39 protein-coding genes, 4 tRNA genes and 1 pseudogene are annotated in these 44,651 nt (G+C 38.0%); 9 read left to right on the plus strand and 35 right to left on the minus strand.

The annotated features are described in order from the left end of the window. The first annotated feature begins 181 nt into the window (after positions 1 to 181). The 6 genes from FC77_RS02385 to FC77_RS02410 all read left to right on the plus strand — a co-directional run bounded on the left by FC77_RS02385 (position 182) and on the right by FC77_RS02410 (position 5,929). Positions 182 to 979 carry a hypothetical protein gene (locus FC77_RS02385; protein WP_225723700.1) on the plus strand — a complete coding sequence of 266 codons (798 nt, stop codon included), beginning with the start codon at positions 182 to 184 and terminating at the stop codon, positions 977 to 979. Beyond that, on the plus strand, positions 972 to 1,130 hold the full coding sequence (locus FC77_RS08140; RefSeq protein WP_169790071.1) for a hypothetical protein: 159 nt from the start codon (positions 972 to 974) through the stop codon (positions 1,128 to 1,130). Before FC77_RS02385 ends, FC77_RS08140 begins: the two co-directional genes overlap by 8 nt. Before the next feature lie 17 nt (positions 1,131 to 1,147). After that, complete coding sequence (locus FC77_RS07850; protein WP_082621112.1) at positions 1,148 to 2,440, plus strand: glycosyltransferase family 2 protein; 1,293 nt, start codon at positions 1,148 to 1,150, stop codon at positions 2,438 to 2,440. Between the two features lie 15 nt (positions 2,441 to 2,455). Next, entirely contained in the window at positions 2,456 to 3,601 is a 1,146-nt protein-coding gene (locus FC77_RS02395) for a glycosyl hydrolase family 8 (RefSeq protein WP_056969977.1), read from the plus strand. A 592-nt stretch (positions 3,602 to 4,193) separates the two neighbouring features. Further along, positions 4,194 to 4,394 (plus strand): cold-shock protein, encoded by a 201-nt coding sequence (locus tag FC77_RS02405; RefSeq protein WP_054681526.1) that lies wholly within the window; start codon positions 4,194 to 4,196, stop codon positions 4,392 to 4,394. Positions 4,395 to 4,693: 299 nt separating this feature from the next. Beyond that, a complete protein-coding gene (locus FC77_RS02410; RefSeq protein WP_054681531.1) occupies positions 4,694 to 5,929 on the plus strand; it encodes an ISL3 family transposase in 1,236 nt (411 codons plus the stop codon). Between the two features lie 103 nt (positions 5,930 to 6,032). Here the strand turns inward: FC77_RS02410 and tnpC are convergent, their stop codons facing one another. From tnpC to rlmD, 6 genes are all read right to left on the minus strand, one after another. Then, the gene (gene tnpC, locus FC77_RS02415; RefSeq protein WP_056969978.1) at positions 6,033 to 7,556 is read right to left on the minus strand and encodes an IS66 family transposase; all 1,524 of its coding nucleotides are present in this window, start codon (positions 7,554 to 7,556) and stop codon (positions 6,033 to 6,035) included. 67 nt (positions 7,557 to 7,623) lie between these two features. Further along, positions 7,624 to 7,980, minus strand: coding sequence for an IS66 family insertion sequence element accessory protein TnpB (tnpB, locus tag FC77_RS02420; RefSeq protein WP_003686704.1), 357 nt, complete (start codon positions 7,978 to 7,980; stop codon positions 7,624 to 7,626). Further along, positions 7,970 to 8,146, minus strand: a complete 177-nt coding sequence (locus tag FC77_RS02425) for a hypothetical protein (protein WP_223209176.1) — start codon at positions 8,144 to 8,146, stop codon at positions 7,970 to 7,972. Before FC77_RS02425 ends, tnpB begins: the two co-directional genes overlap by 11 nt. Positions 8,147 to 8,258: 112 nt before the next feature. Beyond that, positions 8,259 to 9,542: an ISL3 family transposase gene (locus FC77_RS02430; RefSeq protein ID WP_054681524.1), complete on the minus strand. Its 1,284-nt coding sequence runs from the start codon at positions 9,540 to 9,542 to the stop codon at positions 8,259 to 8,261. Between the two features lie 54 nt (positions 9,543 to 9,596). Then, positions 9,597 to 9,905 carry a hypothetical protein gene (locus tag FC77_RS02435; RefSeq protein ID WP_162258097.1) on the minus strand — a complete coding sequence of 103 codons (309 nt, stop codon included), beginning with the start codon at positions 9,903 to 9,905 and terminating at the stop codon, positions 9,597 to 9,599. A gap of 402 nt (positions 9,906 to 10,307) precedes the next feature. After that, the gene (gene rlmD, locus FC77_RS02440) at positions 10,308 to 11,660 is read right to left on the minus strand and encodes a 23S rRNA (uracil(1939)-C(5))-methyltransferase RlmD (protein WP_056969980.1); all 1,353 of its coding nucleotides are present in this window, start codon (positions 11,658 to 11,660) and stop codon (positions 10,308 to 10,310) included. 360 nt (positions 11,661 to 12,020) lie between these two features. Here rlmD and nhaC point away from each other — a divergent pair, with 360 nt between their 5' ends. Together nhaC and FC77_RS02450 are read left to right on the plus strand one after the other, a co-directional pair. Then, a complete protein-coding gene (gene nhaC / locus FC77_RS02445; RefSeq protein ID WP_056969981.1) occupies positions 12,021 to 13,400 on the plus strand; it encodes a Na+/H+ antiporter NhaC in 1,380 nt (459 codons plus the stop codon). Between the two features lie 76 nt (positions 13,401 to 13,476). After that, positions 13,477 to 14,187: a Bax inhibitor-1/YccA family protein gene (locus FC77_RS02450; RefSeq protein ID WP_056969982.1), complete on the plus strand. Its 711-nt coding sequence runs from the start codon at positions 13,477 to 13,479 to the stop codon at positions 14,185 to 14,187. 119 nt (positions 14,188 to 14,306) lie between these two features. On the opposite strand, the gene FC77_RS02455 is transcribed toward FC77_RS02450, so the two are convergent. The 18 genes from FC77_RS02455 to FC77_RS02540 form a co-directional block, all read right to left on the minus strand. Next, complete coding sequence (locus FC77_RS02455) at positions 14,307 to 15,230, minus strand: diacylglycerol kinase family lipid kinase (RefSeq protein WP_054681520.1); 924 nt, start codon at positions 15,228 to 15,230, stop codon at positions 14,307 to 14,309. Positions 15,231 to 15,259: 29 nt separating this feature from the next. Continuing rightward, on the minus strand, positions 15,260 to 16,690 hold the full coding sequence (gene gatB, locus FC77_RS02460) for an Asp-tRNA(Asn)/Glu-tRNA(Gln) amidotransferase subunit GatB (RefSeq protein ID WP_054681518.1): 1,431 nt from the start codon (positions 16,688 to 16,690) through the stop codon (positions 15,260 to 15,262). A 4-nt stretch (positions 16,691 to 16,694) separates the two neighbouring features. After that, positions 16,695 to 18,137, minus strand: a complete 1,443-nt coding sequence (gatA, locus tag FC77_RS02465; RefSeq protein ID WP_056969983.1) for an Asp-tRNA(Asn)/Glu-tRNA(Gln) amidotransferase subunit GatA — start codon at positions 18,135 to 18,137, stop codon at positions 16,695 to 16,697. Further along, positions 18,137 to 18,439, minus strand: a complete 303-nt coding sequence (gene gatC, locus FC77_RS02470) for an Asp-tRNA(Asn)/Glu-tRNA(Gln) amidotransferase subunit GatC (RefSeq protein ID WP_054681517.1) — start codon at positions 18,437 to 18,439, stop codon at positions 18,137 to 18,139. Before gatC ends, gatA begins: the two co-directional genes overlap by 1 nt. A gap of 11 nt (positions 18,440 to 18,450) precedes the next feature. Then, positions 18,451 to 19,590, minus strand: a complete 1,140-nt coding sequence (locus FC77_RS02475; RefSeq protein ID WP_056970002.1) for a CamS family sex pheromone protein — start codon at positions 19,588 to 19,590, stop codon at positions 18,451 to 18,453. A 13-nt stretch (positions 19,591 to 19,603) separates the two neighbouring features. Continuing rightward, positions 19,604 to 21,610: an NAD-dependent DNA ligase LigA gene (ligA, locus tag FC77_RS02480; RefSeq protein ID WP_056969984.1), complete on the minus strand. Its 2,007-nt coding sequence runs from the start codon at positions 21,608 to 21,610 to the stop codon at positions 19,604 to 19,606. 40 nt (positions 21,611 to 21,650) lie between these two features. Beyond that, positions 21,651 to 23,906 (minus strand): DNA helicase PcrA, encoded by a 2,256-nt coding sequence (pcrA, locus tag FC77_RS02485; RefSeq protein ID WP_056969985.1) that lies wholly within the window; start codon positions 23,904 to 23,906, stop codon positions 21,651 to 21,653. 89 nt (positions 23,907 to 23,995) lie between these two features. Beyond that, positions 23,996 to 24,643, minus strand: coding sequence for a glycoside hydrolase family 73 protein (locus tag FC77_RS02490; RefSeq protein ID WP_056969986.1), 648 nt, complete (start codon positions 24,641 to 24,643; stop codon positions 23,996 to 23,998). Positions 24,644 to 24,763: 120 nt separating this feature from the next. Then, positions 24,764 to 24,849, minus strand: a tRNA-Leu gene (locus FC77_RS02495). 65 nt (positions 24,850 to 24,914) lie between these two features. Next, positions 24,915 to 25,376 (minus strand): SprT family protein, encoded by a 462-nt coding sequence (locus FC77_RS02500; RefSeq protein ID WP_056969987.1) that lies wholly within the window; start codon positions 25,374 to 25,376, stop codon positions 24,915 to 24,917. An 11-nt stretch (positions 25,377 to 25,387) separates the two neighbouring features. Further along, positions 25,388 to 26,086: a glycosyltransferase family 32 protein gene (locus tag FC77_RS02505; RefSeq protein ID WP_056969988.1), complete on the minus strand. Its 699-nt coding sequence runs from the start codon at positions 26,084 to 26,086 to the stop codon at positions 25,388 to 25,390. 13 nt (positions 26,087 to 26,099) lie between these two features. Then, positions 26,100 to 27,527, minus strand: a complete 1,428-nt coding sequence (locus tag FC77_RS02510; protein ID WP_056969989.1) for an oligosaccharide flippase family protein — start codon at positions 27,525 to 27,527, stop codon at positions 26,100 to 26,102. Between the two features lie 9 nt (positions 27,528 to 27,536). After that, positions 27,537 to 28,685: a CDP-glycerol glycerophosphotransferase family protein gene (locus FC77_RS02515; protein WP_056969990.1), complete on the minus strand. Its 1,149-nt coding sequence runs from the start codon at positions 28,683 to 28,685 to the stop codon at positions 27,537 to 27,539. A gap of 90 nt (positions 28,686 to 28,775) precedes the next feature. Next, entirely contained in the window at positions 28,776 to 31,445 is a 2,670-nt protein-coding gene (locus FC77_RS02520; RefSeq protein ID WP_056969991.1) for a calcium-translocating P-type ATPase, PMCA-type, read from the minus strand. A gap of 186 nt (positions 31,446 to 31,631) precedes the next feature. After that, a complete protein-coding gene (gene nadE / locus FC77_RS02525; RefSeq protein ID WP_056969992.1) occupies positions 31,632 to 32,462 on the minus strand; it encodes an ammonia-dependent NAD(+) synthetase in 831 nt (276 codons plus the stop codon). Then, on the minus strand, positions 32,459 to 33,937 hold the full coding sequence (locus FC77_RS02530; RefSeq protein ID WP_056969993.1) for a nicotinate phosphoribosyltransferase: 1,479 nt from the start codon (positions 33,935 to 33,937) through the stop codon (positions 32,459 to 32,461). Before FC77_RS02530 ends, nadE begins: the two co-directional genes overlap by 4 nt. A gap of 80 nt (positions 33,938 to 34,017) precedes the next feature. After that, a complete protein-coding gene (locus tag FC77_RS02535) occupies positions 34,018 to 35,112 on the minus strand; it encodes a glycosyltransferase (RefSeq protein WP_056969994.1) in 1,095 nt (364 codons plus the stop codon). Between the two features lie 3 nt (positions 35,113 to 35,115). Continuing rightward, positions 35,116 to 35,847 (minus strand): WecB/TagA/CpsF family glycosyltransferase, encoded by a 732-nt coding sequence (locus FC77_RS02540; RefSeq protein WP_056969995.1) that lies wholly within the window; start codon positions 35,845 to 35,847, stop codon positions 35,116 to 35,118. Between the two features lie 123 nt (positions 35,848 to 35,970). On the opposite strand from FC77_RS02540, the gene tagD reads away from it, so the two are divergent. Then, entirely contained in the window at positions 35,971 to 36,357 is a 387-nt protein-coding gene (gene tagD, locus FC77_RS02545; RefSeq protein ID WP_056969996.1) for a glycerol-3-phosphate cytidylyltransferase, read from the plus strand. 58 nt (positions 36,358 to 36,415) lie between these two features. Here tagD and FC77_RS02550 read toward each other — a convergent pair. From FC77_RS02550 to FC77_RS02600, 11 genes and pseudogenes are all read right to left on the minus strand, one after another. Continuing rightward, a pseudogene (locus FC77_RS02550) lies at positions 36,416 to 37,114 on the minus strand (GntR family transcriptional regulator). An 81-nt stretch (positions 37,115 to 37,195) separates the two neighbouring features. Further along, positions 37,196 to 38,308, minus strand: coding sequence for a hypothetical protein (locus FC77_RS02555; RefSeq protein ID WP_054681509.1), 1,113 nt, complete (start codon positions 38,306 to 38,308; stop codon positions 37,196 to 37,198). Between the two features lie 138 nt (positions 38,309 to 38,446). Next, the gene (locus FC77_RS02560; RefSeq protein WP_056969997.1) at positions 38,447 to 38,917 is read right to left on the minus strand and encodes a helix-turn-helix domain-containing protein; all 471 of its coding nucleotides are present in this window, start codon (positions 38,915 to 38,917) and stop codon (positions 38,447 to 38,449) included. Positions 38,918 to 39,083: 166 nt separating this feature from the next. Next, positions 39,084 to 39,155, minus strand: a tRNA-Gln gene (locus FC77_RS02565). A 5-nt stretch (positions 39,156 to 39,160) separates the two neighbouring features. Beyond that, a tRNA-Tyr gene (locus tag FC77_RS02570) sits at positions 39,161 to 39,242 on the minus strand. 60 nt (positions 39,243 to 39,302) lie between these two features. After that, the gene (locus FC77_RS02575) at positions 39,303 to 40,481 is read right to left on the minus strand and encodes an aminotransferase class I/II-fold pyridoxal phosphate-dependent enzyme (protein WP_056969998.1); all 1,179 of its coding nucleotides are present in this window, start codon (positions 40,479 to 40,481) and stop codon (positions 39,303 to 39,305) included. A gap of 27 nt (positions 40,482 to 40,508) precedes the next feature. Beyond that, positions 40,509 to 41,420 (minus strand): Abi family protein, encoded by a 912-nt coding sequence (locus tag FC77_RS02580; RefSeq protein ID WP_056969999.1) that lies wholly within the window; start codon positions 41,418 to 41,420, stop codon positions 40,509 to 40,511. Positions 41,421 to 41,748: 328 nt separating this feature from the next. Further along, positions 41,749 to 42,474 (minus strand): glycerophosphodiester phosphodiesterase family protein, encoded by a 726-nt coding sequence (locus FC77_RS02585; protein WP_054681500.1) that lies wholly within the window; start codon positions 42,472 to 42,474, stop codon positions 41,749 to 41,751. A 192-nt stretch (positions 42,475 to 42,666) separates the two neighbouring features. Continuing rightward, positions 42,667 to 43,611 carry an ACP S-malonyltransferase gene (locus FC77_RS02590; protein WP_056970000.1) on the minus strand — a complete coding sequence of 315 codons (945 nt, stop codon included), beginning with the start codon at positions 43,609 to 43,611 and terminating at the stop codon, positions 42,667 to 42,669. A 91-nt stretch (positions 43,612 to 43,702) separates the two neighbouring features. Then, a tRNA-Gln gene (locus FC77_RS02595) sits at positions 43,703 to 43,774 on the minus strand. 83 nt (positions 43,775 to 43,857) lie between these two features. Continuing rightward, the gene (locus tag FC77_RS02600) at positions 43,858 to 44,517 is read right to left on the minus strand and encodes a putative quinol monooxygenase (protein WP_056970001.1); all 660 of its coding nucleotides are present in this window, start codon (positions 44,515 to 44,517) and stop codon (positions 43,858 to 43,860) included. Positions 44,518 to 44,651 lie beyond the last annotated feature (134 nt).

Genomic DNA, 44,651 nt, shown 5'->3' on the forward strand with positions numbered 1-44,651 from the left:
AAGTCTAACTTTGTTGGGCTTTTTTTATAAATAATTTATTTAACTAGCACCACACGTTATGGATGTATTTATCCATACCTTCGAAATATAGCAAAGGAGATTTTGAAATTGATACGACGACATATAGTTGAATTCGGCCTGACTACCCTTTTCCTGAGGGGGGGCCCTAATTGCAGTTTTAATGTGGTGGGCAGGAAATTACTCAACCACCGTGGCGACAGCTATGCTGATCCTGGTTCTTTTGGGAAGCGCAGCTGGGACGCTGATTTCCAACATCTTATTGAGTTGGCTGATTATCGGCCTGTCAACCATCGGGATTGCAATCCTGATGATGGGTTACGTTGTGATGACGATTCCAATCAAGATCGGTCTGCTGTTGGCCTTCCCAGTCTGTGCCAGCCTGACTACGCTCAGCCGGTCAATCCTTTCTGCTTGGGTAGGGATTGATCGTAATTGCTCTGAGATCAATAGTTATGTGGAACACTATGACCAGATCACTAAATTGCATACAAAGTACAACGCTCAGAAGATTTACAAAAAGGCTCTGCGGTTTGTCATGGAGGATCAGTGTGATAGTCAGTGGCTTAATATCACCGCAATCCATTGGTCACACAATCGACAGATCCGGCAGTTTCATAAGCGTGCATATAACGAGATGCTGCGGAAAATTGCTAAGGTCCTGAAGGATGACCGGCTTCCCTCCGAAGCGCTTTACTATATTGGCCACGGAACATTTCTGATTATCTCGTTCAACCTGACCAAGCAGACCTATGATCACCGGAATGCTCTGACGCGTCAAAGTCTGCAGAAACTAAAGATCGGTCAGGCAACACCGCAGTTTAAGTGGGGTACCAAGTACATTAATAAAGACAATGCTGCAAAGTTTCCGGAGCTTAAGGAGATCATACGCCATCTCAACCGCGATATGGAAGCGGACCTGATAGTGGAATATATGAAGGAGGATAATGCAAATGGTTAATTGGTTTTTCTGGTTGGCAATGGAGATTACCCTTATTTTCTTCATCCTTGTCATGATTCTCTTCGTTCTCCAGTGGATAATTTACTCGCGGGTTGAGAAAACAATGCTTCACTACGACAAACAGCACTACGCAAAAGGGGATGATGACTAGTGGTTCAAGAGATACTGATGATTATCACTTTGGCCTCCATCTGGATTTGCCTCGTCATGCAGATCTTTACCCTGAGCGGGGCTATTGATTTCTGGCTCAAACACAGTACCAAGGTGATTAAAATTACCCCACTGCCGCGCTACCCGATGATCACGATCGTCGTCCCCGCCCATAACGAGGAGGTCGTGATCGCCCAAACTACGCGGGCAATCCTTGATATGAACTACCCGGCAGACCGGGTGGAACTGCTCCTCTATGCGGATAACTGTGCGGATAAGACGGTTGATGAGATGCGGCGGGTGCTTGCTGATCCGCGCTATCGCAGCCGCAATGTTAAAATTATTGAACGGACCGGATCCGGCGCCAAGGCTGGGGTTCTTAACGATGCCCTTAAAATAGCTCATGGCGACTACATTGGGGTCTACGATGCCGATGCAATGCCAGAAACCAATGCCCTCTATTTCCTGGTGCGGAAGGCACTGGAAAATCCGGAACGCTACGTTGCCGTCTTTGGGCGGAACAAGACCCGCAATGCGCAACAGAATTTCCTGACTAAGTGCATTAACCAAGAGATTGTCGTTACCCAGCGGATCCAGCACTGTGGTATCTGGCACCTGTTCCGGATTGGCCGCATCCCCGGCACGAACTTCATCATTCAGCGCCAGTTTGTCCAGGAGATTGGCGGCTGGCGCAATGGAGCCTTGACCGAGGATACCGACATTTCGTTCAAGATCATGCAGACTGGGAAACTGATCGCCCTCGCCTACAATTCCGAGGCCTTTCAGCAGGAGCCGGAACGGCTGCATGACTATTACGTCCAACGGTTGCGATGGGCGAAGGGCAACTACCAAGTGGTCATTCATAACTTCCGCCACCTGTTCGATCACAGCAACTGGCGGGTTAAGCTCGAAACCTTCTACTACTCCTGCACCTTCTTCTGGTTTAACGCTGCCATTGTCCTATCTGATATTATCTTTCTCGCCAACGTCGGCTTTATTATTGCCCGGTTCTTCAACCCGTACCTAGTAATTCCGTTTACCTTTGGCGAGAGTAATATTTTAATTATGCAGGTATTATTACTGAACTGGCTTCTGATGATTATCCTGTATATTCTTCAGATATCAGTCGCAATGGCCACCCAATTTGGTCAGGCCACGACTCGCCAGATCTGGCTGGCACTGGCCTCGTATTTTACCTATTCGCAGCTCTTTATTGTGATCTCCATCCATGCCGTGACTTCGGTCTGCCTGGATGCCCTGCTGGGACGCAATGGTAACGTTTGGATTAAGACCAAGCGCTTTAATAACTAGTGGAAAGAAAAAGTTATGCGATTATCTAAATTTACATGGTTTCTGACGGCGCTGATAGCAATTATCTATACCGCCACCCTCATTGTTATTCAAATTGAGAGCCCTTATCATATTCAGGCTGAGAGTTACCGGCGTTGGCGAGAAACATACATCATCAAGCAATCCGCTAACCGGGCCTTTGTTAATACCAGCAACAATCGTGCCAAACCCGTTACCCTTTCCGAGGGGCAGGGATATGGGCTCTACATTACTGCCGCGGCTGGTCAACATGGTTGGGCAAAATCACGTGACTTCGACCAGTTGCTGAACTATTACCTTGCCCACCGGGATTATGTCGGCAATCACCACCAGACGCCAACCTACCTGATGCAATGGCGCCAGTACCAAAAGAATGGTCACTGGGCTAGTGATATCAACAGTGCGACCGACGGGGACCTCTTCATCGCCATGGCCCTCCACCAGGCAGCTCGGGTTTGGCCAAAGCGGGCTGGCTACTACCGGAATTTAGAACGGCACCTGACGAACGATATTCTGGCCTATGAGTATAACCCGCATACCAGATCGCTGACGGTGGGTGATTGGGCGACGAGCAAGTCAAAGTACTACCGCTTGATGCGGACGTCAGACGTGGCCCCGACCTTTTTTGACACTTTCTATCAGTCCAGCCACGACCAACGGTGGCGAATTGTAAAGGATGGGATGCTCGATCACCTTGCGGACCTCAGTGCTCAGCACCGCACCGGACTAGTTCCCGACTTTGCTTGGGTAACTGCGGACAGTGCCAAGCCCGTCAAATCGTGGACAATGGCCAGCAAGAACGATGGCAACTATTTCGCCAACGCCTGCCGGGTACCGATGATGCTTGCGAACAGCAAAGATCCCCGGGCACAGAAGACATTGACCCGCATGATGAAGTTCTTCAGCCGACGCTCATACGTATCATACGTAACAGCAGGCTACACACTGACCGGGAAAAAGCTGAATCATCACCAATCAGCCAGCTTTAGTGCCCCGATCTTTTTAGCAGTGAGTCGCAACCGAAACCACGGGTATGACAACCTATTTTCAAGTCAGAAATTTATCTTTAGCAAGCCATTGCCAAAGGATAATTACTATGACGCCACGCTAACCACGATTGCGGCAATGGAAGGGATGAATTAATAATGAAAAAGAAAATAATGACGGTCTTCGGCACCCGGCCCGAGGCAATCAAATGCACTAACTTATAAGGATTAGATACCGCCATATTTTCTCTATCTCCGTGTGTTAGGAAATACCCTTGTGCTTACAAGCTTTCCAATCCAATCATCTGTATTTCCAACGTGTTCAGATAATAGTTCTCTATAGGATTCAGGCAATTCCTCAATAAATTTGTTTATTTTATCCCTCAAAGTAAGACGTTCATTTCTAAAATACGATTCAATGCCTTGTGTATAATTGACAAGATCATTTTCAATTACCGACCTGTAGTTAACCGTTAACAAATAGTCATCCACCAGTAACTGTAACTCTTTTGAGGAACTTACCCAATTATTTATCACACTGAGCAACTCCGATTGGACATCATTATAGTCATATGAAAAACTGTGCGCTTGAATTATTTAGGGTTGCATACAGCGAATTAAAGTGTTAGAGTTAGTCAAATTGACATATACGGAAGTTATAAGTATCATTCATCTTTGTTATCTATTATTTTCTTAGATGTTAATTCAATTTGGTTACTTTGGTTTGATTCCTAGGAGGATATATATATATGCAAAAAGGTACTGTAAAATGGTTTAATGCTGATAAGGGCTTTGGGTTTATCACTGGTTCAGATGGTAAAGATGTATTCGTACACGTTTCATCAATTAAAACTGACGGTTTTAAGAGTCTTGAGGAAGGGCAAAAAGTTAGTTACGATGTTGAACAAGGCGATCGAGGACCTAAAGCGACTAATGTTGTTCCACAATAATTTGTCTAATATTATGAAGAACTGCTTTTGATGGAGTAGTTCTTTTTTATGGCTCTTCGTCAAGAAGTACTGATAGAAAAATTTGAATAACTTTTCAAACAGCTCGTGTCTGAGATTGGACGTAAGCACACCATAACGATACGGGATGACAATTAAAGGGATACCCTGAATTTCGGGTCTACACTTTCTGGTATTGATGAAAATCAATGCCAGTTTTTTTGTACACAAAAAAGGACATCTGCTATGCCCTGTTGTACAATCAATTCACCACAAAAATCATGTTAAAGAAGGCTATGCAAATGTCCCAAAATCATTTTATCTTAGATGTCCTTGGAATTAAAGACCCCAATATCAAAGTTCAAACTGTTGAGGAAGAGAAAATTGGTCCTGAAACCGCTAGAGAAATTACAGCTAAATTAACGTATCCAATTACGCGTTGTCGTAATTGTGGCTTTACTAAAGTCGTTAGAAATGGTTACCGCAAAACCCATATTCGCTTAGCTAGTTTAGACGGGGTTCGCTATGAATTAATTCTCTGGAAACAACGGTACTACTGTAAATGCTGTAATAGCACCTTTGGTGCTATTACCAGCCTAACCAAAGAAAATCACACCCTATCTAAAAAGCTTAAAAGCCAGGTTATGCAATTAGTTAAGCAGGGCCTTAATGGTGAATTGATTGCCAAAATATGTCACTGCTCCCCTAGTAGCGTTCGACGAACTATCATTGAACGGGTTCAACCACATTATCGCATGGCTAAGCTTCCTAAACATCTTTGCTTTGATGAGTTTCGTTCCACTAAGTCAACGATGTCCTTTATTTGTTGTGATAGCGAAACCCATCAATTAGTCGTTAAGCTTTATGATCGACTATCTTCCTCGATTATCAATTACTTTGAAAATCGTTATTCTAAGCAGGAACGTGCCCAAGTCCAATCAGTAGTCATTGATCTTAATGCTCAGTATCAAAGCCTTATCTATCGCCTTTTCCCTAACGCTAAGGTTATTATTGATCGTTTCCACATCGTCCAACTAGCCGGTCGTGCTCTTGACAATAGCCGTATTAGTCTACTTAAGACGCTAGACAAACACAGTCGTGAATACCGCATTCTTAAGTCACAATGGCGCCTATTTCATCAAAAGGTAACTACTTTGAGACCTGAAAAACCTGTTTATCTGCTCGGCATCAATGAGTATATGACTCGTCAAAATGCCGTTGATCTAATTACTAATAAGTTTCCCAGATTCAAAGCAGTTTATGACACTTATCAAGATATCACCCTGGCAATCGCTGGTCGCGATAGCGAGCTATTAATGTCAGCTATTCGTGACTACCAAACCACTAAAACCGAGATGGACACAACTATCTCTACTCTGCGTAAGAATCTCAAAGCAGTTATCAATAGTGTTAAGTATGAATTTTCCAATGGTCCTCTTGAAGGAATTAACCGAAAGATCAAAGTCTTAAAACGCTCTTGTTATGGGTTTGCCAATCAAGAATTCTTCTTTTTAAGAATTGATTGTCTGTTTGCGTAAAAAAACACCTCTCACATTTAAGTAAGAGGTGTCGGCATCCATCAATACCAGTTGACAGATACCCTGAATTTCCAAAATGGATTTTCAGAGTATCCCTTTTTCGTTATACATGAAACTTGGTTTGAATTTCTTGATTCCATGGTAAAAGGTCTTCGACCTTTACCGCAACACGCTTTGTGTATTGATCAAATACGTATTTCAAGTAATCGAAGATTCTCAAGTTATTTAACTTAGCCGTTTGGATAATGGTATAAATCATCGCATTGGTTTTGGCGCCATTTTTGGAAGTGGCGAATAAGCTGTTCTTGCGAACTAGCGTTGTTGGACGAATGCTTTGCTCGACCGGATTATTATCCAATGGTAACTGCGCATTATCAAAAATCTTGTACAACCGGTCTTTAAGCCGTAAAGCATTGTTAATTGCTCGCTTTAGTTTGCCCATTGGATTCTCAATCTTGGTAATGAAATCATAAACCATATCAAGTTTGGGCTTAACCAGTTGATTACGGAGCGCTAACTTCTCAGCTTCGGAATCATACTTTAAGTTCTTCTCTGTATGGAATACCCCACACATCAATTTAAGAACTTGCTTAGCCTTTGAGGTTCCGAACTCACTGGCAATCTTGGCCAATTCCGCAAACTCACGGCGAATATGGACAAGACAAGTCCCAAAACTAAGTTTTGGAAACCGATTATTACTGTATCCACCATATCCATCGCAGATGATGGTGCCTTTGTAATCGTCACCAATGATCTCACCAATCACTTTTCCAGATCGAGTATCAGAATAATGGAAGAGGGCAATGTCGTGTTGATTAAACCCCTTCGTCGTTCTAAGCGCCCAAAAGTAGCTGTTAGATCCATTGTCTTCCAATACCTTAAATGGTGTTTCATCCATGTGAACAACGATTTCTTGGTTTAATTCCGCTTTTAGACGATCGTAGATCGAACTCAGGAATTGGAAACAACCGTTAATAACAGTTCTGGCCATTGATTTAGTCGTTAATGGTAAACCTAACCGTTGCCAGCTGCGTTGTTGCCGATGTAACGGCACCGCTAGTTCATATTTATTAGAGATAATCGCCGCTAAAACACTACTTGAATAGTAGCTATGTGGGAACAGTGGTTGTGGCGAACCAGCACTTACCAATTTATCTCCACCGTTGGGGTGACAATGATGACACTTAGCCGTCCCAACGAGATGGTTGACGCAGTGAACCTTCGCCGGTTCCAGTTCAACTTCTCGACTAGCCACCCGAGTACCGATCTTCTCCATTTCTTGATGACAATCAGGACAGATTAAATCTTGTTGACTTAATGCGTGAACCTGATCAACTTGTTCTAATTTATCCAAATATTTCTTCCGTTTGCCGACTTTGGCCTTTTTGGAATGATGACGAACCACGGTCTTAGTAGTCTTTTCAACGACTTCGTCGTATTCTACTTCTTCAGCCATCTCATCTAATTCTTCATCATCAAATAGCGATGTCTGGTTTTCGTTAACGGGTATTTTTTCCGTTTTTTTCCCGTACAGTAACTGTTTTAACTGCTCAATGATTTCCTTTTGCTCTTTAATTATCTGTTTAAGGTCATCATTTTCCTGAAGTAATTTTTCTTCGTTTGCCATGATTCGTCACCTCCTTTCCGATATATATTATTATACCGAAAACAGAGGACCATTAACAGCCAAAAACTCAATAAAAAGGCCCATGTGACGCGGGTTTAACCCGTCTCGGAGGTAACGGATTGATACCTTCCAATAATTGCCTAATTTGTTGCTTGGTTAACTGATGAGCATCGTTTCGATAACGTGGCCAACGAAGGCCACCATTCTCAAACCGTTTATACAACAGGATGAAACCTTCACCATCCCAATATAAACCTTTAAAACGGTCATTGCGATTGCCACAAAACAAGAACAATGAATCATCAAATAGTCCCAAACCGTAATTCTCTTGCACGACGATGGCTAAGCCATCGATCCCTTTACGAAGGTCTGTTTTCCCGCAAACAATGTAAACATGTTTTGGATCTTGCCAGTTAACCAACATGATTCAAAATCACTTCCATTAATTCACTCATTTGGTCTTTGCTAATCGTGTCAAAAATGGTGACGTTGACTCGTTTGACTGATAGTTTTGCTACCATTTGTGGCTTGGTTGGTTTGAAATCCTTTGGATTTCGTTCATGTAAATTCACCGGAATAATATCTTGCAATTGAAAAGGCACCTCCAACTGTTTTCTTCCAGTTTAGGAGGTGCCTACTGATTTTCATATACGTCTTGTTATGGAGTGCTTACGATTGGACATGAGCTGTTCTTTTATTCTTCTAGTTGATGGCAAAGTATGAGTTAGGAAGGGCAAGCAGGATTCGAGCTCGAAAATTAAAGAAGTTACGAAAGCCATAAGCAGTTCGTTTAATAACTTTGATCTTATTGTTAGTTCCTTCGACTGGACCATTCGTGTAGTCACCATATTTAAAGCTGGTGATAATCTCTTTACGATGCCTCCGGAGAGTCCGTTGAACTTTTTGAAGTGATTGGGGAAGCTGGGTCCATTTAATCGCGAGTAAATGATTGAGTTCATCCTTACTACGATGATTGATCGCGAGAATAAGGTCCTGATAATAACGATAAGCTTGTTTAAGATCATCATTGAAAGCCAGTAAGCGTTGAATAACTTCAACGTCGGTCAACTGAGTATAGCCAAAATTACGACGTGACCAATAGTTATCATATTTGAGTAACCCCGCTGGGGTTAGGATTAATTTCCAGAAATGCTTGAGTGCCCGCCATTGATGGCTCCCATTGCCAGCTTGGTTCATAGCTTTAACCCGAATTTTATTCAAAGCCCGGTAAGCTTGAGCGACCACATGAAAGTGGTCGGCAATAATTATGGCATGGGAAAATAGTTCATGAATAAGATGACGATAAGGCGTATACAGGTCAACCGTAACCGTGCGCACTGCCAGACGAGCCGCACGATCGTAGCGCAGAAAGTAATTACGCAAGTAGCGATTACGTCGTGACAGAATAATATCAATGGTATGATGATTTTCAATGTTCATCAGGATCATACTCATTCCACTGGGTGCAAAGCGACCAGATTTAAAATCATCAAAGGCAATATGGCGAGGTAACCAATGATAGTTTGGTTTGAAAAATTGATCCAGGTTAAAGATAACCCGTCTAACAGTCCAGTCAGAGATTCCCAGTTCCTTGGCGATATCAATTTGGGACTCATTGGTAGTTAGTTGTATCATCACCTGTTGTTTAATTGCTTGGCTGATGTGATGACGATATTTAATGTCCTTGACCTTAGCCAACTCCGTAATCGTTGATGGACAAGCTGATGAAGGTTTACAAAGATACTTTTGATTACGAATCGGCCAAATAGTTGGTTGGTAATGTAGACTTGGTCCCAGTACGTTAACTATTTTGAAGCCATTTTTAAGCATTAATTGGCCGCAACGCGGGCAGCGTAAAGGATAAGACTGAATGAGATGAACAACCACTTGGTTATCATGGCTTTCAATCACATTTTTGAAATGGGCAGTATCTAATTCTAAGTGGGAATCTTTAATCCCAAGGGCAGTTCTGGTAGAATAATCCATGAAAGATGGTCCTTTCTTTAAACGAAGACGGGGGTTCGAGCCATCTTTCGTTTTTTATTTTAAATCAAAGAATTGAATCTTTTCAATGCTTAATCCCGGATGATTAAAGGAACTACCTACTCTGTATCCAATTCCGCGGATAATTTCCCCATATTCAGAAATCCCACAAATATCATATGGTGATGGACTATTAAATTGTTCAGTTTCATCACAAAAAGCAGGTGATATCTCGAACACAGAATCCTGACCAGCATTATATTTTAAAAAACCGTAAGAGCCGGAATTTTGATTGTCATTAAGAAACCAGTAGGCCTTTACCTCAAAATTCTGAAACATATTCTTATCACTTATTTTATTTTTCATGAAAGCACCTTCATTCGTAATCATCATGTTTATTCTATATGTATTTAAAAAGAATAATTTTTGTCATATACGTCGAGTATACTACCGCCCTGCAGATTTTCTATTTTTTAATCGAAACAGTCAAAATTCAATAGCATACTCGTTAACTCAACTCTCAACACTAAATTGACTGATTTTTGCACACTCTGTAAATACTGTCACATAAACCTTTATCCCAGTTTTCATCACCTTAATAAACACAATCTGCCAAACTGGACATTCGCACACTCAACTAGCGAAATAGGACATTGAACACTCTACCCGCCAGCTCCAAATAGAAAAAGTGTACTAATTCCAATCATCAAAATCAGAATTTGTACACTTTCAATCATCGATGAATACCGTTATACCGGCGATTATCGGCTATTTTCCTGTCCGTTCCAGGACTGTAACACTCTCAACATGCGGAGTCTGTGGAAACATATCCACAGGATCAATCCGGTTAAATGTGTAATCTTTTGTTTGGAACAATTGCAAATCACGAACCAAAGTAGCTGGGTTACATGAGATATAAACGATCTTCTTTGGTTTAGTCTTTACAGCTGCATCGATAAATTCAGGTGTCAAACCTTTTCTTGGCGGATCGACAAAGATTACGTCAGTCTTCATCCCTTCACTAGCCCAACGCGGCATAATTTTTTCTGCCTTGCCAGTCGTATACTTAGCATTATTAATGCCATTTAATTTGGCATTTGCATTTGCATCCTTAACAGCATCCCTAACAACTTCAATTCCGCGAACTGACTTTACATGCTTAGCGACAGACAACCCAATCGTACCGATACCTGAATAAGCATCAACAACAACATCAGTTGGTTTTAAATTAGCCTGTTTAATTGCTAAATTATACAAACGTGGTGTCTGCAAAGAATTAATCTGGAAGAAACTTTCAGGTGAAATCTTGAATTTAAGGTCACCAATCTTATCAGTAATTTGTGGTTCACCAAATACAAGGTAATCCGTCTTACCTAAGATGACATTAGTTTTCTTAGGGTTATAGTTTAAAATTAAACTCGTTACCCCTTTAATCTTTTCAATATCCTTTGCTAGGTCAGGCAATTGTGGAAAATCCTTGTACAAACATACCAGGATTACCATAATTTCACCCGTTGCCTTGCTGCGGCGAACATCAATGTAGCGAACCTCACCCTTATTATTGATTTCATCATAAGCTGGGATTTGGTATTTACGTAACAAATCGCGAACCGCAACTAAAACACGGTCAATTTCCGGATCCGTTGTAAAGAAGTTAGTAAGTGGAACCAAGTCATGAGAATGACGCCTAAAGAAGCCAATTTCTAATTGTCCCTTAACTTCTCTTACAGGAACCTGCGCCTTGTTACGATAACCTGTTTGTTCTGGACTAGGTAAGGTTTCTCCTACTTCAACGTTTTCCATATGAGCTTTTTTAAGTAAGTTAACGACCTGATTACGTTTAAACTCAAGTTGCTTATCATACTTAATATGTGCGAGCGATGCTAAACCTGTTTGCACCCACTGATTGAGTTTAACAGTTACTCGGTCAGGGCTCTCTTTCTTAATTTTTTCAATCTTAGCAAAAGCGTAACGCTTCTTTACCTTCAAGATTTTTGCGGTAACAACTTCACCTGGTAAGGCATTATTAACAAAAACGGTCATCCCTTCATAATGAGCAACTCCCATTGCTTGATAAGATAAATCCGTAATTTTTAAATCGACAATTTGATTTTTCTTCATATTTTGTCCTTTTTTACAAACACTTAGTAATACTCTTATTTTACTAGAAAACAAAAATAAAAGTAATAATTCTGTCCAATTAAAAATATTGACAGTCTTTTTAAATCTTGCTAAGATGGTTTTCAATCAATCAACACAAACAGTAATTGCTTCGTTAAGCGTCAGAGAGCTGGTGGTCATGTGCAAGCCAGTCAGGCGGAGTCAATGAATTACAGTGTTAATAATAATTGTTCGGTAATATTCAGACCCGTTATCATCTAATAGAGATCAAGTTTTACACTTGAAAATTAGGTGGTACCACGGTTATTGATCGTCCTGTTGACAATTTTGTCAGCAGGACTTTTTTATTGGAGAAAATAAATGAAAAAGAAAGTATCCTTCACAGAATCTATCGTTATTCTTGCAATTCTTTTAGTCATTTTAGGAATTTCAGTAATTAAATTTCGACTTTCACCAGAAGTTCCCGTCCTTTTTACGGTTATCCTCCTCACTTTTTGGGCAAAAATTCGCGGCTTTTCTTGGCAGGACATTCAAAACGGAATTAAAGAAGGAATCGGTGTTGCCATTATTCCCATCTTTATCTTTCTATTAATTGGTGCTCTGATCGGTAGCTGGATCAAGGCAGGCATCATCCCATCAATCATGGTACTTGGCTTTAAGCTAATCAACGGTAATTTCTTCGTCCCATCCGTGTTTCTCGTTTGCTCCGTTATTGGTATCGCAATCGGTAGTGGTTTTACCACTATCTCGACTGTAGGAATTGCTTTATTTGGTATTGGCATCAGCATGAAGGCTAATCCTGCCTTAGTGGCTGGTGCAATTGTTTCAGGCGCTGTATTCGGTGATAAAATGTCACCTCTTTCTGATTCAACTAACCTTTCGGCAGCGGTTGCAGAAAGCGAATTGTTCGCTCATATTAAAAATATGATGTGGTCAACCATTCCCTCATTCATTATTTCATTTATTCTCTTCTGGATCCTTGGAAATAGTGGGCAAATGGATGTCAGCAAAATTACCCAGACTTCCAATGTTTTACAAAGTCACTTCTTCATTTCCTGGTGGGTACTATTACCAATTGCCCTAATGCTTTTCTGTGCGTGGCGGAAGATCCCAGCTATTCCTACCTTATTCATTAATATCACTGCGACAGTCATTATGATTTTAATTGAAAATCCACACGAATCTGTTACCTCATTAAATAATTTAATCATGAACGGATTTGTAGCTAAAACCAGCAGTGCAACAGTTAACACTTTACTCAGCCGTGGTGGTATTTCTAGTATGATGGGTACCGTTTCATTGATCATTACCACCCTTTCACTAGGTGGTTTACTCATGAAATTTAATATTATTCAAAGTGCAATGGAACCATTAATCAAACATTTAAAAAAGCCTGCTTCTTTGATCACCGTTACTATTCTATCAGGCATTAGCATTAACCTCTTCGTTGGCGAACAATACTTGTCAGTTATTTTACCCGGCCGTGCCTTTAAACCTGCTTATACAAAAATGGGATTGTCACCACTAGCACTTAGCCGGGTATTAGAAGATGGAGGAAGCGTCATTAACTACCTCATCCCTTGGGGTGTTGCCGGTTCATTTGCTGCCTCAACTTTAGGAGTTCCAGTACTGGCATTTTTACCTTTTACTTTCTTCAGCCTCCTATCTCCGCTATTTTCAATCTTAAGTGGAGTCACAGGAATTGGCTTAAAATGGGCAGAAAAACCTAAGCAAAAATAATAAACTATCCCCTTTAGTCTTCACCTATTTTGTGATAGTTTATTATAAGTATCTATATGACAGAAAGGATGTTTTTATGGATAACTTCTCTACTGAGCCTCAACGTCGGCAAGTACATGACGTTACAGAGGTCAATCGTTTTTTAACAAAATTATATAGTGTTATGGGATTAGCAGTTTTAGTATCTGCTTTGACCGCATATTTAACAATGACCGTTTTCAGAAGCGCTGTCATGAAAATGCCAGTGGCAATGATGTGGATCATTTTGCTGGTACCATTTGGATTAGCAATTGGCATTAGTTTTAAAGCTGACCGTAACCCAGCTGCAAGTTTTATCATGTTAATGATATTATCTATCATTTATGGCTTTGAATTTTCACTACTTGCTGGTTACTACACTGGTACTCAAATAACCACTGCATTTGTTTCTTCAGCAGCTGTCTTTATTGCAATGGCATGCTTTGGTAGCTTCACACATAAAGATTTAGCCAACTGGGAATCATATTTAAGCGCAGCTTTAATTGGACTTTTAGTTGCATTAATAGTTAATATGTTCTTGAAAAATCCTATGGTTGATTACATTTTTTCAATTATTGGGGTAATCATTTTTACTGGCCTAACCGCTAGCGATGCACAAAGAATGAAGGATATTTATAATAACTTCGGTGATCAAGTTTCCACTAATGGTTTAGCCATTCTTGGGGCATTACAGTTATACTTAGACTTCATTAACATCTTTATGTTCTTACTTGAAATTTTCGGTATGGGCGGTAATGATCGTCGTTAAAAATCACTTTAATAATAAATAAAATCCTGCTACTAAATTTAGTAACAGGATTTTTTATGTACTCATCATTATATAAAAAAGCTTGTTATTATTTTTGTAGTAACAAGCTTTTTCATATTTTAACCACCAACGTAAAATTCAATCCGTTGTTTTAAATTTTCAAAATTTACGGGGCAATAATCACCAATCTCACCATCAAGGTTAACCGGTAACTTCTTACCTTTACTCTTACCAATAAGCTCAGCTTTCAAAGTCCTTGTCTTCGTATAAATGATGTCTGGATCATCCATATGATTGCCATTTAAAGCTAGAGCCATTAATTTAAGTACCTTAACCGGATCAGATGGTTTAACTACGATTAATTGAAATAAGCCATCACTTAATTGTGCATCTGGCATAATTTGCTCAAAGCCACCAATTGTGTTAGTCATCCCAAGCAAAAACATAGAGAGTTTACCTTCATAAACCCCGCCGTCGTAAGTTAACCGCATTTCATTCTCAGTCAAATGAGGCAACATTTCTGCACCTTTAATTAAATATGCAGCATAACCTAATGCAGACTTAACTTCTGAAGGGACACCATATGTAAGCTCCGTTAAGGAGCCACAAGCAGCGATGTTAACAAAATATTGGTCATCACCGCCTTTGAAATTAGCTTTCCCAATATCCATCTTACGAGTCTTATTTTTCAATATAACTTTGGCTGCTGCCGCAATATTATCACGTGGTATATTCAATGCACGTGCATAATCATTTGTCGTTCCAGCAGGAATGATTGCCATTTTAGGTCTTTTATCTAGAAACGCAATTCCATTTACAACTTCATTGATTGTACCGTCACCGCCTGCAGCAACGATCAAATCAAAACCTTCCTTTGCTGCACGCGTAGCCTCATTTTGCGCACTCTTTTTCTTACGAGTCGTTCTATAAGCACTGGCTTCATACCCGGCTCTTTCTAGAACATCCAGAATGGTAGCTACATTTTTCGGCATTTGTTCGTGACCGGATACAGGATTATATATTAATCTTGCTTTACTAATCATAATTACCCTTAATATTTTAAAAATTCAAATTAACGACTTTGCAATTCTTGGTTGAGCAGTTTATTAACAACCTTAGGATTGGCTTTACCACGAGTCTGTTTCATGATTTGACCAACTAAATAGCCAATCGCACGATCTTTACCGTTCTTAAAGTCCTCAACCGATTGTGGATTAGCATCAACAACCTTTGTAACCATTGGTTGCAAAACACTGGTATCTGATAACTGAACCATTCCCTTATCTTCAACGTATTTCTTAGGGTCAGTACCCTTAGTAATAGTTTCAGCAAAGACTTTCTTAGCAATCTTAGATGAAATAGTGCCATCCTTAATTAATTTAATCATAGCAGCCAAATGTTCTGGAGTAAGTTTAATATCAGATAAGGAAACGCGATTATCATTTAAGTAACCATTTACTTGTGTATTCATCCAGTTAGCAGCTAAACGTGGATCGGCTCCCGCTGCAACTGCTTTATCAAAGAAGTCAGAGCTTTCTTTGGTCTGCAACAATACATTTGCATCGTAAGGCTTCAGACCAAACTTATTAACATATTCATCATAACGATCTTCTGCAGAAGTTGGCATTTCTTTAGCAATCTTATCAACCCAGTCTTGGCTAATATGATATGGTGCTAAATCTGGTTCTGGGAAGTAACGGTAATCGGCGTCACCTTCCTTAACACGTTCCAAAACAGTCTTCCCTGACGCCTCATCAAACCGACGGGTCGAAGATTGTACCCGTCCACCTGATAAAAGTACTTGTTGCTGGCGTTTTTCTTCATAAGCTAATGATTTACGAACGTGTTCGAAGGAGTTTAAATTCTTCATTTCAACTTTAGTACCTAACTTCTTTTGTCCGGCTGGACGAATAGAAATGTTGGTATCAACACGCATTGATCCTTCTTCCATCTTAACGTCAGAAGCACCAGTAAACTGAACAACTTTTCTTAACTTTTCAAGGTATGCATAACCTTCATCTGGATCGGTAATATCTGGCTCAGAAACGACTTCGATCAACGGAACACCTTGACGGTTTAAGTCAACATAAGAATAACCGTTGGTACCATGAGCATTCTTACCAGCATCTTCCTCAATATGCATTTCATGGATACCGATACGCTTCTTTTTACCGTGAACCTCGATATCAACATAACCATCACGAGCAAGTGGTTGGAAAAATTGGGTAATCTGATAAGCTTTGGGGCTGTCAGGATAGTAATAGTTCTTACGATCAAAATGTGTATTTGGCAGAATATGAGCATGTGTTGCCAAAGCTACCATGATACCTAAACGATACACATTTTTATTGACGTAAGGCAATACACCTGGCATAGCCCAATCAATCACGTTAGTTGCCGTATTAGGTTTTGCTCCATAAGTTACCGGTGAAGGAGAGAAGATTTTACTCTTAGTCTTTAATTCGAAGTGGACTTCGAATCCAATAGTCGATTTAAAATTCATTCAGTTAATCCTCCATTCCAGATGGTGTTTTTTCATAAAATTTATTATTACGTTCAATAAAGTCAGCTACCCTAAAGATATTTCCCTCATCAAAACGTTTAGCCATAATTTGGAAACCAACGGGCATCCCATCTGCCAAACCAGCTGGTACACTAGCTGCAGGAATACCTGCCAAATTAGCTGAAATAGTCAAAATATCATTATTATACATTTTGATTGGATCAGAAATTTCACTGCCAATATCAAATGCTGGGGTAGTCGTGGTAGGACCCACAATAATATCGTTATCAGCAAAAATTTTATCAAACTCATTACAAATTAAAGTTCTAACCTTTGCTGCTTGTTTAAAGAATTTATCATAGGAACCAGCTGAAAGAGCAAATGAACCTAACATAATTCTCCGTTTAACTTCTGGGCCAAATCCTTCAGAACGAGACTTAACGTAAACGTCAACTAAGCTCTTAGTGTCCTTAGCACGGTAGCCATAACGAATACCATCATACCTTTGTAAGTTTGAAGAAGCTTCACTTGAGGCAATGATGTAATAAGTTGGAACAACGTATTTAGTCAATGGAAGTGATACTTTATTAATAATTGCGCCATTAGCTTTCAAAAAGTCAATTTGCTTTTGAACAGCAGCACGTACCTTTTCATCAACCGCATCACTCATGTATTCCTTAGGAACACCGATCCGCAAGCCTTTAACACCTTGACCGATGAAGCTTGTGAAATCAGGAACCTCTTTTTCTGAAACAGTTGAATCACGGTCATCGCTTCCGGCAATAACATTCAAAATTTCAGCTGAATCTTTGGCGCGCTTGGTCAATACACCAATTTGATCTAGTGACGAGCTAAAGGCAATTAACCCCCAACGTGATACACGGCCATAAGTAGGTTTAATTCCAAAAATACCGTTGAATGCTGCTGGTTGCCGAATCGAACCACCAGTATCTGAACCAAGTGCAGCAACAACTTGACCTGATGCAACTGCGGCTGCAGAGCCACCAGATGAGCCACCTGGAACTTTATCTAAATTCCACGGATTATGAGTTGGGCCATAATATGAATGTTCGGTGGAAGAGCCCATCGCAAACTCATCCATATTAGTCTTGCCAACAAAAGTCGCTTGGGCTTTCTTTAACTTGCTAATAACTGTTGCATCAAACACTGGAACATAATTGTACAGCATGTGACTAGCAGCAGTGGTTTTTACGCCTTTAGTAGTGATGTTGTCTTTAATGCCAATTGGAATACCAGCTAATTTATTCTTGGAAAAATCAAGATTTTCAGCTGGCTTCGCATCATCGGCAACAGTTATCCAAGCATTTAATTTTTTATTTTCATCTTTGATGTTTGCTACAGTATCTTTGGTTAACTTATCAGCCGATAAAGAACCGTTAGCAAGTTTTTTATTTAATGAGTCAATATTTTCATTTAAGTAATTCATTATTGGTCGTCATCCTTATTAATAATTACAGGAACCTTAATAAAGCCGTTAGCCTTTGCAGGTGCATTCTTCATTAAATCTTCCCTATCTTGCCAATGTTCAGGTTTATCATCCCTAAATACAGTGTCACGATCAACAACTTGGACTGTCTCTGGAACACCTTTGGTGTCAACTTCTGAAAGCTGATCAGCCATATTAATGATTGAACCCATTTGTTTAGTCATCTTACCTAATTCTTTATCATCAAACTCAAGTCGCGATAAAATTGCAACGTGTTTAATGGTGTCTTCTGTAATCTTCACTCAAATACCTCCTATTCGCCGCCATAAATATGGACTTGGTAATCACCATCTGCTGTTTCTTTAGCAATTAATGCCTGTATATCGTTAACAGAGCCAATTTTAATTTCAATTGGAACATCATTTGGCAAATACTTTTTCGCCGTCGATAAAACTAAGCGGGTAAAGCTTTGGATCTGTTCATAACCATAAAATTGGGTAGTCACAGAAATGTTTTCTTGTGCCAATTTTCCGTTATCATAGCGTAAGTTAGCTGTTACGCCACTGATATTAGGAAAATAGTTTTGAATCGATGCCTTAAAACTGCTAAAGCTTGAGGCATCACTACTATTAATTGCCTTGGTGTTGCCAATTGTCGGTAATACTTCAGATTCCTCCGACACAGTTTTCCATTTAGTTATTTTACTACTATTAGCAGCTGCTGTCCCGTAAGCAAAGTAAGTTCCACCGACGAGGGAATCTTTGCTAGTTTTAGAAAAAAGACCAACGGTAATTGGGACGTGCTTTAATCCCTTTTTGGCACGCAAACGACTCACAACTTGTCCAGCCATTTGTTGACCATAATTTTTTTGGTCCGTTCGTGAAATTTTCTTTTGGTATTCTGGACCGCCACTAGACTTCTGGTAGTAGTCAACAGAATTCATTGCAAGCCCAATACTCATACCACCTATATGGTAACTGGAACCGGAACCCGACAAATAATCTTGTTCAAGAATCTCTTCTAAATAATATGGATTATAATTTTTCTTTGAACCTGAAGCCGGATTTAATCCCCTAGGATTAGACTTGGATTTTCTTGCCAACCAATTATTTACAGTTGTAGAATCCAAATATTGACCCTCTTGAAAAACGTATGAATTAGGAGAATATTGACCCTTAGAAATTTGCACCAGGCCACGTTCTAATTCACGTGTATCAACTGAATTGTCATTATTAGTGGCGGTTAGCCCATCAATAGGACTAACAACGTAATGGCCGTTCTTCATTAAAACGGTATAGCCACCATTACCTGTATTGGTAGTCTGGTAACTTTTAGTCTTTGTAGTAGAAGGTGTTTTTGCATTATTAGCTAAATTAGAATTCTTTAAGTTACCACAGGCACTTAAACTGATGGCCACGCCAATCAATGCCATAACTTGCAAATATTTTTTCACTTTAATTATTCCTTTATTCAATATGTGCAATTGCTTCTTCTTCAGTTAAACGTGGAACACCTAAATTCCCAGCTTTAGTATACTTAGAACCGGCATTTTTGCCATAAATAACATAATCGGTATTGTGTGATACAGAGCCCGTTACCTTGGCACCTAAAGACTGCAATTTCTTCGAGAACTCGCTTCTAGTGTAATGTTCAAGCGTACCAGTTAACACAACCGTCTTATCTTTAAAGTAATTATCTTTAATTTCTTCAGGTTCATCTTCACCGAGGTAATCCATGTTCAAACCACTTTCTTTTAGCTCTTCCACCAGTTTAATAACCTCTGGTTGAGCAAAATAAGTAGTTAAAGATTCAGCAATCGTCATGCCTATTGTAGCGATTGAAGCAACTTCTTGCACGTCCGCATTCATAATCTTTTCCATATTTTTAAACTTTCGCGCAATTAAGCGGGCAGCCTTAGCTCCAACGTGATCTATTCCCAAACCAGTCAAAAGCAATTCAACTGAATTCGACTTAGAATTATTAATTGCAGTTAATAAGTTATTAATTGATTTATCTTTAAAGTGATCTAACTTGGATAAATCATCAGCGGTTAAATGGTACAAGTCAGCAACATTATGAACTAAATTATTAGAAATTAACTGCCTAACAATCTTGGGACCCAAGCCATCAATATCCATTGCTGGTCGAGATGCAAAGTGGGTTATTTGCTCTTCAACTTGTGCCGGACAGGACGGATTAATACAACGAAGAGCAACTTCACCCTCTAAGTGCACCAATTTTTGACCACATGACGGACAAGTAGTTGGAATTTTATACGGGACAGAATCTTTGGGCCGCTTTGACAGTACTACTTCAGAAATTTCTGGAATAATATCGCCTGCTTTGTGCAGTTTGACCGTGTCGCCAATCCGGACATCTTTTTCCTTAAGCAGATCCGGATTATGCAGAACCGCACGTGACACCGTAGTACCAGCAAGTTTTACCGGGTCCATAACAGCGGTTGGCGTTACAACCCCGGTGCGGCCGACCGTCCATTTAATATCATGGACAACCGTTTCCTGTTCTTCAGGTGGAAACTTATAAGCAATTTCCCAACGTGGTACCTTAACGGTATTACCTAGGCTCTGTTCAATACTTAAATCATCAACCTTAAGTACAATTCCATCGATTCCGTAGGTTAAACTATCACGTTTGGCTGTATATTTATCGATAAAAGCAAAAATATCATCCAAATTAGATAATTTTTGCCCCGTTTGGTTCGTATGAAAACCTAAGCGGTGCATCTCATCAATTGCTTGGTGCTGACCCGTAATTTTTTCAGGCGGATTAACCCAGGTATAAATAAAGGTACTTAAATCCCGTCTCTTAGTAATACGAGCATCAAGTTGCCGCAACGAACCAGCAGCAGCGTTACGAGGATTGGCAAAAACACTTTTACCTTTTTCGTCCCGCTCCTTATTTAACTTAGCAAATGCTTCTTTACCCATATAACATTCGCCCCGTACCTCTGTAGTCAGCGGTTCAGGCAGGGTTTGCGGAATATCCTTGATGTAGCGAGCATTTCTTGTTACGTCTTCACCAACTTCACCATTTCCACGTGTAGAGGCACGAACTAACCGACCATTGGTGTATTCAAGCGAAATAGATAAGCCATCAATTTTTAATTCAACATTGTAAGCTACCGGATGACCGACCAATTTTTGAATTCTTTGGTCAAATTCTCGCAATTCACCTTTAGAAAAGACATCCCCCATTGAAAGCATAGGAATTGGGTGATCAACTTTGGTAAATTCCGAATCGATCTGCCCACCAACTTTTTGCGTGATTGAATCAGGTGTTATAAGTTGCGGAAATTGCGTTTCTAGTTCAACAAGACGGTTATATTTCTTATCATAAACGTTATCCTCAACCTTGGGCGCATCTTTTGAATAATAGGCATCAGCCCACTTATTAAGTTGTTTCCTAAGAGGACCAATTTCTTTTTTTGCTTCCGCAAGAGTTAAATCTGCCATTTTCTCTCCCTTAATTAAAAACTATCACAACTCAAGTTTATTATAACTTCTTAATAGGAGCAAAGGCGGCTAAAAGGCGCTTAATTCCTTTACCGTTAAAGGCAATATCAAGTTCCATATCTTCACCGGTACCATTAACTTTAGTAACAACGCCACGGCCCCATGATTTATGTTCAACCTGATCACCAACACTCCAACCCTTCTTCTCGGCACCTACAGCACCGGAAGCTTTTTTGGCTTTAGGAGAGGTATAAACTTGCGCACGAGCACGTTCATCCTTGTTAGCAAATGGTGCTGCTTGAGATTTGTAATTGTTATTCCCAATAAAGCTGTTCCCCGCATTGGGATTTTCAACTTCTATATCCTTGTCATCAATTTCCTCTAAAAATCTTGATGGCGGGTTATTTTGAATTCTGCCATACATCATTCTTGAATATGCATTTGTTAAGTATAGCTCTTGCTTAGCACGGGTGATACCCACATATGCCAAACGGCGTTCTTCCTCTAACTCTTTTTCATCCATTAATGAACGAGATAATGGGAACAATCCATCTTCCATACCAATTAAGAAGACAACTGGAAATTCCAACCCTTTGGCAGCATGGAGCGTCATTAATTCTACCTGATCATCATTTTCCTCTAAGTCATCCTGATCGCTTAACAACGATATTTCGGCTAAGAAATCACTGAGGGCATCAGAATCTTCCTCATCTTCATCATAATGATCATCAAACCGTTTAGTTACGGATAAGAATTCATCCAAGTTTTCTAAACGTGTATCGGCTTCAATCGTGTGTGCGGCTTTAAGCGTACTGGTATAATTAAAATCCTCAAGAATTTTTTCAGTTAAACCAGTAACGGTGTGGTCTTTAGAGAACTTAATCGCATCGCGTAATTTACTACCAAAGTCACTGAGTTTAGATGCAGGTCTAGTAGAAATAGTTGACGCACCTATATTATCCATCGCTTCCAAAACGTTATAATGATTAGCATTTGCAAAGGATAAAAATTTATTAACGGTTACCGCACCAATGCCACGCTTCGGAGAATTAACTACCCTATTTAAACTCAACATATCGGCCGGGTTAGCCACAAGTTTAAGGTAGCCCATGATATCCATAATTTCTTTTCGGTCATAGAATTTATGGCCACCAACAATTTGGTAAGGAATATTTGATTTAACAAAAGCTTCCTCGACTGTTCTTGATTGTGCATTTGTCCTATATAAAACGGCAAAGTCTTTGTAAGAACGTTTTTTGTCCTTAACCTCTTCTTGAACTTTAGAAATAATAAAGTGTGCCTCATCGTCACCGCTTTGAGCCTGATAATAAGTTACCTTTTTACCTGCTCCCTGGTCTGTCCAAAGGTTCTTATCTTTTCTATTTTGATTATTTTTAATTACGGAATTAGCAGCTGACAGAATATGACCAGTTGAACGATAATTTTGCTCTAACTTAACGGTCTTGACGCCGGCCTTCTTATAGTCATGCTCAAAGTTAACGATGTTTTCCATATTAGCTCCACGCCAACCATAAATCGACTGGTCTGCATCCCCAACGACACAAATATTTTTATATTGAGCAGCTAGTTCGTGGCAAAGTTCATATTGCGCCTGGTTCGTATCCTGGTATTCGTCAACCAAAATATAATGAAATTTGTTCTGATAAAAATGTAAGGTTGCAGGATCTTTTTTAAACAATACCAAAGTCTGCATGATCAGGTCATCAAAATCCATAATCTGCCCCTGCTTTAAGCGGTGTTGGTACTCCTTATAAACTTTAGCCGCAACCTTGTCAAAGGGTGAAGAGGCACTACTTGCAAAAGCATCAGGTGTCATCAAATTGTTTTTTCCATTGGAAATTGCTGATAAGATGCCACGCGGATCGTACATTTTAGGATTGATATTTAAGTCTTTTTCAATGTGCTTGACCAAAGTCAATTGTTCTGATGAATCCGCAATCGAGAAGTTATGGCTATAACCAATTTTATCTGCGTCTCGCCGCAAAATCCGTACACAAAGGGCATGGAAAGTTGACATCCAAATACTATTAGCGACCGGTCCCAAAAGTTTTTGCTCACGGTCACGCATTTCTGTTGCAGCCTTATTAGTGAAGGTAATCGCTAAAATATTCCAAGGCGTAACATTGTTTTCTTCTACCAAATAAGCAATCCGCCTTGTTAAGACGGAAGTTTTACCTGATCCCGCTCCAGCAACTACCAGAAGTGGACCTTCAGTAGCCTGAACGGCTTTTTTCTGTTGGGGATTTAACCCAGCTAAAATTGATTTTTCGCTCATTCTAATTCCCTTCACAAAATTCCAACTGTTAATAACAATAGCTTTCTCATTATAACAAAAAAGTAACGTCACTTTTTAGCCGTTACTTTTTACTTATCATATTTTTCAAGGTCAAATTGCTTGATTAAATTAATTAATTTATCCGCATAATTTGGATCAGTTGCGTAGCCATCTTGTACTAAAGCACGAGCTTGATTTTGGTAATTCTTAGCTGTCACAACATGTCTGTATTGCTTACCATTCCAGCTAGTTCCCTTTTGAAAGAGTTCTGCATGTGCGCGAATGGAAGCTTCATAAGAATCATAAATTTGGAAACGAGCTTTAACATTGATTCTCTTACCCTTTACATATTCTTGGGTAGATAAAATCGCGGAAGTATTTGGATTAGTTCCCTTTACACCAAATAAATTATTATATTTTTGTGCTAAGGCACTTTGACCGTAATTACTTTCAAGGCATGCCTGGGCCACAGTGATACTAGGCAAAAGATCATATGATTTATCCACACTTTTTGCAATTGGACCAATCTTATTAATAAATGCTTTATGTTGCCTCAGAATCTTTTCCCGTTGTTCTTGACGTTGCAATTGTTCTTGCCTGATCTGCTCTGACTGGATCGCTTGTCTTCTATAATATCTAAAACCGACAAAAGCAATAATTAGCACAAATAAAATGATAAAAACACGAATTATGATTCGTGAACTTTTTTGAACTTTACGTGTACGACGTTTAGCCATGAAATTTTCCTTACCTTTAAAATTGATACATCAATTATAACCCGACTTAATCAATTTCTTCATAACGTAATTAATTTTTAAGATAAAAAAAGATGGAACCAAAGTTCCATCCCTAATTAGTGCGGGCGAGAAGGCTCGAACTTCCATGATCTAAAATCGATCACAAGATCCTTAGTCTTGCGCGTCTACCATTCCGCCACGCCCGCAAGCACATCAACTATTATAAACAAAAAATTGATATCATACAAGCCTCTGACAAATATTTTCATATTTATTTTTTATAATTATAAAGTAAACGCAATTTACCCTTACACTTACCACAGCGGTAACGGCGAACGTTGATTTTACGGATTCGCGGATAGTGCATTCCGCACTTTTCACAAACATAAAGATAATTTACCTTGCGTTTTCGGCGCAAACCAATATCAGGAGCATAGCGACTCCCACCTACCTGTCGCAATAAATTTTTAAAATCCCGGTTACGGTGTTCATAACCCATACCTAACAAATGTAAATGATAGTGTGTTAACTCATGTTTAATAACCCCTACCAAATCATCATGATATTGCGGTGCCAGAAAATGGGCATTTATTTCAATATGGTGATCATTTATGTGGTAACGGCCCCCAGTTGTGGTCATTCTTTTATTGATTTTAACCTTATGAACGAACGGGCGTCCAAAATACTTTAAAGAAATTTGTTCAACTAATTTTTGTAGTTCTTCCTCAGTCATTCTTACAGAAATCACCTAAATATTTTTGCATACAAACCAGCTTCTTTAGGAGTTTGAATGTGCCGCTTCAAGTAAGTAACGATTTTTTCTTTTAAAGAATGCTGACCATTCATCCAAGTACCAGTAAACAAGTGTATTGTCCTTGAATCTTTGCTTGGGTTACATAAAATACCATCAGGATAAACGTGAATATCATCCTTTAAATTTTGGTCAAAATTGCCTATTTTCAGGCCAAATTGCTTCTTTAAAATATTCGTCACTGACAAACTATTTACCCCAGCCATTTGATTATCATCATCAAATTTAAAATCAAGGTTTTGGTAATAATCAAGGATACTTTTCATAAATGGATGCCCAGCTTCTGCACCAAAAATTGCAGCAGACAGATAATTTTTATTTTCAAAACCGATAAAAGCTCTGTGTTGTAAAATTGGCGTAAGTGGTGCAATTACCCGAACGTCGGTATCTAAGTAAATGCCTCCTTGCTCATAAATTACCCGTGCACGAATATAGTCAGAAACGAATGCCCATTTTTTAGCTTCATATGCTTCTTCAATATAACGATTTTCATGCATATCGAAGTTATTTTCATTCCACTCAATAATTTTATAGTCAGGCAGATTTTTATGCCAAGTTGCAATACATTCTTGAATGAGCTGCGATTTAGGATTACCTCCTACCCAAATATAATGAATAATTTTAGGAATCATAACTGCCTCTCCTTTATCTTCTGAAGAAATTCTTGACTAAGTTAACAATATCCTCGTTAAGATCCAATTTCATGATAAACATCAATCCAAGATAAATGATTAACATCAAAACAGACTTAAAGGCCATGTTAAAGAAAACTGAGTGAAGTAGGTTAGGTACAAACATCCCTACTGCTAGAGTAATAATTGCAATTAAGAAGTATTTCGGCACATCTTTAAATGAATACTTAAAATCATAGCCATCACGCACAATCCAAAGTCGCAGAATTAGCACTACAACTTCTGTGGTTAAAATTGCTACCATCGCGCCAAAGGCACCATACGGACGATCTAAGAAATAACTCAAAACAATTTCTAAAATTGCACCAATCACAACTGGAAAAGCATAATCTTTATCACGCTTATTAGCTAACGCAAACTGGTTGGCAAAAACACCACCTGTTGGAATCATAATAATAGTAAGGGTAAACCAAAACATCAATGGGACCATCGGAATATATTTATGGCCAAAGAAGAACGGCACAAACTGTTTAGTATTAGCCATAATAATCACTGCAAACAGAGTCCCTAGCATAATCGTTGCTTCAAGTGATTTTTTTAAAACAACTTTCTGAGTTTTTTTAGCTTCACTCGCCATCTTAGGCATAATTACCAGAGAAATACTGGTGATCACTCCAAGTACCATATTTGAAATTCTCTGCGAATTATCATAAAAAGATACCTCGGTTGAGCTTTGAAAAATACCCAGAATTGGCTTATCTAATGAAGTATAAATTTGAGTCGCAATTTGGGGAATCATCAAAGTTGCAATGGCTTTAGAAGTTGTTGAAAATTTATAAAAGTGGGCAGCAGGTTTATCCACATAACGATGAATATCAAACCAAAAGACAACTGAACCAAGCATTGTCGTCACCGACATGATCAGCAAATATTTCCACAGGTCACTGGGTGCTTTTACCCATAATAAAATCAAAACCACGCTGGCTAATTTTACAGCCGTATTTTTTAAAACAACCCGACCAAATTCTGCCAATCCTTGGAAAAACCAAGAAATATCGATTTGCGCCGAAACAAGGTATGGAACCATTAACAGTAAATAATTCCAATATTGAATATGAAAGGCACTGGTAATAAACACCGTAATCATTATGGTAATGATACCGGCTATGCCTTGAAAATACCATAAGCCCCAAAAAGCATCGGTTAAGTCCTGCCGGTTTCCAAACCTTCTGGTACGTGCAATGGTTCGCATACCCACGTAAGATACAGAAAGTGTACAAAAGATCATTAGGAATTGAACTGTATTGTTAACACTACTATATATTCCATAGGTCTTAGGACCTAAAACACGTGAAAGATAAGGGACAGTAATCAAGGGTACTAAAACAAGAAAAACTTGGTAGACTGCATTATAAAATATATTTAAAAATGTCTTCTTCATTTCTTCTCCCTAGTAACCTTTGGTCATAAAATCAAAAATTTTATCACAATATGAATCAGCATTTACCTGATCGGTCAAGTTTAACCAATACAAGCGTAAATTACGCAATTGCCGGTTATCCAAGTGATCCAAATTACTAATCAAATCCCTTTGGGAATTTACATTAATTCCTGGAATAATATCTTCATATGGACCTATCAGCAAACCACGTGTCTTTTCATATTGTTTTAAATAGTTAGTGACAAACACAATTGGCTTATTTAAATGAAGGTAATCAAAGTAAATTGATGAAAAATCAGTTATTAAGAAATCAGTATCACCGAGTAGTTCGTACAAGTCACAGTCATGGTCAAACAGATAATCATTATTCAAAAAAGCAATATTAGAATACTTGCTCTTAAAATTAGAAAACATGCGCATTTCATAGGGATGTAATTTGACGATCAAATATTGCTGCCGCTCTTTTAAAGCAGAATTTAACTTTTCAATATCAAAATCATCAAAGGCAAAGAAGTTTCCGCTTTTAATTCTTTCCATAATTTTAGGATCATTTAATTCATAACGAAAAGTTGGCATATAAATGCCAATTTGTGCGTCTTTATCTTCTACTTTGAATAGATCCTTTAGCAATTGTTCCTTAGAAATTACCGGATTTTTTAACGCGTCTAATCTAGGAAAGCCAACTTTATGGTATTTCGTAGTTTCAATTGCCATACAAGCACTCATCAAGGTTTCATAGAGGTCTGAGCTTGAACATACAATGTCCGCATATTTGTGCCATAATTTTTCGTTACGACGATTATCCCGGCGCTTGGTGTTGTTAGCCATAATCCCCATTCGCTTCAATGGAACACCATGCCAAAATTGAACATTAATTTGGTGTTTGCGTACCTTAAAAGGTTGGTGTGTGGTGATAGTATATCGAGCTGCACCAATCTTCTGCCAAACTTTCCAGCCAAAATGTGATGACGGCCATGGCTCGATTAAGGTCACGTTATACTCAGGATGGTTTAATTGCAAATATTTATAAAATAAGTACCCATTGGACCCTGATCTGCCTGAACCATTAAGAATAACTATCTCATTATCCTCCATCGTGGTAAAACGAGCTAAAAATTTCATTAGGGTCATGTAACAACGGAATAAAAAACTTTTCATCAAATAACTTCCTAGAAAAAACTTCTTACTCTTAAGAGTACAAAAAAAGCTTGAATAAACTCAAGCTTTTCTTGACTATTTTTTAAAATTTTATTCTTTTCCTACTTTTCTTTCAAAGAATTTGACTATTTCAACAATAATAATCATACAGACGCCGGCGCCTAAAACAACGCTCCATTGCTGACCATTAAGTTCAGTGACATCAAAGAATCTTGTCATGAATGGTAATTCAACGCATGCCATAACTAATGCAGAAATCAAAATGGCCCAATTAAACCATTTATTAGCAAAAGTTTCTTTTCTAAAAATAGATTGGTGGATATACTTCGAATTAAATGCATGGAATAACTGAATCAAACCCAAAGTTAAGAATGCCATGGTTAAGCCATCGCCATGTTGCATAACTGGATTATTCACGTGTGGCCCAATCTTTAATCCAATAAGGTAAGCACCCAGTACTAGAGCACTTTCCAATATACCCTGATAAATAATCGAGCTGGCAACACCACCGCTGAAGAAGTTGGATTTCTTACCACGAGGCTTACGTTTCATAATACCATCTTCAACTGGTTCAACCCCTAAGGCAATAGCCGGAAGGGTATCGGTTACAAGGTTAATCCAAAGCAATTGAACCGGAGCTAAAATGTCCCAGCCCAGCATAGTCATCATGAAGACCGTCAGAACTTCACCAACATTACAACTCATTAGGTAAAGAATCGATTTCTGAATGTTGCTAAAGACTTTTCGTCCTTGTTTAACGGCCTCGACAATCGTGGCAAAGTTATCATCAGCCAGAACCATGTCACTGGCACCTTTAGATACTTCGGTACCTGTAATACCCATGCCAATACCAATATCGGCTTGCTTTAAACTTGGAGCATCGTTTACTCCGTCACCGGTCATGGCAACGATTTTATCATTTGCCTGCCAAGCCTTAACAATCCTAACCTTGTGTTCAGGAGAAACTCGTGCGTAAACACTGTAATCACTGACATGTTTCTTAAAGTAATCGTCACTAAGTTCATCAAGTTGCGCACCAGTAATTACCCGCTTATCTTGACCAGGCTTAAGTATCCCTAACCTTTCAGCAATTGCTTGAGCTGTAACTTGAAAGTCACCTGTAATCATAACGGTTCTAATACCAGCACTATGAGCTTCTTTAATAGCTTCTTTTGCTTCCGGACGTTCCGGATCAATCATTCCTACTAGCCCAGCAAAAATCAAATCTTGCTCGACGTTGTCAGTTTTAGGATCATTATAAGTTTTATCAACAATTTTATAAGCTAAACCAAGGACACGTAATGCTTTTTTAGCCATATTTTGATTAGCAACTAAAATATCTTGTTTTTGCTCATCACTAATCGGAGAAACCTGTCCGTTAATCGAAACAGACGTTACCCGTTTTAATAACTGATCTGGTGCACCTTTAACGGCAATATAATACTTATCACCATACTTATTGATAGTACTCATCAATTTACGTTCAGAATCAAATGGTACCTCTTGAATACGCGGATGGCTCTGTAAAAGATTTTGGACATCAATATTTTGGTCAAAAGCATACTGAATTAAAGAAGTTTCCGTCGGATCACCAAGTAAATTTCCTCCGTTTTCAATTTTGGTATCATTTGCCAAAATCATAGAAAGAATAGCTGGATTATCCGCATGAACTTCATGATCCGTTCCATGAGTCCGGCCACGGTAGTAAATTTTTTCAACGGTCATCTTATTTTGGGTTAAAGTACCGGTTTTATCCGAACAGATAATATCGGTGGCTCCCAAAGTTTCAACCGCAGGCAGTTTTCTAACAATTGCCTTATGTGTAGCCATTGTTTGGGTTCCTAATGCCAAAATAATTGTAACAATTGCAGGCAATCCTTCAGGAATAGCTGCAACAGCCAGAGAAACGGCAACTAGGAACATATCGATTACTAATTTATCAGTTGGTTCCGTGCCACGCTTAGTAATTAAACCAACAACGAAGACAATTGCACAAATTGCCAAGATCATAATAGTTAAAATCTTGCCAAGCTGGTTTAAATTTTGCTTTAGAGGGGTATCAGTTTCATCGGTATTATTAAGCATGGTGGCAATTTTACCAACTTCAGTATGCATCCCTGTGCCAACAACAATACCTTCACCACGACCATAAGTTACGTTAGTGCTTGAGAAGGCCATATTAATCTGATCGGCAAGCGCAACCTTTTTATCCTGCAAAGTTTCATTACTCTTGTCTACCGGAACTGATTCACCCGTTAAAGCTGATTCCTCAATCTTTAAGCTCTTGGCAACGGTTAACCGCAAATCAGCGGGAACAACATCCCCTGCTTCAAGTAAAACAATGTCCCCCGGAACAACCTCTGTACTTGGAATTTCAAGCACGGTGCCATTACGCCGAACGTGAGCATTGGGTGTAGACATTTTCTTTAAAGCGTCAATTGCTTCTTCTGAACGTGTTTCTTGGAAAACTCCCAACACAGCGTTCAAAATAACAACAATCATAATGATTGCGGCGTCTGTCCATTCATGGGCAACAACCCCAGAAAGAAGTGCGGCTATAATCAAAACGATGATCATGAAGTCTTTGAATTGATCAACGAAGCGCATGAACATACTGGTTTTCTTCTTAGAAGCTATGGCATTATTACCATACTTTTCCCGTCTTTTCTTAACCTGGTCATCATTTAAACCTTGCGTAAGAGAAGTATGTAAACTTTTCTCCACGTCCGGAATTATTTGGTTAAAATAATTTTGGGCCACTTATTTTCCTCCTTATAAAAAAAGAGACTTACATGCTTAACGCACATAAGTCTCACTATTTAAGGTAAGTCCAGAAGATACTATTCTTCGGTTGTTGGACTTACCACAAGTAATTGTTGTTACTCCCTTATGATTATCTATAATTATAAAGAAAATTATTTATTTTAACAAGTTTTATTTCTGCTTTTACTTTTTATAAAAATCATCAAATACGGTCACCGGCAAATGCCGCTTATGCTTACTTTTATTCCATAAAGCTTCGATTGTCTCCGCATCCTTTTCAGGAACTTCTCGTCCCTCAAGGTAATCATCAACTTTATCATAAGTTACACCCAGTGCCGTCTCATCAGGCAAATCAGGTTTATTTTCTTCCAAATCAGCTGTAGGGGCCTTCAAATATAAATGCTCTGGACACCCTAATTCCTTCAATAATTGCTTACCTTGACGCTTATCCAAACGAAACAATGGCGTTATATCAGCTGCACCATCACCATATTTAGTGTAAAAACCAGAAAAATTCTCCGCTGCATGATCGGTACCAACGACCGCACCCTTATTTGCACCAGCAATGGCATATTGAACGATCATTCGTTCACGAGCCTTGATATTACCTTTATTAAAATCCGTAATTTTCTGACCCGCTTTTTCGAGACTTGCAACCATCGCATCGGTTGCAGCTTTAATGTTAACAATTGGATCCTGATCTGGCTTTTGAAAGGCAATTGCATCGGCTGCGTCTTGCGCATCAGCCTGAACATCGTAAGGTAAACGAACAGCAATAAATTGGTAAGAATCATCGCCCGTTTCTTTGCGCATTTCAGAAATAGCCATTTGCGTTAACTTACCGGCTAAGGTCGAATCCTGTCCGCCAGAAATTCCTAAAACATAAGATTTTAAAAATGGATTGGCTTTTAAATAGCCTTTCAGAAAATCAACTGAACGTCTAATTTCTTTTTTGGGATCAATTTCTGGTAGAACGTGTTCATAAGCAATAATTTCTTTTTGTAATTTTCTCATCTACTAATACTTCTTTCCCTAATCTTGCGCCGAATATCTTGAATAAGATGCATTTTACTTTCATACAAATTTTGTGACAAGTCAACTGGATATTCTTGAGGGTTTAAGCTGCGCTTGTATTCATCCCATAACCCATCGAGGTTATCCGCACAGAACTTTTTAATATCTGCTAACTTAGGTTGCTTATAAACTAACTTCCCATTCTTAAAAATATCATGTAAAAGTGGAACAGCAGTATAATTTGTTACTACTTTATTGATATAGGTGTACTGCGGGTGGAACATGAAGAGTGCATCAAACTTACGCGGATCTTCATCATACCTTGCTACCCAGTCACCTTCGTTTTTCTTAGCTGTATTAGCTGAAATACGCCATACCTGTTTTTTACCTGGAGTTGAAACCTTAACAGCATTTGAAGAGATCTTCAACGTATCGCGCATTGCATGGGTTTCGTCTTCAATTGAAACCAACTTATACACAGCACCTAATGCAGGTTGATCAAAAGCGGTAATGTACTTGGTTCCAATACCCCAAACATCAATCTTGGCACCCTGCATCTTCAGGTTGGTAATGGTATTTTCATCCAAATCATTCGAAGCGAAAATCTTAGCATTTGGATAGCCAGCATCATCAAGCTCTTTACGAACCTGTTTAGACATATAAGCCATATCGCCAGAATCAATCCGAACCCCTTGAAAATTAATCTTATCGCCCATTTCGTTGGCTACCTTAATTGCATTTGGTACCCCACTGCGAACGGTATCGTAAGTATCAACCAAAAAGACACAATTTTTATGCGTTTCAGCATAAGCTTTAAAGGCCGCATACTCACTACCAAAAGCTTCAACTAAGGAGTGGGCGTGGGTACCAGAAATTGGAATGCCAAATAATTTACCGGCACGCACATTACTGGTTGAATCAAACCCACCAATATAAGCAGCACGTGCTCCCCAGATTGCAGCATCTGTCTCCTGTGCACGACGGGTTCCAAATTCCATTAACCCATCATCCTGAACGGCTTGTTTAATTCTTGCTGCTTTAGTAGCAAGCAAGGTTTGGAAGTTAATAATATTTAAAATAGCCGTTTCGACTAACTGACATTGAGCAAGAGGACCTTCAACCTGAAGTATAGGCTCGTTAGCAAAGACTAACTCCCCTTCTTTCATTGAACGAACAGTAATTTTTAACTTTAAATTACGAAGGTAGTCAATAAAGTCATCATCATAACCTTCTTGCTCTTTTAAGTATTGCAGATCACTTTCTTTAAATTTTAAGTTCTTTAGATATAAAATGACGTGTTCAAGACCTGCATAGACAGCATAGCCACTACCAAACGGTTCCGTTCGGTAAAAAGCCTCAAAAACGGCATTGCGGTTAGCCATGCCTTTTTTGAAGTAAGTATACATCATATTAATTTCATAGAGATCGGTATGCAAAGCCAAAGAATCATCTTTGTCTAATTCTGGATAAAACATTGTTTCCTCTCAAATACTAATGTAAATAACATTTTGCCTTAATTATAACCGTGCTGACCCATTACAGCAACGCGACCACACTATTTAGTTAGCTGCTTGTATACCTTTTCAATTGAAGCTAATTGTTTTTTTACAGAAAAATGATCGGCAACATATTTTTTCTCACGCGTGGCCATAGCAGATAATTCTTTAGGATCCTTATTAACTGCTTCCCTTAATTCATTAACAATCGAATCAACGTTACCAGTTTTAGCAATAAATCCATATTCAGGATTAGGAATCATTACCTTAATATCACCAATATCTGTTGACAAAATTGGGAGCAGATTATCACTAGCCTCGAGAAGAACCAATGGAAAACTTTCTGAATAAGAAGTTAAGACCGCCAAATCCATTCGCCTATATAAATTTTTAAGCTGTGCTTGAGTCATAAAACCGCTAAAAGTTACCTGTGGACCAAGATCGAGTTGACGCGAAAGAGCCATCAAGTTACTCAATTCTGAGCCGCTACCAGCAATATAGAGGCGAACATGCGAATCATTCAATTTCTTAATGGCATGTAAAAGCAATGCTTGCCCTTTTACCTTTTCGGTTCGAGCAACATTAATAATATTAAAGTAAGTGTGTTCATACTTAGCCGGAATTTCACTATTATCATGAAAAAAGATACCGTTGTAGATGACATGGATCTTGTCCTTATCTACATGTGCTTTATCTACCACAAGCTTAGCGAAACGTTTAGTCACCACAAAAACACAATTGGCGTTTCGTAATGCATGTAAATTGAGCTTAGTAAAAACCTTGCCAAGAAAGCCCCGATCGGCAAAATCCAAATACGGATCCGAATGGACGGTAATACACCAAGTTGCAGTAATTTTTCTCCTAATTAATGATAAAAATAAGTTAGCACGTGCCCCGTGAGTATGCACGATATCGTAATGTCCATCATTAATAAAAGCCGTCAGTCGTTTTAAACTAGACAAATCATAGCGCCCTTTTGCCCCTAAAACATGGGTAGCAATGTTAGCAGCTCGTGCTGCCTTAGCCACTGGACCCTCTTCTAAGGTCAAAAGTTCAAAATCTTTTTCCTCTTTTTTTGCCTCGGTTAACAAATTAACAATATGTGACAAACCGCCGCCTTGTTCAAGACCAGCATTCACATGCAAAATCTTCATGTATTATTTCTTTCTCTTTTTTGATTTTTGAACATCCATAACGAATCTTGGCAAAACTGTCATTCTCTTAAATCGCGTTGGATTACTTACCAAACGGTAAAACCACTCTAGGTGTGCTTTTTGGAAAATTTCTGGCGCCCTCTTAACAATTCCTGAAAAGACGTCAAAACTGCCCCCAACCCCCATCATTAGCGCAGGCAATAAATTTTTACGCAAGATTGAAATTAATTTTTCCTGCCTTGGGGAGCCTAATGCAGCGAAGACTAAATCAGGCTGGGTTCTTTCAATTCGGCAAGCTACTAAATCCAAATCTTCATCAAAGTAACCATCTTCTGCTCCAACCAATCGAATGCCAGAATAATCGCGACCGATTTTAGCTTGAACAGCATGAATGACATTTGGCTTAGCACCAATTAAATAAACCCGTAAACTGCGCTCATCAGCAACTTTCATCAGCCATGTAAATAGGTCGTAGCCGGTTACTCGTTCTGGAAGCGGCGTTCCTAACATTTTGGCTGCTTTAATGATTCCTATGCCGTCAGCCGTAATATAATCAGCATCATCATTCAAAATCTTCATAAATTCAGGATTTTCGTTTGCTGCCATCACAATTTCCGGGTTAGCAGTAACGATAAAAGTGGATTCATGTTCATTTAACCGACCAATAAATTCATTTTGAAATTGGTTAAAAGTTTTATTATCGAAATTAACACCTAAAACATTCACTTTATCCATAGAAAACACCTCGTGCATCTTTTCTTACTATTCTATCAAAATATCTCAGTGACCGCTGTAAGTTTTACCTTTTCTATAAATATGATACGATAAGTGCGTCTAATAAATAGGAGCACTAACAAAATGAAAAAAGTTATAACTTACGGTACTTTTGATTTACTACATTACGGTCACGTTCGTTTGCTCAAAAGGGCAAAGGAATTGGGCGATTATTTAATCGTTGGTTTATCGACGGATGAATTTAATGAATTCAAAAAACACAAAGAAGCTTACAATAATTATGCGGAACGCAAATATATTTTAGAAGCAATCCGTTACGTCGACAAAGTCATCCCTGAAAAGGATTGGGACCAGAAGATCAGTGACGTAAAAAAGTACCATATCGATACTTTCGTTATGGGAAGTGACTGGAAAGGCAAATTTGACTTCTTAAAGCCATACTGCAAAGTCGTTTACTTACCCCGAACTCCAGGTGTCTCAACTAGTAAAATTAAAGAAGATTTAAAGTAAACAAAAACTCCAATTCAGCTTATATAGTAAGTTGAGTTGGAGTTTTTTCATATTAAAATCATTTTGAAAACGTAAATTCAAACCGTTCAGCAACATAGCTAGCCCGTGTGTATTCAAATGGCGTACCATCAGACAATTCGGTTACCTGTAAACGGGTAATAAGCGCTTCGCCGCGCTTAGCATCAAGCAAACGAGCATCATTTTCATTGGCAACTTCAGCTGAAATATGTTCAGTTACCCGGCCAATCTTATAACCATGATTTTCTAACGTTTCGTACAAATGTGCCGAAATATCTGATTTAGAAAGATCTTTTATTAAGCGGTACGGAAGCGTAACCACCTCATAACAAATTGGGACTTTATCGGCATAACGAATTCATTCCATTCGTAAAACATCGGCATCCGGTTGCAAATTCAAACGCTCTTTTTCTGATAGGGATGGTTTGCCAATCCGATAAGAAATTACTTTGCTCGATGGTGTTTGACCATTTGCATGGGTAATTTCCGTAAAGGACATGATACCCGACATTGTTTCTTGTACTTTTTGACTAGCAACATAAGTACCGCTGCCTAGCCGGCGTTCTAAAATGCCTTCATCTTCAAGCGTTTTAATTGCTTGACGCAGAGTCATGCGGGATACACCAAATTTCACAGCTAGTTGGCGTTCAGCAGGAATTCTGTCCCCTACTTTATAGACATGATTTTCAATATCACGTTTAATTTGATTATGAATTTTGATATATATTGGTTCTTCCATGGGGGTACCTCCAAATACATACCTCATTATAATCTAAATTGGTCTATATTGCATGAGTAAAAGCACTATAATTTTTGTTGCTTATTTTCTTTTAGCGGTCCACTTTAATCCCAAGATATGAACATTAGGCTTTTTATTACATTCAACCTTAAGCGAAGCATCCTCGCTCGCTAAAACGCTGGTGCTTAAATGCGCGTCATCCTGGACAGCCATATCTGCACCATTGGAATTTAAAATCAAATCGTGACCATCTAATTTAGCATTTCCACTAAGCGCTAAAAAGTATTGATAATCTGAATCTCCGTTAAAAGTAACCCTGCGTGCAGTACAACTTACATTATCTTGAAAATCCGCATGTGCCAAAACTACAGTGTTACTTAAAGTTATTTTGGCTTTATTAACGGCAATCATTCTGTTAAAACTACTATTTTGGATGAGCACGTGTGCCTTTTTATCGATGTAAATACCACCATTAAAGCTGCTGCTAACAACGTTAATCCAACAATCATCACTGATATACAAACATGTATCTTCTTTTGACAAGACCTCACTGTTAAGCATGTTCATCCAAGTTTGACCATGAAGAAGAAGATAATCAACAACTGAATTATTAATATCTAATTCCGCATTTGTTTGTGCAAAAGTATTAACACTGCCATGAATATGAGAATTGTTAATAATTGCGGTGCCTCTTCCTTCTAAAGCAAGGGCACAGTATTCATCTGAGTCATAATCAATATACGTATCATTCATTTCTAGTCGAAAATCAGCGTCCGCAAACATAGATACAGAGCCATTAACAATTTTAGTTGAATAAAGTTCCAGCGTGATTTTTCCATTAGCAGCGATTGCTGCGGTATCACTATTGGTGCCTTTGATCACGCAATTGCGCAAACTTAAGTAGGTATTAGCTTCAACTGGTACAAAGAGGCTGTTGCGATCCTTAATGGTATTAATACACAAATTTTCTAGCGTTACATAACAGCTATCAGGTGATACACTCACATAACCTAAAATAGTCGTATCTTCTGGTAAAGTACCGGTGCCTTTAATCGTAATATCAGCTAATGTTATCCCCTGGGGTAAATTGTAAAAACCCGGTTCCAAAAGTAAAACATCATCAGCACGTAAATCTTTTAAAGCATCGTGCCAATCAATTTCTCCGCCACCGGCACCTACTTTAATTACTCGCATCTAAAAAATCCCTCTCTTAATTAAAATGCAAACCAGCTACTATTGTACTAGTTTTAACTTTTTATAGGTAAAAAATTGTTTATACACAAAAAGGGTTCTATTCAAATAGAGCCCTTTGTTTGTTATATAAAATTAATTTTAATCTTTTCTACATAAAGTGATAATTGCATGACACAGTAAACCTAAAATTAAAAAAGTTAACAAGCCAATAGCACTATCAATTATAATATTTTCCCAGGTAAAACCTGTAACAACCATTAAAATCAATGCAACTAAAATACCAATAAAAAGAGCAACAGCATAAAATAAACCCATCGCAGTATCATACTTATTAACCTTATATCCACTTTGTTCAGTATTTTCTTTATCACTCATAGTATTTTCTCCACTCTGCTTTTTATTATTTTTACTAACAAAATTATCAATATTAGTTCCCAAATTTTCAGCTAAAACAGCGATCATTGAATCGTCAGGAACAGTTTTATTCCTTTCCCAATTAGAAACGGCCTGTCTTGTAACGTGAACTTTTTCAGCTAAATCCTCTTGAGTTAAAGATAATTCTTTTCTTTTATTGTGAATAACTTGTCCAACATTTTTATCATCATTCATGTATCCCTTATTTCCTTTCAACACATAAATATATTCTATTGAAAATTCATAATTTTTAAAGCAATTGTGGAGAACAATTGCGCAACGAAGTTAATGCAAGAGACAAAAAAAGCAGTTTCAAAAGAAACTGCTTTTTCCTGGGTTATATGTCCTAATTAAAGAACAATTGGGTTAGCTGGATTCGAACCAGCGCATACTAGTACCAAAAACTAGTGCCTTACCGCTTGGCTATAACCCAATTAATGGAGGAGGGTGGATTCGAACCGCCGAACTCAGAGAGAGCGGTTTTACAGACCGCCGCGTTTAGCCACTTCGCTACTCCTCCGTAACGCACGTTAATTATATTAACGAAAAACGTGCGTAAATGCAAGTCTAAATTAATAAACTACTTATTTTTATTTTCTTCAATGTACTTTTTAATCCGCTTAAGCCCCTCTTTAATTTGGTCCATTGAAATGGCATAAGACAATCTGACATAACCTTGCCCACCTTGAGCAAAACATGAACCTGCAGTCACTGCAACGTGTGCTTTTTCAGCTAAATCATAGTTGAATTTAGTATCATCCTGCTCTAAACCATCTGGAATTTTAGCAAAGATATAAAAAGCACCTTGTGGTTTAACACATTTAAAGCCTAACTTAGTTAAACCATCATATAACAAGTCACGCCGCTTCTGAAATTCTTTTTTCATCGGAATAGCGTCATTCATACCATTCTTAAATGCTTCTTCAGCTGCATCCTGCATTGGCGTTGGCTCAGTTGTAGTAATAGACTGGTGTACCTTCGCAAGTTGCTCAGTAATCTTTTTAGGAGCACACATAATACCAATCCGATACCCCGTCATGGCCCATGCTTTCGAAACGCCATTCATCAAAACGACCTGGTCATGCAAACTATGTTCCATTGAGGCATGCGGCTGATCATAGTTTAATTCACTATAAATTTCATCACATAATGCAAAAATTGGCTTATCACGAATCACATCTGCAATTGCATTCAATTCATCTTGGCTATGCATAACGCCAGTTGGATTAGTTGGGTAAGTCATAACTAATACCCGAACCCGGTCGCCATACTTATCTATTACCCGCTGCAATTTTTCAGGTTTTAACTTAAATCCATCTTTAGAGGTATCAATTTCAACAACTTTCGCACCAATCGACTTTGCATCTCCAATGTACACTGGAAAAATTGGCGTTGGGATTACCATAACGTCGCCGGGATTCAAAACTGCCGTCAACATATCATAAATTGATTCCGTCACACCATTAGTTGCTACAATTTCTGTTTCTGGATCATAATGCTGGTTATATTTCTTAGCCAGGAAATTACTAGCTGCTTTCCTTAACCCCAACGTACCATTGGATGGGGCATAATGAGAATGATTATCTGCAATGCTCTTTTCGGCAGCTTTCTTAATATGTTCCGGAGTATTAAAATCAGGTTCCCCAACTGTGAATTTAATCATGTTAGGCATTTTACTGGTGTAATCAGCAAACGCCAAAATAGCACCTGTCGGCCTTTCAACCAACCCTTTTTTCATATGTTTCTCTAAATCAACCATCGTGTTTAACCATAACTTTCTTTTTTATTATAAAAATTTAATTGCGTTCTTATTTTTAAAGCCTAGCCTATGTGCCTCATTATCATCATTATCGATCAGACTCTGCAGGGCATAATAAATATTATTAAAATTATATTTAGGATTAATTTTATTCAAGAAATATTTAACCAGCGTTATTACTAACGCTACCCTATTGGTGTAATTGCCATTAACCTTAAACAAAACATTTTTATATTTATGTGGCATTGATGAACGTGTCCTAATCGAAATATCAATCAGATTAGAATTATGACAACACACGATTCTAATCATATTCAGGCACTTTAGGCATGAATATAATTCACGCGGAGTCAGGTCAAATACGTTAGAAATTTTTTCTTTATTCTTTTTAGACATAATAGAAAATAAAAAAATAGATTCACCAAAAGTAAGACAATCTACCATCGTCCAAACAGACGGAAAACCATCTTCATTTTGATTATTGGGAGCCTTAATATCTGGCAAATTTGATCGTTTCATTTCTTTTAAAAGATTATTCTTAAAATAAAACTGCTTTTCTTCAATCTCAAATTTGGGAATACTACGATCACACCACTCTTTAAATTCTAGGTATCCAAATGCACCGTATTTATCACCTAATAACGTTGCAATTAAGTTGTTCAGATAAACTTCAACATTTTCAATAGCATGAAGAAGATATATTCTTAAATTTTTATCTTGATAATATCTTTTTAGTAAATTGGCAAAAGTTAAGTTTTTATATCTAAGCCTTTTGCCTTTTTTAACAGAAAACGGAATTGCAAATTCCTTTAATTTATAATATCCAATTTCTTGAATTTTTTCTGCGTCTTGTTTATGAGTATTTTTTGGAAAAATAATTCCTCTTTTTTCCATCAATTGTCTTTGCTTTTTTGGAGACAATGAACGAGGTCTATTCAATATTTTATTCCTTCTATTTTTTAAATTTGATAACAAAAAACCTCCGTCATCAGGACTTACCTGCGCAAAATGCGAAACGGAGGGATTGGCTTTGTACCTTTATACTACAAACTATCGGCTACATTGTCAATTACAAATTAATTTCTTTTTTTAGATAAAAAAATAGCTAGGTTGTATTTGTTATACTCTAAAATATTCTTTTTATCCCTTATGATTATAATTTATGATTCATCAAGGTAAAAATAATAAGCCAAGTTACTGATATAGCTTGACTTATAGTAGAAAAGAAACATTATCAAAATAAATAATGTTTCTTAAGTAAATTTAATTAGTTAACTTGCACTTTAGCTGGGCTTTGAATACTATCACGCAGTTTATTCATAACCGGATAGTTATCAGTAAAAATACCTGAAACATGGGCTTTAAAGTACTTCTTAGCCTTCTGCGGATCATTAACAGTCCAAATTCTTTGAGTAATTGTTCCCTTAGAATTTTGGTAACTGCCTGGGTGAATCCCAGCAAAGTTATTATCCTTAATCAACTTATCAGAATTAGTTACATCCTGGTCAGTCAAATAACAATATATTTGATGAGGATCAATCTCCTGACAATTCTTCAAAGTAACATAATCAAATGAAGAAAAGATAATAGGATGAATAAAGTGATATTGCTTAGTTAAGTCTAATACCTTCTTTTCAATTCCTGGATAATGAACCGTACTAGTTTTGAATTCCAAATTGATATAAAGATTACGATCCTGAAGGATTGCTAATACTTCTTTCAATTCTGGAACAGGTTCACCATTTGCTAAATGTAGCTTCCTAATTTCACTGAGGGTGAAATCTTTGACCCAACCGGTACCATCCGTCGTACGGTCAACTTTTTCATCATGCATAACTATCGGAACCCCATCTTTGGTTAACTGCACATCAAACTCGATACCTTCTGCACCATGAGTTGCTGCGTAACGAAAACCTTCTAAGGAATTTTCAGCAAATTTCGCTGGGTATCCACGGTGACCAAAAACAATCGTTTTAGTATTTTTATTATCCATAATTTTTATAGTTTAATATCCTTTTCAAGTTGTAAAATTACTGTATCTTACTTCACAAATAATCTGATTCTCTTTCAGATACAAATGATATAATAGACTAATTTTTGATATTTTTAAACGTTTTGCAACCAATTTTACAAATTTTATTTTGGGCGTTTCCAAAGCTAGAAATTCATTTATTTTCTAACCGTTTTACTTAGACGTTAAATCAGTTATAACCTGCAAAAGATCATCAGAATTAACTACATTATAAAGATTGATTGCAAGTCCCAAATTATCCGCTATATCCTTTACAAATGTAGGAATAGTAACACCTGGGCCAATACATACTAAATTTGTTATTCCCATACTCAAAATCTTTTTTATACTATTAATAAAATGAGTACCAGAAACCAATTGCTTTAAGATTGCTTGTTTAACATTATTTTTATTAATAAAAATTGCATCAGTATCAGAAATCAATGGAATTTGATTGTTATGCCAATTTAAAGTATCTAAATAATTGGACATTCCGTTTGCTAAACTGTTAGCCATTTTAGTGTGAACCGGTGGAATATTGAGGATCTCTATAATTTCTGCGTAACCTAAACTATTTAATTTATTTTTTATCTGTTCAGAAATTTGCGCATCTCCACCATAAACCATTGAAGTAGTTGAGTTTTCGCTGATTAGGCTTGCCTTACCGTTACTTGCTTGCAACAATTTGTTCAATAACTTTAATGGGACTTTTCTTGTGATGTAAATTCTTCCCTTTGATCTATTAAGAATAGTAGCTATGCTTTTACTGAAAAACATTACCAAATCCAAAATATCTTTAAGGTTCAACATTTTAGAAGCATATATCCCAGCAAACTGACCCAAACTCAAACCTGAAACAACTGTTGGTGTTAGGCCATTAGATTCTAACGTCTTAAAAATTGCTAAATCAAACACAACAGATACAGTTTGAAAACTTTCAATTTTTTCTAATCCACCTTGATAATCAGAAAATGATATTTTCTTAGTATCAAACGGTGTAATTTCTTCAGCTTGATCGTAAATATCTTTAGCAGTACTAAATTTATTATAAATATCCCTGCCCATACCCTTTACTTGTACCCCAGAGCCTGGGAATAATATGGCAAATTTTTTATTCATTTTGTTTTTCCTCAATAATTATATTTAAAGGTAACAAAAAAGCCTTAACATCAATGTCTACCAGCATTAACGCTAAAGCTAATTTATTTAATTGGGTTAGCTGGATTCGAACCAGCGCATACTAGTACCAAAAACTAGTGCCTTACCGCTTGGCTATAACCCAATACCATCTGAGCTTTTACTTGTCGCTCAACAGTAATAAGTATAGGAGAAGTGAGCAATTGAGTCAAGAAAAAGTTCTGACTTTTATTCCATTACAATTGGGCCTTGAACAGCCATTGTGTCGCGTACAATGTCATGTAATTCTTTATTCTCAACGATATCCTTACTGTCATCAATATATTCACCAAACCATGGAGTATTAACGTGTTTGTTATACGCATCATTATTTGCGTAAACTTCAAAGAACAGCCACTCATCTGGATTACCCACGTTGCTACCTGCAAACAAGATCTCAACACCAGGTTCTTTAGCCATCGAATTGCGCATCTCTTTTTTAACAATTCGGGCAAACTTATCGTGTTTACCCTTCTTTAATTCAACTTTAGCAAAGCGAATGACAAAGTTATCCGCGTAACTATCCAATGCTTCTTTAGATTTGGTTGTCATCCATTCAGACTTTAAATCCCAGATTTTCTTTTCCTTAGCCATCTTTTCAACAGCATTGTCATAAGCATCAAAGTAATCAGACATGCTATGAATATCAAAAGCTTTGCTGTTACGGTAAAGTTCAATATCATAGTTAGTTACGCCGCTGACACCTTCATGCCCGTTGGCTATCATTAATGTTCCCGGTTCAGCAGGAATTGAATTAGTTACGTGTGCTTCTTCAATCCTGTGAAAAGCTGAGAGATCATTTTCTGCAATCTTATACTTACTAATTTTAAAAATTGGTTCTTCGTCCATTTTTATGCCTCTATTAATAAAAATTAACCTTATATTTTTTATTTTATATCTATTGAAACAAAATGACTCATGTTTTTTGGCTCTATAATTTTTCCTGTTGATGACTTATCAATATGATAAGCTGTTAACAGGTT

Origin of the sequence: Lactobacillus acetotolerans DSM 20749 = JCM 3825 (assembly GCF_001436775.1) — a bacterium.
Lineage (GTDB): Bacteria > Bacillota > Bacilli > Lactobacillales > Lactobacillaceae > Lactobacillus > Lactobacillus acetotolerans.

Coding starts and splice junctions, on each gene's coding strand:
- FC77_RS02385 (WP_225723700.1), top strand. CDS start 182: ATGTGGTGGGCAGGAAATTACTCAACCACCGTGGCGACAGCTATGCTG.
- FC77_RS08140 (WP_169790071.1), top strand. CDS start 972: ATGGTTAATTGGTTTTTCTGGTTGGCAATGGAGATTACCCTTATTTTC.
- FC77_RS07850 (WP_082621112.1), top strand. CDS start 1,148: ATGATTATCACTTTGGCCTCCATCTGGATTTGCCTCGTCATGCAGATC.
- FC77_RS02395 (WP_056969977.1), top strand. CDS start 2,456: ATGCGATTATCTAAATTTACATGGTTTCTGACGGCGCTGATAGCAATT.
- FC77_RS02405 (WP_054681526.1), top strand. CDS start 4,194: ATGCAAAAAGGTACTGTAAAATGGTTTAATGCTGATAAGGGCTTTGGG.
- FC77_RS02410 (WP_054681531.1), top strand. CDS start 4,694: ATGTCCCAAAATCATTTTATCTTAGATGTCCTTGGAATTAAAGACCCC.
- tnpC (WP_056969978.1), bottom strand. CDS start 7,556: ATGGCAAACGAAGAAAAATTACTTCAGGAAAATGATGACCTTAAACAG.
- tnpB (WP_003686704.1), bottom strand. CDS start 7,980: ATGTTGGTTAACTGGCAAGATCCAAAACATGTTTACATTGTTTGCGGG.
- FC77_RS02430 (WP_054681524.1), bottom strand. CDS start 9,542: ATGGATTATTCTACCAGAACTGCCCTTGGGATTAAAGATTCCCACTTA.
- FC77_RS02435 (WP_162258097.1), bottom strand. CDS start 9,905: ATGAAAAATAAAATAAGTGATAAGAATATGTTTCAGAATTTTGAGGTA.
- rlmD (WP_056969980.1), bottom strand. CDS start 11,660: ATGAAGAAAAATCAAATTGTCGATTTAAAAATTACGGATTTATCTTAT.
- nhaC (WP_056969981.1), top strand. CDS start 12,021: ATGAAAAAGAAAGTATCCTTCACAGAATCTATCGTTATTCTTGCAATT.
- FC77_RS02450 (WP_056969982.1), top strand. CDS start 13,477: ATGGATAACTTCTCTACTGAGCCTCAACGTCGGCAAGTACATGACGTT.
- FC77_RS02455 (WP_054681520.1), bottom strand. CDS start 15,230: ATGATTAGTAAAGCAAGATTAATATATAATCCTGTATCCGGTCACGAA.
- gatB (WP_054681518.1), bottom strand. CDS start 16,690: ATGAATTTTAAATCGACTATTGGATTCGAAGTCCACTTCGAATTAAAG.
- gatA (WP_056969983.1), bottom strand. CDS start 18,137: ATGAATTACTTAAATGAAAATATTGACTCATTAAATAAAAAACTTGCT.
- ligA (WP_056969984.1), bottom strand. CDS start 21,610: ATGGCAGATTTAACTCTTGCGGAAGCAAAAAAAGAAATTGGTCCTCTT.
- pcrA (WP_056969985.1), bottom strand. CDS start 23,906: ATGAGCGAAAAATCAATTTTAGCTGGGTTAAATCCCCAACAGAAAAAA.
- FC77_RS02490 (WP_056969986.1), bottom strand. CDS start 24,643: ATGGCTAAACGTCGTACACGTAAAGTTCAAAAAAGTTCACGAATCATA.
- FC77_RS02500 (WP_056969987.1), bottom strand. CDS start 25,376: ATGACTGAGGAAGAACTACAAAAATTAGTTGAACAAATTTCTTTAAAG.
- FC77_RS02505 (WP_056969988.1), bottom strand. CDS start 26,086: ATGATTCCTAAAATTATTCATTATATTTGGGTAGGAGGTAATCCTAAA.
- FC77_RS02510 (WP_056969989.1), bottom strand. CDS start 27,527: ATGAAGAAGACATTTTTAAATATATTTTATAATGCAGTCTACCAAGTT.
- FC77_RS02515 (WP_056969990.1), bottom strand. CDS start 28,685: ATGAAAAGTTTTTTATTCCGTTGTTACATGACCCTAATGAAATTTTTA.
- nadE (WP_056969992.1), bottom strand. CDS start 32,462: ATGAGAAAATTACAAAAAGAAATTATTGCTTATGAACACGTTCTACCA.
- FC77_RS02530 (WP_056969993.1), bottom strand. CDS start 33,937: ATGTTTTATCCAGAATTAGACAAAGATGATTCTTTGGCTTTGCATACC.
- FC77_RS02535 (WP_056969994.1), bottom strand. CDS start 35,112: ATGAAGATTTTGCATGTGAATGCTGGTCTTGAACAAGGCGGCGGTTTG.
- FC77_RS02540 (WP_056969995.1), bottom strand. CDS start 35,847: ATGGATAAAGTGAATGTTTTAGGTGTTAATTTCGATAATAAAACTTTT.
- tagD (WP_056969996.1), top strand. CDS start 35,971: ATGAAAAAAGTTATAACTTACGGTACTTTTGATTTACTACATTACGGT.
- FC77_RS02555 (WP_054681509.1), bottom strand. CDS start 38,308: ATGCGAGTAATTAAAGTAGGTGCCGGTGGCGGAGAAATTGATTGGCAC.
- FC77_RS02560 (WP_056969997.1), bottom strand. CDS start 38,917: ATGAATGATGATAAAAATGTTGGACAAGTTATTCACAATAAAAGAAAA.
- FC77_RS02575 (WP_056969998.1), bottom strand. CDS start 40,481: ATGGTTGATTTAGAGAAACATATGAAAAAAGGGTTGGTTGAAAGGCCG.
- FC77_RS02585 (WP_054681500.1), bottom strand. CDS start 42,474: ATGGATAATAAAAATACTAAAACGATTGTTTTTGGTCACCGTGGATAC.
- FC77_RS02590 (WP_056970000.1), bottom strand. CDS start 43,611: ATGAATAAAAAATTTGCCATATTATTCCCAGGCTCTGGGGTACAAGTA.
- FC77_RS02600 (WP_056970001.1), bottom strand. CDS start 44,517: ATGGACGAAGAACCAATTTTTAAAATTAGTAAGTATAAGATTGCAGAA.